Origin of the sequence: Saccharopolyspora sp. SCSIO 74807, from assembly GCF_037023755.1 — a bacterium.
GTDB lineage: Bacteria > Actinomycetota > Actinomycetes > Mycobacteriales > Pseudonocardiaceae > Saccharopolyspora_C > Saccharopolyspora_C galaxeae.
Genome location: NZ_CP146100.1, coordinates 680,172 through 736,567, shown reverse-complemented (window position 1 = coordinate 736,567; position 56,396 = coordinate 680,172). Strand labels below are relative to the sequence as shown.

Genomic DNA, 56,396 nt, shown 5'->3' with positions numbered 1-56,396 from the left:
TGTGCGGTGACCTGGCCTAATGCCCTTTTTGACGAGTGCGTGCGGGCAGTGCGCACCGCGGCCGGTCACACGCCGGATCGAAACCGCGGTGCGGTGGAGAGGGGCGCCCCGAACTCGGCACGACAGTTGAGGGAAGGCGGGCCTGCGCCCAGGGCGCCCCGGTCACCGTCCGGGTGCGCGCCCCGGCGGCGATGATCACCTTACCGGGTGATCTCGGACCAAGATCAACAGGGGCTGTTTCCGGAGAATCGCGGGAAAAACTCGTCCGCGGGACGGTTGCCGCAGCAAGATCGACAGCCGGGCGACAGGGCGGTCGCAAGATCGACTTCGCCGCCCTCGACGGACGTTCCAAGGCGCGAACTCCGGCCGCTACCGGGCTCGCACCGCCGCGGGCCGAAGGCGAGTGTGCCCCGTCCGGGCAGCCACCGGCGGCGCGTCATCCCATCAGGTTCGCGGCGACCGTGGCGCCAAGCTCCCAGCACGCCGACAACGAGTCCGAGTCGGGTTGACCGGAGACGGTGACCGGCTCGGCGACCTGTTTCCACGACAGCCCCGTGGTGATCGAACCGATCGCGCGCAGCGCTCCCTCGGTGCCCTCGTTGCCGTGCACGTAGCAGCTGAACGGCCGGCCCGTCGTGGAATCGAGGCAGGGGTAGTAAACGGTGTCGAAGAAGTGCTTCAACGCGCCGCTCATGTAACCCAGGTTCGCCGGAGTGCCCAGCAGGTAGCCGTCCGCCTCGAGCACGTCCGCGGCGGTGGCCGCCAGTGCAGCCTTGCGGATCACCTCCACACCTTCGATCTCGTCGGTCGTCGCACCGGCGACGACCTGCTCGAACATCGCCTGCATCCCGGGCGAGGGCGTGTGGTGCACGATCAGCAGTCTTGCCATGGCCCGGAGTCTAGGTAGTCGTTCAAGGTCGGTGTGCACAACGTGCTGAGCACCGGGACTTCCGCCGCACTGCAAGCCGCACTGCAAGCGGGTTCGGCGGGTCCGGATGCGTCCGCGAGTGCAGTGCTGCGCGCGCCGGGCTCAGCCCGGCTCGGGTGGTCGTACCAGGTCGGTAACCGCCTGCCGGAGTTCGGCGAGACGCTCGTCGGCGCGGCGCTTCGCCTCCACGAGTTCGGTTCCGGTCGCGGCCACCTGCTCGACCGCCTGGAAGTAGCACTTCAGCTTCGGCTCCGTCCCGGACGGCCGGATCACCAGCCGCAGCCCGCCGGATCCCGTGATCAGCAACGCATCGGTGTCCGGCAGCAGATCGCGGGTGGTGACTTCCGCGCCCAGCAAGGTCGTGGGCGGGTGCTCCCGCAACCGCCGCATGAGCTGCGAAATCACGTCCAGATCGGTGACCCGGACCGATACCTGGCCGGTGCGGTGCACGCCGTGCTCGGTGGAGAGCTCGTCGAGCAACGCGGGCAAGTCCCGGCCCGCCGCCTTCAAGGTCGCGGCCAGGTCGCAGCCCAGGACCGCCGCCGAGATGCCGTCCTTGTCCCGCACCCGATCCGGGTCGACGCAGTGCCCGAGCGCTTCCTCGTAGGCGTAGACCAGCCCGGTGCCGGATCCGTCGCCGGCGCGTACGAGCCACTTGAACCCGGTCAGCGTCTGGTCGAAGCGCACGCCGTGCCGGGCGGCGATCGAACGCAGCATGGTCGCCGAAACGATCGTTGTCGCCACCAGCGGATCCGGGTGCTCGGCGCGGTCGAGCGAGGACAGGACGTGCTCGCCGAGCAGCACTCCCGTCTCGTCGCCGCGCAGCATGCGCCACGAGCCGTCGGGGTCGCGCACGCCGAGCGCGCAACGGTCCGCGTCCGGATCGAGCGCTATGGCCAAGTCCGCGCCGCGCCGTCCGGCCAGCTCCAGCAACTCGTCCGTCGCCCCGGGTTCCTCCGGATTGGGAAAACCGACCGTGCGGAAATCCGGGTCCGGTTCCGCCTGCGAACCGACCCACTGCACATCGGTGAACCCGGCAGCGGTCAAAGCACGGTGCAGCGGCCGGGCACCGACGCCGTGCAACGCTGTCGCGACGATCCGCAGGTCCCGCGCGCCCCCGCGCGGCAGCGAAGCCAGCGTTGCCAGGTACTCCTCCGACGCGCGCGCGTGCACCGACCAATTCCGGCGCCGTGGCACCGAATTGGCCGCCGGGGAACGCTGGATGTGCTGCTCGATCTCGGTGTCGGCAGGGCCGATGAGTTGCGTGCCGCCGCGCAGGTACAGCTTGTACCCGTTGTCCTGCGGCGGGTTGTGCGAAGCGGTGATCTGCACTCCTGCCACCGCGTCGAGCGCGCGGCTCGCGTGCGCCAGCACCGGTGTCGGCAGCGGTTCCGGCAGCACCCGCACGTCGAACCCGGCCGCGGCGAACGCCGCCGCGGTGTCCTCGGCGAACTCCCGCGAGCCGTGCCGCGCGTCGCGGCCGACCACGACGATCCCGCCGCCCTGCCCGCGTTCGCGCAGCCAATCGGCGACTCCGGCCGTGGTGCGCAGCACGACCGCGCGGTTCATCCCGTTCGGGCCCGCGCGGACCTGGGCGCGCAGCCCGGCGGTGCCGAAGGCGGGCATCCCGGACATGCGCTCGGCCAGTTCCGCCGCGCGGTCCGGGTCGGCCGCCGCCGACTCCAGCAGCTCGGCCAGCTCGGACTGCGACACCGGATCGACGTCCCCGTCGATCCACTCCTGCGCGGCTGCGGTGAGCCGGGAGTCGAGGTTTGCGGTGACCACGTCGTCACTTCCTTCGGTAGCGGCCGTTGCGACGGACAAAGAATGCCCGACCGCCAGTTCGAACGAAGAGCCGACATTCCCCGGCGTGTCGGCCGGCCCGCATCACCAGCCCCGCCGAGGCAGGCGCCGGACGCAGGCCCGACCAGCGCTACTCACCCGATGAGATCCCGCAGCGAGACGGCGCCCGTGGTGCCATTGCCCGGCGCATAGCGATCACCGACGCAAAACGATCGAAGACGAACGATCAGATTCGCTCGACCAGCGAGTGCAGCAGCTTGCCCATCCGGCCTGCCGAGGCGTTGCCCGCGTCCAGCACTTCCTGGTGGTTCAGCGGTTGCCCGCTCAACCCCGCCGCCAGGTTCGTCACCAGCGACAACCCGAAAACCTCCGCACCGGCCGCGCGGGCGGCGATCGCCTCCATCACGGTGGACATCCCGACCAGGTCGACCCCGAGCCCGCGCAGCATCCGGATCTCGGCCGGTGTCTCGAAGTGCGGCCCGGGCAGCCCGGCGTACACGCCTTCCTCCAGCGAACCGTCGATCTCCCTGGCCAGCCCGCGCAACCGCGGCGAGTACAGCTCGGTGAGGTCCACGAAGTGCGGCCCGACCAGCGGCGACCGCGCCGTGAGGTTGACGTGGTCGCTGACCAGCACCGGCTGCCCGACCACCATGCCCTCGCGCAACCCGCCCGCGGCGTTGGTGAGCACCACGGTCCGGCAGCCCGCGGCCACCGCCGTGCGAACCCCGTGCACCACGGGATCCATGCCCTTGCCTTCGTACAGATGCGTGCGGCCCAGCAGCACCAGCACCTGCTTGCCCGCGATCGGCACGGACCTGATCCGGCCGCTGTGCCCGGTCGCGCTCGGCGGCGCGAAACCCGGCAGGTCGGACATGAGCACCTCGGCGGCAGGGCTGCCGATCTCGTCGGCGGCCGGGCGCCACCCGGACCCCAGCACGACGGCCAGGTCGTGGTGGGCGGCTCCGGTGCTCTCGGCGAGGGCGGCCGCGGCTGCGCTTGCGGTGGCGAACGGGTCGGAGGTCGCAGTAGAGGTCACGGTCGACCAGCCTAGCCACCCGCGCCCGCGCGGTCGGACCGCTCTCGCGAAGCGGACCGCCTCACGCGGGTGTGCGGAAGCTGTCCAGCGCCTCCTTGAACCGCTGATCACCCGCCTGCGCCTGATTCGAGTCGACCCGCACGACCCACAGATCTCCGTCCCGGGCCGTCAGGTAGGCGTAGGTGGTCCGCGGCGCCTGCGCAGCCGCTGCGCCGAGCAGGCTGGTCTGCTTGCTGACGTAGACCAACCGCCGATCCGGCTCACCGCCACCCGCGGACTCGCCCATGGCTTGGTTCAGCGAGATCTGCGGCGGCGACCCGGTCCGTTCCGGGAGCGTGTCGATGAATTCCTGCATGGTGTGGCCTTCGCGGTAGTAGCCGGGAAAGCGCTCCACGGCGACTTCGCTCGTGCCGTCCGGGGACACCAGGCGCACGGACCTGCTCTCGGCGGGCCGCTCCCGGCTGTCCCGGAACGTGTCCCACCCCGCGGGAGCGAGCACCGAGAACGAGCCACCGTCCGCGCCGTTGCCCCCGTTCGCGTCGTCGACGTAGCGCACGGTGCGCGGAGGCTGAACGGGCGAAGCGGCCCCTGGCAGTCCGGGCAGCGGCGGCTCGCCCGCGTAGATCCGCACGCCCGCGAACCCCGCAACGGTGGCGATCAGGAAAACCACCAGCGCCGTGCAGACCAGCACCAGCACGCCCCAGCGGAACCGGCGCCGCGCTGGTGCGGGTGCCGGGGCGTCCTCGCTGAGCATGAACGGCAGCGGCCCCGGATCGGACGCCAGCGCTGCGGGCTCCGGCTCCTGCGGGGTCCGCGTCGGCTGCCGCTGCTTCTGCTGCACCGGGACCCGCACCGTCGGGGCCTCCGGGTCGATCAACATGCCGAACGGCAGGGAACCGGCCACCGGCAGCAGGTGCTGCACCCGCTTGCGCACCTCGTGCGGGGGCATCCGCGCTGCCGGGTCCTTGACCATCAGACCGCTGATCACCTCGGCGAGCGGGCCGTGCCGCGGTGGTGCCGGGACCGGGCCGCTGACCACCGCGTTGATCGTGGCCACCGGATGGTCGCCCGCGTCGTAGGGCGGTTCGCCCGTGCTCGCCGCGAAGAGGGTGGCGCCGAGTCCCCACAGATCGGCGGCAGCGGTCACCGGATCGCCGGTGGCGATCTCCGGGGCGATGAACGCCGGGGTGCCGAGCATGATCCCGGTGGCGGTGATGGTGTGCTCTGCGACGTTGCGGGAGATGCCGAAGTCGCTGAGCTTGATCCGGCCGTCGTCGCCGATGAGCACGTTGCCCGGCTTCACGTCGCGGTGCACGATCCCCGACCGGTGCGCCGACTCCAGCGCGGCGGCCACGCCGTCGGCGATCACGGCGAGCTGCTGGTCGGACAGCGGGCCGTGCTCGGCCAGCACCGCGGACAGGCTCTGCGAGGGCACCAGTTCCATCACGACGAACGGCTCGCCGTCCTCGCGGGCCACGTCGTAGAGCGTCACGACGTTGGGATGGGTCAGCAGCGCGATCGCGCGAGCCTCCCGCAGCGCGCGCTCGCGCAGCTCGGCGGCCTCGGTCTCGGGCATCCCCGCGGGCAGCAGCACTTCCTTGACCGCCACCGGCCTGCGCAGGAGTTCGTCCGTGCCCGCCCAGACGATGCCCATGGCGCCGCCACCGATCCGTTGCTCCAGCCGGTAGCGCTCGGCGATCAGGCGGTTCCCGCCGGTGTCTGCTGTCTTCGGCACCCGCCCATTGTCCATTCGCGTGGCCCGGTTCACGGGCGGACCGGAAAAGTCCGGCGCCGAGTGTGGGGATCACCCTCGGCGAGCGCGTTACACCTAGTGAACTTCCCCACGCGGGCCGCGCGGTCCGTGCCCCCGCAATTCGCCCAAGGTCATTTCGTCGCAACGAAAAACGGCCGCGAACGGCGCCAACGCTGATCAGCGCGAATTATGACCACGGGGTCGGATTCGGATAAGTTGGGCGCGACCGGGACCACCGTCGGCGGGCGCGACCCGTCCGGCGACCCCGTCCCGCACGGCAGCCGCACCCGGTGGTGTGCCGCGCAGGGGTGCAGAACAATCCCGTGGGGTCGCCTGGTCCGAGGTCGACGATCACCGGCTTACCGGGAGGTGCCCTTGCTCGCGTTCGTCCTCGCGCATCTGCTGGTGGCCCTGGCTCTGCCGATGGTGGCCAGGCGCAGCACGCGAGCGGCGTTCGTGATCGCGGCGCTGCCGCCCGCCGGTGCGCTGATCTGGGTGCTGGCGCGGTCGCCGGAAGTGCTCGCAGGCAGCGCCGTCGTCGAGCAGGTGACCTGGGCGCCGCTGCTCGGGCTGGAGTTCACCTTCCGGCTCGATCCGCTCGCGCTGCTGATCACGCTGCTGGTGTCCGGCATCGGTGCCCTGGTGCTGGTGTATTCGATCGGCTACTTCCACTCCGGCAGCGGTGACGCGCGCCGATCTTCGCCGCTGTTGCTGGCCTTCGCCGGGGTGATGCTCGGGCTGGTGCTGGCCGACGACCTGCTCACCGTTTACGTGTTCTGGGAGCTGACCACGATCTGCTCGTTCCTGCTGGTCGGGCAGGCGGGCATCAGCCGGGAGTCGCGGCGCTCGGCGCTGCAGGCGCTGATGATCACCACGCTCGGCGGGCTGGTGATGCTGCTCGGGTTCGTGGTGCTCGGCGAGGCGGCGGGCAGCTACCGGATCTCCGAGATCGTCGCTCGGCCCCCGGAGGGGACACCGCTGGTGGTGGCCGCGGTGCTGATCCTGGCGGGCGCGTTCACCAAGTCCGCGCAGATGCCGTTCCACAACTGGCTGCCCGCCGCGATGGTCGCGCCCACGCCGATCAGCGCCTACCTGCACGCGGCGTCGATGGTCAAAGCCGGAGTGTTCCTGGTGGGCAGGCTCGGCCCGGTGTTCGCGGACGTGCCGTGGTGGACGGTGCCGACCGCGGTGCTCGGGCTGTTCACGATGGTGCTCGGCGGTTGGCGGGCGCTGCACGAGACGGATCTCAAGCGGCTGCTCGCCTACGGGACCGTCAGCCAGCTCGGCTTCCTGATGGTGCTGATGGGGCAGGGCACGTACGCGGCCGCGCTGGCGGGGGCGGCGATGCTGCTCGCGCACGGCATGTTCAAGGCCACGTTGTTCCTCGTGGTCGGCATCGTGGACCACGAGACGGGCACCCGGGACGTGCGCGAGCTGTCCGGGCTGGGCAGGCGGATGCCGGTGCTGGCGACCACTGCGGTGCTGGCCGCCGCCTCGATGGCGGGGCTGCCGCCGATGCTGGGCTTCCTGGGCAAGGAGGCCGCGTTCGGCGCATTCCTCGGCGAGGGACGTCCGGGTCTGTTCATCGACCTCGTGCTGGTGCTCGGCTCCGTGTTCACGGTGGCTTACAGCGCGCGAGTGCTGTGGGGCGCGTTCGCCACCAAGCCCGGAGTGGCCGCTACGAGCGCGAAACATCCCGCAGCGGTGCTGCAGGTTCCTGCGGCGATACCTGCCATCGCGGGAGTGGGGCTCGGGATCGGCTACCCGCTCACCGACGAGCTCGCGTCCTCTTACGCCGCGATTTTCGGGCCGGGACCGGATCCGCTGCACCTGGAACTGTGGCACGGCTTCGAACTGCCGCTGCTGTTCTCGGTCGTCGCGATCGCCGGCGGGCTGTGGCTGCACGCGATGCGCGTTCCGCTGACCGCGGTGCGCGGCAGGCTTCCGCGGCTCCTCGACGCGCAGCGCGGATACGAGCGGATCATGGCGCTGCTGGAGCGGATCGCGGTCGGCGTCACCGGTCGCCTGCAGGTCGGTTCGCTGCCGACCTACCTGGCGATCATCCTGCTCACGGTGCTGATCGTGCCGGGTTCGGTGCTGCTGCCGCAGCTGCGCCTCACCGAAGACATCCGGTTCTACGACAACCTGCTGCAGGTGCCGCTCGCGGTGCTGTTGCTCGTCGCGTCCGTCGCGGTGGTGCGTGCGAAGCGGCGGCTCACCGCTGTGCTGCTGGTCGGCGTGATCGGCTACGGCATCGGTGGGCTGTTCATCATCGACGGTGGACCTGACCTGGCGTTGGCCCAGTTCCTCGTCGAGACGCTGACGATGGTCGCGTTCGTGTTCGTGCTGCGGCGGTTGCCCGCGCGGTTCACCAAGGGCGACAGAGCCCGGCTGCTGCGCTGGCCGAAGCTGGCGCTGTCGGTCGCGGGCGGGGTGTTCATCGCGCTGGCCGCGGTCGTGTTCAGCGCCGCGCGCCAGTACCCCTCCGAAGTCAGCGCCTTCTACATGGACAACGCGGAGCAGGGCGCGGGTGCCACGAACGTGGTGAACGCGATCATCGTCGATTTCCGCGCGTTCGACACGGTCGGCGAGATCTCCGTGCTCGCCGTTGCCGCCACCGGCGTCGCCAGCCTCGTGCTGGCCTCCCGGCACGAGCGCAGGCGCCGCAGCACGCGCCGCACGACCGAGGTCGCCGAACCGGCCGCGCCGGGCGGGGACCGCAGCCGCCAGGAGGAGGTGCGCGAATGACCGACCCTCGCATCACCGCAGGCCGAGCAGGTAAGCCGTGGACGAACTGGGACGCACCCCGGGAACGCTGGCTGCTGACCGGCTTCCCGCGGGACGGGCGGGAACGCACCGTGCTGCTCGAGCTCACCGCACGCATCGTGTTCCCCACGGTGCTGGTACTGGGGGTTTACCTGCTGTTCGCCGGGCACGACCGGGCAGGCGGCGGGTTCAGCGGTGGCCTGGTGGCCGGGCAGGCGTTCGCGCTGCGCTACCTCGCGGGCGGCCGGATGGACGACAGCGCGATCATCTCGCTGCGCCCGCCGGTGCTGATCGGCGTCGGACTGACCATCGCCACCCTCACCGGTTTCCTGCCCACGTTGTTCGGCGGCCAGCTGCTGGCCAGCACCACCTTCAAAGCCGTCGTCCCGCTGCTGGGCGAGATCAAGTTCGTCACCAGCCTGGTGCTGGACATCGGGGTGTTCCTGCTGATCATCGGCGTGGTGCTGGACTTGCTGCGCACCCTCGGGTCCGGCGTGGAGGCCGACGCCGCCGCGGCCGCGAGGGGGCAATCATGAGCGGCTCCGTCAACATCGCGATGGCCCTGGTCGTCGCGGCGCTGTATTCGGCGGGCTTCTACCTGCTGATGCAGCGCTCGCTGATGCGCATCCTGATCGGCATCGTGATCATCGGACACGGCGGCAACCTGCTGCTGCAACTGGCAGGCGGACCGCCCGGGCGCGCCCCGATCCTCGGCGACGCCCCACCGGAGCAGATGACCGACCCGTTGCCGCAGGCGATGGCGCTGACCGCGATCGTGATCACGTTCGCGCTGACCACGTTCCTGCTGGCGCTGGCCTACCGCTCGTGGACCTTGCTGGGCCACGACGAAGTCCGCGACGACGTGGAGGACCGCCGGATCAGGCGGCTGGAACGCAGACTGGCCGAGTCCGAAGAGGACCAGGTGCAGGAAGAAGAACTCGAGCGGGAGGCCACTCAGTGACCGTCCTGGTGGCGCTGCCCGTACTGCTGCCGCTGGCCGCTGCGGGCCTGTCCCTGGCGTTGGGCCGGTTCGCCGACTTCCAGCGCATCATCGGCCTGGTCGTGCTGGCCGCGATCATCGTCGACGGCGCGTTCCTGCTCTACGTCACCGATACCTACGGGCCGCTGGTGCTGCAGATGGGTGCTTGGCCGGCGCCCGCGGGGATCACGCTGGTAGCCGATCGGCTCTCCGCGCTGCTGCTGATGGTCTCGGCGGTGGTGACGTTCGCCGTGCTGATCTACTCCATCGGCCAGCGGCTCACCGACTACGGCCGCGAACGGGCGAGCACCACGTTCCACCCGATGTACATGGTGCTGTGCGCGGGCGTTTCGCTGGCCTACCTCTCCGGGGACCTGTTCAACCTGTTCGTCGCCTTCGAGATCATGCTGTCCTCGTCGTACGTGTTGATCACGCGGCGCACCACGGCCAGCCGGGTGCGCGCGGGCATGACCTACGTGATCGTCAGCCTCACCTCGTCGCTGCTGTTCATTACGATGATCGCGTTGGTGTACGCGGCGACCGGCACGGTGAACATGGCCGACCTCGGCGGCAAGGTCGTGCTGCTGCCGGAGGGCCTGCAGATCGCGCTCGGGCTGCTCATGGTGATCGTGTTCGGGGTGAAGGCGGCGATGGTGCCGCTGCACTTCTGGTTGCCGGACAGCTATCCGACCGCGCCCGCGCCGGTCACCGCGGTCTTCGCCGGACTGCTCACGAAGGTCGGTGTCTACGCGCTGATCCGCACGCAGACGCTGGTGTTCAACCACCCCCGCGGTTGGGAGCTGATGCTGGCGATCGCGCTGATCACCATGCTGGTCGGCGCGCTCGGCGCGCTCGCGCAGAACGACCTGAACCGGATGCTGTCGTTCCTGCTGGTCAGTCACATCGGCTACATGCTGTTCGGACTCGGCGTCTACGACATCGTCGGGTTGACCGGCGTGATCCTCTACGTCGTGCACCACATCACCGTGCAGGCCACATTGTTCCTGGTCAGCGGTCTGATCACGCGGCACACCGGCACGGTCGCGCTGAGCCGGATGGGCGGGCTGGCCAGAGCGGCGCCGCCGATCGCGGTGCTGTTCGCGCTGCCCGCGCTGAGCCTGGCGGGCGTGCCGCCGTTCTCCGGTTTCGTCGCGAAGCTGGCGCTGCTACAAGCCGGCATCGGCGCGGGCACCTGGGCCGCCTACGTGGTCACCGGCGGCGCGGTGCTCACCAGCCTGCTGACGCTATACGCGGTGGCGCGGGTGTGGACCCGGGCGTTCTGGGGCCAGGTGCGCGCGCCGGAAGCCGACCCGGACCCGACTGACGAACTCGTCGTCGGCACTGGGAACTCCACCCGGCCGATGATCGCGGCCACCGGCGTGCTGGTCACCGCGAGCCTGGTGATCGCCATGGTCGCGGGGCCGCTGTCCGGGGTCAGCAATCGCGCCGCCGAGGACCTGATGGACGGCAGTACCTACCGCAGCGCGGTGCTGGGAGACGCTCATGACTGACCTGTCCCGCCTTGCGCGCAGGTTGCCGCTGGTGCTGTGGCTGACGGTGGTGTGGATCCTGCTGTGGGGCACGCTCGACCTGGGCACGCTGGTGTTCGGCGTGCTGGTCGCGGTGCTGATCACGGCGTTGTTCCCGCCGCCCCCGGTGTTCACGAACATCGTGGTCCGGCCGGTCCCGCTGGTGCAGCTGATCGGCTACCTCGCGTGGGACCTGGTGGTCTCGACGCTGCGGGTGTCCTGGCAGGCGTTGCGGCATCGCGGGGACACCAAAGCGGGCATCGTCGCGGTGACGCTGCTGACCGACTCCGACCACCTCACGGCGATGATCGCCAACGGGGTGTCGCTGGCACCCGGCAAGTTCGTGCTGCAGGTCGATCGCGAGCACGCCATCTGCTACGTCTACGTGCTCGGGATGCGGCCGGGTGAGGACGCCTCGGTGCGGCGCGAAGTGCTCGCGCTCGAGGCCCGGGTGGTGCGCGCGGTGGGATCTGCGCACGAGGTCGCGCTGGTCGACCGCGACAAGAAGCTCCGGAAGGCGGGTTCCTGATGCACGTGGTGTTCGTCGTGACCCTGGCGCTGCTGTGCGTGGCCGGTCTGCTGGTGCTGGTGCGGATGATCCGCGGCAAGACCACTCTGGACCGGATCGTGTCGCTGGACGTGCTGGTCACGCTGATCGTGGTCGGCACCTGCGTGGCGATGGGCAGGCAGCAGGACGGGTCGAACATCGCGCTGCTGGCGGCGTTCGCGCTGCTGGCGTTCATCGGCTCGGTGAGCGCTGCCCGGTTGGTCGAGAAGAAGGAGCCGTACCGGTGAGCTTGCTCGACGTGTTGTCCGCGGTGTGCCTGATCGGAGGCGCGCTGTCCTGCCTGCTCGGTGCGATCGGGCTGCTGACGTTCCCGGATGTGGTCGCGCGCCTGCAGGCGGCGACGAAGCCGCAGACGCTGGGGCTGATCCTGATCCTCATCGGAACCGCGGTGCAGCTTGAATTCCGCTACGCCACCGGTCTGATCCTGGTGGGCTTGTTCCAGATGCTGACCTCGCCGGTCCTCGCGCAGCTGGTCGGTCGGGCGGCCTATCGCGCGGACAGCATCCGCCGGGACACGCTGCTGGTGGACGAGCTGGGCGACCGGATCCACCGGGAACGCGAACACAGGTGATGTGTTCTAGGTCACCAGCGCCGAACCTCGGGGGTCGGTCCGCGTCTTCTGGTCGATAGCTCGGCTCAACGCCCGGAGGCTCCATGCGCCCGCTGCTGATCATCGGCTCGTTGCTCGGCGTGCTGGCCGTCGCCGGGTGCGGGCAGCCCGCGCCCGGCGGGGGTGAGCCGGCTTCGGTGACGGTGCCACCGCACGTCCCTGTCGCGACGACCCCGGCGACCAGCGCCGGGCAGCCCACGCCGAGCACTGCCGAGCAGCAGGAGAGCCCGGAGTCGTCCGCCGCGTCGAGTCCGGCGCCGACCGCGACCCCGGTTCCGGGCACGACGAGCGAAACGCCGGGTGATCCGGGCGGAGACGACCCGGGCGGCGACCTCGCCTGCGGCGACGTCACGAACAAGGCCGGTGCCAGCTACTCGTTGTTCTCCCGCCGGGGAGCCGACGGCTCCTACGCCGGGTGCACCGAGGCGATCAACGTGATGTCCGCGTACATGAACCTGCCCGCCGACGAGTACGACGGCTCCAGCAGGAGCGCCACCGTGCAGGGCTACCGGTGCCAGGTGCTGCCCTCCGGCGAACGCATGAAGACGGCCTGCGACAACCCGTCGAAGGGCATGTCGATCTACACCACGGGCTGAGCGCGGTCGAAGGCGTTGCGCCGATTCGGGCGACCTTGCTCTTACGGCGGCGGTGACGACGCCCGATGTGATCAAATGGCCTGGTGCGGTCCTCGGCCGCCGAAGGATCTTGCGTGGAAAGGTGTGGAGTGCGCATGGGACGCATCGGGCGACTGCTGGCGGTCCTGACGCTCGGAGGGCTTCTGCTGCTCGTCCCCGCCACGACCGGCCCCGCCGCCGACGCCGCCGGGCTCGTCCCCGCGCATGAGGTCGCGGCTGCCGCACCGCAACCGCTGGCGGCACTGCCCGCGCAGGCCCCTCCCGGGCCGGACCTCACCGGGGACAACCCGCAGCCGATGGACCAGCAGCAGCTGCTGAGCGGCATCGGCGGTGTCGTGCTGATCGCGCTCGTGCTGCTCTCGCGCAGGTGGCGCAAGAAGCCGATGTTCGGCTTCAAGTGGAAAAGCTAGCGCCGCGGGCGGTTCGCCGAAAACGGCAGCGTGGTCGGTTTTCGGCATTCTTTCCGAAGATTTCTCGCTATGGACTAGACCTGGCGGGCTAACCTGTGGGATTTTCACAACCGCGCGGGTAGTGCGCGGCGTGCTCGATGCGTCTCGTGCTCCCGGCAGGGACGGTTCGCGAACTGGGACGACGTCCCTCCGTTGCGTGGGCCGGCACCGGGAAGCCCCCCGACCGGTGCCGGCCCACACCCTCCTTTTCCGCGAGTTCGCTCCGCGCCCGATATCTTTCGCGGAAGTTGAAAGCTGAACTTCTACTCCGCGGCTGAACACCCGCTGCCGCCCGGCGCAATCCGCTGACCGGCCGACGTTTCCGGGCTCCCGCGCAGCGACCGGCATGCGCCGCTCGTGCAGGATGGGCGCAAATGAGCACCGCCCGCATTCCCAGCCGAACGGAGCCCGCGACGGGGCCGCGCGACCGCTGCCGCGAAGCCGTCCTGCGACATCGCACCGAGTTGATCGAGCTGGCCCGCGACCTGCACGCGCACCCGGAGCCGGCGTTCGCCGAACACCGCAGCGCGGCCGAACTCACCCTGCTGCTCAGCGAACACGACTTCACCGTGCGGGCGCCGGTCGCGGGGCTGGACACCGCGTTCACCGCCGAACGCGGCAGCGGCGAGTTCGTCGTCGGGATCTGCGCGGAGTACGACGCGCTTCCCGAGATCGGCCATGCCTGCGGCCACAACCTGATCGCCGCAGCGGCCGTCGGCGCGGCACTCGCGTTGGCCGAGGTCGCCGACGAACTCGGGATCACCGTGCGCGTCATCGGCACTCCGGCCGAAGAGACCGGCGGCGGCAAGGTCCTGATGCTCGAGCGCGGTGAATTCGACGGCCTGTGGATGGCGATGATGGTGCACCCGGGCCCTGACGACATCTGCGCACCGCGTTCGCTGGCCATCAACGACCTCGAAGTGCGCTACACCGGCCGGGAAGCGCACGCCGCCGCCGCGCCGGAACTCGGCGTCAACGCGGGCGACGCGCTGACCGTCGCGCAGGTGGCCATCGGACTGCTGCGGCAACACCTCGAACCCGCGCAGCAGGTGCACGGTATCGTTACCGCGGGCGGCGCCGCGCCGAACATCGTTCCCGCGCACACCGCGGCGACGTACAACCTGCGTGCCGCCGGTTCCGCCTCCTTGGAGCGCTTGGAGAACCGCATCCGGGCGTGTTTCGAGGCGGGCGCCACGGCGACCGGCTGCACCCACGAGGTCACGCAGGTCTCTCCGGTGTACGCCGAACTGGCCACCGACGAACGGCTGTCGGAGGCCTACCGCGCGGCCGTCACCGAACTCGGCCGTCGTCCCATCGGACGCGCCGAGGCGCAGCGCCGGATCATCGGCAGCACCGACATGGGCAACGTGACCCGGCGGCTGCCCGCGATCCATCCGATGATCGCGGTGGATTGCGGCGACGCGGTGAATCACCAGGCCGAGTTCGCCGCAGCGTGCGCCTCGGCATCGGGCGCCCGGGCGGTGCTCGACGGCGCGATCGCGATGGCCTGGACGGCGATCACCGCGGCGACCGAGCCGGATCACCGGTCGGCGCTGGCGGCGGCCCGGAATCGCCCAGCCGGGAAGCACAGCGAGGCAGGCGCGGAGCACGGTCTCCGCGCGGCCGCGGAGCAAAACACGTCGGGAGGCGTGCCGTGACGGTAGTGGATACGGGGCCGGACCCGCGCAATTCGTCGAGCGGTGCCGCGCAGGCACCCGAACGAGGCCGCGAGCCGCGAATGCCCGGCGCGGCGTTCGGCGACATGATGTCCGGCGTGGGGTCCGACGAGCAGTCCGGCCTGGAAGATCTCGGTGCCGGCCGCGGACCGGCCTGGCTGGACGCCTGGCTCGCGGCGAACGCCGACCGCGTGCTCGCCTGGCGCAGGCACGTCCACTCCCATCCGGAGCTCTCCCGCGCCGAGCACGACACGACCGCGTTCCTCTGCGAGCAGTTGACCGGGGCCGGGCTGAGCCCGCGGGTGCTGCCCGGCGGCACCGGCCTGCTCTGCGACCTCGGTCCGGAGGGGCAGCCGCGGCGCACCATCGCGTTGCGCGCGGACATCGACGCGCTGCCGTTGACCGAGGCGACGGGTCTGCCGTTCGCGTCCGGCAAGGACGGGGTCGCGCACGCGTGCGGGCACGACGCGCACACCACGATCCTGCTGGGCACGGCGTTGGCGCTGGCAACCGCGCCGGAGCTGCCCGGGCGCATCCGGTTGATCTTCCAGCACGCCGAGGAGGTCATGCCGGGTGGCGCGCTGGACGTGCTCTCGGCCGGTGGGCTCGACGGCGTGGAACGGATCTTCGGATTGCACTGCGACCCGCGACTGCCGGTCGGCCGGGTCGGGGTGAAGCCGGGCGCGATCACCTCGGCCAGCGATCTGCTGGAGATCCGGCTGAACTCGCCGGGCGGGCACACCTCGCGGCCGCACTTGACCGCGGACCTGGTGCACGCGCTGGGCACGCTGGTCACGGGACTGCCCGCGCTGCTGTCCCGCCGCGTCGATCCGCGCACCGGGACGGTGCTGGTGTGGGGTGCGGTGCACGCGGGGGAGGCGCCGAACGCGATCCCGCAGAGCGGTGTGCTCACCGGCACGCTGCGCACCGGGGACCGGGGGACGTGGGCGGAGCTGGAGCCGCTGGTGCGGGAGCTGGTCGGCGGTTTGCTGGCGCCGCTCGGCGTCGGTTTCGACCTGCACCACCGGCGTGGGGTTCCGCCGGTGGTCAACGAGGCCGACAGCACCGAGTTGATGTCCGCGGCGATCCAGCGGGCGCTGGGTGAGCACGCGGTGACGGGTACGCCGCAGTCTTCCGGCGGGGAGGACTTCGGCTGGTACTTGGAGCACGTGCCGGGGTCGTTCGTGCGGCTCGGAGTTCGTTCCGGGCAGGCGCGGGCGCGGGACCTGCACCAGCCGACGTTCGATCTCGACGAGCGTGCGCTGCTGGTGGGAATCCGCGTGATGGTGGGGACCGCGCTGGCGGCCTTGGCGGAGTGAGCCGGCCCGGCCGGATGGCACTCACCCGATCGGGATGTATCTGTGCGGAGGTTCGCGGCCTCTATCAAGTATGACCGCGAACCTGCTCGCACGAGCTTCCCTGAGCCATTCACCTTCCCGCCCGGACGCGGACGTGCCGCGGCCGGAACCCGGCGATGCCGAGCGCTCCGATCTCCGCGATCCGGGCGCCGAGGCCGTCCCCGCAGGATCCAGGCACGGTGCGTTGACCGTGCCCGCGGCTGAGCACGTATTAGGTGCGGAGGCACTGCGCGCGTTGCTCGGTGACGGAACCTGGGTCGAGATCGTTCCCGGCGTCGCCGCACCATCCGGGCTCGCCGGGAAACCAGCGGTACGGGCCGAGGCGGCGTTGCTGCGCGCGGGACCGCACGCGGTCCTGTCCGGGCCGACCGCTGTTGCCATGCACGGTTGCACCGAGGCCGATGGTGCTGACTCCTTGCACGTGACGGTGCCTTACGACCAGCAGCCACGGCCGTCGTCGGGACTGGTGGTACGCCAAGCGTGGATCCGCGAGTCCGATGTGCTCGAACTCGACGGACTGCGGGTGTACACATTGGACGCCGCGTTGGCCGAATTGCTGTGCACCGGACCGCCGCGCACTGCGCTGGCTTGCCTGGAGCAGGCCATGGCGGTGCTCGGCGGTGCCGCGCTGCGGTTCCGATCCGCGGTGACCGAACAGGTGGCCCGCAGGAACGATCGCCGCGGTACTCGTCGTGCCGCGGAGTTGCTGGACTTGGCGCGCACCAGCCCCTCGGGTGCGATGCCGGTGGTGGCCCGGATCCACGCCGCGTCGGCGGGAGTTCAGGGATGAGCGCCGCCGGGAACGTCACATGTCGCCTTGTGATGAATGCAGTCAGATGCGTTATGTTCGGCGATGGACCCGGCTCGCCGAACCGAGCCCGTGCCGCAGTGCGACGTTTCGCGCGTAGTCGGCCCGGGCGCGTCACCGGGACTAGGAGGTCGCGAAGTGTCGCGAGAAGCCCCGCGGTCGTCAGCCGGTTCCGGGCAGGTTCAGGTGGACCACGGCACGAGACGGGCTCCCTCCGCCACGGATGCGAATACCGGGCGGTGCGCGGCGGACACGGACTCGCACGCTCCGGATTCGACGCGCGGCGGGCGGATCGAGTTGGTGCTGCTCGACGTCGGCGGCCCGATCTACGACGACTCCTGGTATCGGGAGGCGCTGCTGCGCGCGACCTGCGAGCTGGTCGCGGAGAACGGCGGCGTGCTCGTGGAAGCCGAGTTCCAGCAGGTCTACGACGCCCGGCGGCAGTCGCAGAGCGGTTCGCTGCGAACCGCGATCGCCGAGCACTTCCTCGGACCCGGGCAGCGCGAGCGGTTGTCCGACCGGGCGGAGAGCTACTGGTTCTACCCGCCTGCGGCGCTGCACCCGGATGTGCTGCCCGCGCTGCGGGAACTGTCCGAGCGGTACCGGCTGGGGGTGGTCGCCAACCAGCGCGCGGTCGTCTTGGACGCGCTGCGGCGCGATGGAGTCGCCGGGTTCATCGACTTCTGGGCGATCTCCGAGCTGGTGGGAGCGGCCAAACCGGACCCGGCCATCTTCCGGCACGCGCTGCGGCAGGCCGGGGTGGCTCCGCAGCACGCGGTGCACGTCGGCAATCGCCTGGACTCCGACGTGCGCGGTGCACAGCAGCTCGGGATGCGCACGGTTTGGGTGGTGCGCGGCGAAGCTCCACCGGATCCGACGCAGCAGCAGCTGCGCGAGCCGGACATCGCCGTGTTCTCGCTGGCGGAAGCGCCCGGGGCGGTGGACCGGTTGCAGCAGCGAGTCCGGTAGCCGGCTGCCTGTTCCCGGGCGGCCCGGAGCCGCCCTGGCCCGTGCGGAGCCTGCGCTCGCGGTCGGCTGCCGGCGATCTCCGAGTGCACTCCGGACCCGCGCAGCTATTCGGCCAGCGGTTCCGGGACAACGAAATCGACCGCGTCGAAGTCGGTCAGCGGCACGGCGCGGATGGGCATGCCGCTGGCGCCGTACTGCTCGACGAGGCTTTCGATGCGCACGCGGCCGTGTGCGAGCACTTCCCGCCGGATCCGCTCGCGCCGCTGCTGCTGGGAGATCGTTCCGCCGTCCGCCTGGACCAGGTCGACCTCTCCACCGACGTGTGGCGATCGTGTGATCACCGCACGCGCGGTGTGCGGCGGCGGTTCTCGCCCAGCGGGGCGGGTGGAATCAGGGTCCGACGTTCCCGCAAGGACGGATGCGCAGCTTCTCCACGTAGTCCTCGGGAGCTCCCGCGGCCTCCGCCGCGTCGGCCATCACGCCGAGGTAGCGCGCGGACGGCAACCCGCCCTCGTAGGCGTCCAGCACGTAGAGCCAGGCCAGCACCGGACCGTCGAGTGTCTGCACGCGTAGCCGCAGCTTCTTGTGCATCTGCAGCTCGGAGCCTTCCCAGCGGTCGAGCTGTCGTTCGTCCTCGGGGCTGACGTCGTAAAGCACGGTGAACACTTGCTCGCCGGGGTGCTCGACGATCGTCGCCAGCGCGCCTTCCCAGCCGTAGTCCTCACCGCCGAAGGTCAGCCGCCAGTCCATCAGCCAGCCCGTTCCCGCCATCGGCGAATGCGGGGCTCGGTCCATCATCTGGGCCGGGTCCATGTTGGACCCGTACGCGGCGTACAGCGGCACGTCCCACAGGGTAGCGATCGTTGTGCCGGATGTCGGAGTGGACCACGTCACCGCTTGCGCGTCGGGGTTCCGGAAACCGGCGAATCGCCGGTACCACCCGGATCGGTGACGGTCCGCGCGGCGTACGGTGAGCCCGGCGCCCACAAGGCACGGAGCACGGGAGGAACGCAGAAGTGACCCGCATCGTGATCATGGGAGGCGGGCCTGCGGGCTACGAGGCGGCTCTGGTCGCAGCGCAGAACGGGGCCGACGTGACGCTGGTGGAGCCGGATGGCCTCGGCGGTGCGTGCGTGCTCTACGACTGCGTCCCCTCGAAGACCTTCATCGCTTCCGCGGGGGCCAGGTCGGCCGTGCGCGACGCCGGTGAGTTGGGCATCCGTGCGGTCGCGGACGGCATCGAGCCCGAGGTCGCCGTGGTGCACGGCCGGGTCAAGGGGCTCGCGCTGGCGCAGTCCGCGGACATCCGCTCGCGGGTGCGCCGGGAAGGTGTGCAGGTCATCGCCGGCCGGGCGCGATTCACCAACCCGGCAACCGGCTTGGCCCAGCACCACATCGGTGTCGAACGCCTCGACGGCGGAGTGGACGAGCTGGTCGCCGACGTGGTGCTGATCGCCACCGGTGCCACGCCGCGGGTGCTTCCCGGCGCGGTGCCGGACGGCGAACGCATCCTGGACTGGCGGCAGCTCTACGACCTGCCGGAACTGCCGGATCACCTGGCGGTCATCGGGTCCGGTGTCACCGGCGTCGAGTTCGCCTCCGCCTACACCGAGATGGGCGTGAAGGTCACCATGGTCTCCAGCCGGGACCGGGTGCTGCCGCACGAGGACGCCGACGCGGCAGGCGTGCTGGAAGAGGTCTTCGCCGAGCGCGGTACCGAGGTCGTCAAGCACGCCCGTGCGGAACGAGTGGAGCGCACCGACAAGGGCGTGCTGGTGCACCTCGCCGACGGCAGGCAGGTCGAGGCGAGCCACGCGTTGATGACCGTGGGTTCGGTGCCCAACACCGGTGACATCGGGCTGGACCGAATCGGCCTGGAGACCGACGGCGGCGGCTACGTACCGGTGGACCGGGTGTCCCGCACGAAGGTTCCCGGGGTGTACGCGGCGGGCGACTGCACCGGTCTGCTGCTGCTGGCGTCGGTGGCGGCGATGCAGGGACGCATCGCGATGTGGCACTCGCTGGGCGAGGGCGTCAGCCCGATCAAGCTGAAAACGGTCGCGGCCAACGTGTTCACCCATCCCGAGATCGCAACGGTCGGGATCAGCCAGCAGGCGATCGACTCCGGCGAAGTCCCCGCGCGGACGGTGAAACTGCCGTTGGCGACGAATCCGCGGGCCAAGATGGAAGGTCTGCGGCGGGGTTTCCTGAAGGTGTTCTGCCGCCCGCAGACCGGTGTCGTCGTCGGTGGCGTGGTCGTCGCGCCGAACGCCAGCGAACTCGTGCTGCCCATCGCGCTGGCGGTGCAGAACCAGATCACCGTGGACAACTTGGCGAACACGTTCTCGGTGTACCCGTCGCTGACGGGCTCGCTGACCGAGGCCGGGCGCCAGCTGATGCGCCACGACGACCTCGACTGACCGGGTACGCGCTCGTCCGGTTCGATCGTCCGGACCGCCTCCGCACCGAGCGGTCGTTTTCGCGGCCCGCGGTTCGGGAAGCCGGGCTCGGGAAGCACGGGAGGTTGCACGGTTATGTCCACACCGGTTCTGGTCTACGACGGTGACTGCGGTTTCTGCACGCGCAGCGTGCGGCTGGCCGAAAAGCTGCCGCTGCGCGCGGAGCTGACGCCCTGGCAGGAGGCCGACCTCGCCGCGTTGCGCACCACCGAGCAGCGGGCGCGGCACGAGGTGCTCTGGGTCAACGAGGAAGGTCGCGTGTTCGGTGGGGCGCGTGCGGTGGCCGAACTGCTCAAGCATTGCGGCGTGCCGTGGTCGGTGCTCGGCGTGCTGATCTCGGCTCCGGTGCTGCGGACCCTTGCTGACCTGGCGTATCGCTGGGTTTCAGCCAACCGCCACCGGCTGCCAGGTGCCACGCCGGCCTGTCAGCTGCCTGCCGAGCAGCGGCCCGGCGCCTGACCCTCCGGAACGAACGCCCTGCGCCTGATCGCTCGGCGGCTGACCGTCGTTCTGGGCGCATGGGAGACAGCGCGCGTCCTTGCTGCGCACCCGGCATGAGCGGTTCGGACCTCGCGTTGACTCGCTGCGCGTCCCGCTCGTTGCCCGACTCGCTGCCGGACGGTCCGGTGCTGCCCGTCCCGCCAGTCACTGGACGGGGTTCGCCTCGGGTGCACCCGCGGCGAATGTCGGCCGAAAGTATGAGAATCCCCGCCGGTCCGCTGGCCAGATGGCCGATCGATCGACTTTTCCGCGGCACTTCGGCCGATCCTGCGGCGCCCCGCACCCGCGTAACTTTGTGTCCGTCGGGGGAGAAACCGCAGGTGGTCACCGGTACAGGGGCATCCCGGTGATCACCTGCGGCGCGCGAGAACGGCGACTAGCCGGCGGGGTGAGCCCGGATAATCTGATGACAGGGTTTCGGCGGCGCGGTTACGGTCTCATTCATGCACCTGTTCTTTTTGTGACTGCACAGCGTCCGTGTTGACGCGCGCCGACTACGCGGTCGGCGCTTGCGTCCACGGCACGTCTCCACGTCCTCGGCCGCTCGATGCAGCGGCTCCCTTATCGGCTTGGAGTGAGTCAAGGTGCTGAATAACCGCCGCGCGCACATCGCGTTCATGGCCGTGCCCGCGCACGGCCACGTGAACCCGGGACTGGGGCTGGTGACCGAGCTGGTGGCCCGCGGCCACCGGGTCACATATGCCACGACCACCGATTTCGCCCCGCAGATCGCGGAAGCCGGGGCCGAGGTAGTGCTGTACGAGTCGACGCTGCCCGCCGCGTCGACCCAGCAGGAATGGCCGGATGACCAGGCAGCCGCGGTGCTGCTGTTCGTCGAAGAGATGATCTCGGTGCATCCGCAGCTCGCCGCGAGCTACGACGCGGACCGCCCGGACCTGGTCATCTACGACATCGGTGCGTTGCAAGCGCCGGTGCTGGCCGAGCAGTGGGGCGTTCCTGCGCTGTGCCTGTCGCCCACGCACGTCGCGTTCGAGGGCTTCGAGGAGCAGTTCGGCTGGGAGGAAACTCCCGCCATGCGAGCGGTCTGGGAACGAGCCGACACGTTCTTCGCGGACGAGGGCGTGGACATGAGGTTCCGGACGATGAGCCCGCAGCGCTGCATCGTGACGATTCCGCGCTCGTTCCAGTACTGCGGCGAATCGGTCGGCGACGAATACACCTTCGTCGGCCCGATGCTCACCGAGCGGGCGTTCCAGGGGCATTGGGAAGCACCGGACGACCGGCCGGTGCTGTTGATCTCGATGGGCTCCGCCTACACCGACCAACCCGAGTTCTACCGCAGCTGCCTGGCCGCGTTCGACGAGCTGGCTTGGCGGGTGGTGCTGACCATCGGCAAGGTCGTCGAACCGGCCGATCTCGGCCCGATCCCGCCGAACGTGGAAGTGCACCGGTGGGTGCCGCAGCTCAGCGTGCTGTCGCAAGCCGCGGCGTTCATCACGCACGCCGGGATGGGCGGCACGACGGAGGGGATGTACCACGGCGTCCCGATGATCGCGGTGCCGCAAGCCGCGGACCAGTTCGCCAACGCCGCACGGCTCGCCGAACTCGGGCTGGGCGCGCACCTGCCGAGCGCTGATGCCACGCCCGAAGCACTGCGCAAAGCGTTGGAGCAGGTGACCGGTGATCCGGCGATCGCTTCCCGGCTGCGCGCGGTGCGCGACGAGATCCGGGAAGCCGGCGGGGTGCGCCGGGCCGCCGATGTCGCCGAGCAGCAGCTGCGCTGACCACGCGGACGGCGGGATCACCGGAAAAACCGGTATCCCGCCGCCGCGTTTTGGTGAACACTCCGCCGACATGAAGAAGCCGAACGAGCAGTTGCACCACGACGGGGTGGACCTGCGCCGGTGGCGTCTGGAGGACGCCGCCGCTGCGTTTCGGGTGGTGACCGAGTCGCTGGAGCATTTGAGGCCGTGGATGCCGTGGGCGACCTCCGAGTACGACCTGAAGACGGCCACGGACTTCGTCAGCAACAGCCGCAGCGACTGGGAGCAGGGCAAGGCGTTCGACTACGCGGTGCTCGGGCCGGGCTCGGAAGTGATCGGTTCGGCCAGCCTGATGGCGCGGATCGGTCCCGGCGGACTGGAGATCGGCTACTGGCTGCACCGCGATCACGTGGGCCGCGGCATCGTGCGGCGGGCGGCGCGGGCGCTGGTGGACGAGGCCTTCCGGATCGGCGCCGACCACGTCGAGATCGTGCACGACGAGGCCAACCTGCGCAGTCGCGCCATCCCGGAAGCGCTCGGGTTCACCCAGGTCGACCGCCGCGACGCGACCGATCCGCCAGCGCCGGCCTGCACCGGTGTTCAGCTGGTGTGGCGCCTGGCGGCATCGGAGGCCGCGCAGCGCAGCTCGTGAGCCGGTCACCACCAACGCCGTGGCCTTGAGAATTCACAGGACAGCAGGTTTCCAGTGCGAAGCACGAGACCGGTGAGTCGACGGATCCGCTGCTTGCGCAGATCATTTCCGCAACGTCCGGAAGCCCTGTTTCCGGGATCGACGGAAGTGCCACAGCGCCAGGTGGTGAAGCTGCTGGCGGATCGCCGCGGTGCGAATGATACGGATGGCGGAGATCCCGGAATCCCGTGTAGGGGAGTCCGGGATCACTTGTCCTATTTCATCGCTGTGCGCTCAGAGTCAGTCCTGGTGATCCCACCACTCGGCCCACAGTACCCACGCATTGGGGTCGTCTCGTTGCTGCAGCTGAGGTCTTATTGCGTCGGAAACGCACTCCGGTGAACGCAAAAACGGCGGCGTGCTCGCGTCGCCGCCGGAAAGCAGCGGGGCGCGAGCACGCCGCCGGAATTCGCCGCGTCCGTCCGGGGCACTCGGCCGGGCGCGGCGAACGTTTTCAGTGGAACCGGATCATTCGACCCAGCCGAACGTCTTGGTGACGGCCTTCTGCCACTGGTGGTACTCGGCGGCGCGCCGGTCCTCGGCCATCAGCGGGTCCCACTGCCGGTCCTTGGCCCAGTTCGAGCGGATGTCCTCTTCGCCGCTCCAGAAGCCGACCGCGAGCCCGGCGGCGTAGGCCGCGCCGAGCGCGGTGGTCTCGCTGACCGTCGGCCGGATCACCGGGACCCCGAGGATGTCGGCCTGGAACTGCATGAGCAGCTCGTTGCCGACCATGCCGCCGTCCACCTTCAGCGACTTCAGCGGCACCCCGGAGTCGGCGTTCATCGCGTCGATGACCTCGCGGGTCTGGAACGCGGTCGCCTCCAGCACCGCCCGCGCCAGGTGCCCGCGGTTGACGAACCGGGTGAGCCCGACGATCGCGCCGCGCGCGTCGGAGCGCCAGTGCGGCGCGAACAGTCCCGAGAACGCGGGCACGAAGTACGCGCCGCCGTTGTCGTCCACGGTCCGCGCGATCTGCTCGATCTCCGGCGAGCTGCCGATCAGCCCGAGGTTGTCCCGCAGCCACTGCACCAGCGACCCGGTGACCGCGATGGAACCTTCCAGGCAGTACACCGTGTCCTTGGAGCCGATCTTGTAGCCGACCGTGGTGAGCAGCCCGTTCTCGCTGAGCACCCGCTCGGTCCCGGTGTTGAGCAGCAGGAAGTTGCCGGTGCCGTAGGTGTTCTTGGCCTCGCCGGGCGACAGGCACGCCTGGCCGAACGTGGCCGCCTGCTGGTCCCCGAGGATGCCGGCGATCGGCAGGCCGCCGAACACGCCGCGTTCCCGGAAGTGCCCGTAGACCTCGGAGGACGAGCGGATCTCCGGCAGCATCGACATCGGCACGCCGAGCTGGCGGCAGATCTCCGGATCCCACTCCAGCTTCTCCAGGTCCATCAGCAGGGTCCGGGAAGCGTTGGTCGGGTCGGTGACGTGCAGCCCGCCGTCCGGGCCGCCGGTGCTGTTCCACAGCACCCAGGTGTCCATGTTGCCGAACAGCAGCTCACCGTTCTCCGCGCGGGCGCGCACGCCGTCGACGTTGTCCAGGATCCAGCGGATCTTGGTGCCGGAGAAGTACGGCGACAGGGTCAGCCCGGTCTGCTGGTGGAACCGGTCCTGCCCGCCGTCGGCGGCGAGTTCGCTGACGATGGAGTCGGTGCGGGTGTCCTGCCAGACGATCGCGTTGTAGACGGGTTTGCCGGTGGCCTTGTCCCACACGACCGTCGTCTCGCGCTGGTTGGTGATGCCCACCGCGGCGATCTCGGAGTTGACCAGGTCGGCCTTGGCCAGCGCCCCCGCGCACACCTGCCGGGTGTTGCTCCAGATCTCCTCGGGATCGTGCTCGACCCAGCCCGCCTTCGGGAAGATCTGCCGGTGTTCGACCTGGTCGACGGCCACCGTCCGGCCGGAGTGGTCGAAGATCATGCAGCGGGTGGAGGTGGTGCCCTGGTCGATCGCGGCGACGTAGGAGGCCATGGTGTCGTCCTTTTCGGAGGTTTCCTGCGGGTTCGCGCGTGGCGGGGGTCAGTGTCACCCGGGGAACGTGCCGCGGGCATGGCAGCCCGGCGGGCCCGCGGTCGGCGGTACCGCCCGCCTACGGGCGTGGCGGTACCGCGCGCCCGCCGGCTCGCTCACGTGGCCGGCAGCACCGAGGCCAGCGCCCCGGCCAGCACGCCACCGATGATCGGCCCGGCGATCGGGATCCACGAGTAGCCCCAGTCCGCGGAGCCCTTCCCGCGGATCGGCAGCAGCGCGTAGGCGATCCGCGGGCCGAGGTCGCGGGCCGGGTTGATGGCGTACCCGGTGGGGCCGCCGAGCGACGCCCCGATGCTGATGACGATGAAGGCGACCGCCGCGTAACCCAGCGCGTCGTTGCCGAACTCCATCGATCCGTCCGGGCCGCGCTCCGAGCCGGGGGTCTGGATGATCCACAACACCAGCACGAAGGTGCCGATGATCTCGGTGACCAGGTTCCACGGCGCGTTGCGCACGGTCGGAGCGGTGTAGAAGATGCCGCCGGTCTGGGCAGGCTCGTCGTGGGTGTCGAACTGGAGCTTGTAGGCGGCCCAGCACAGCACGGCGCCGAGGACGCCGCCGGCGATCTGCGCGACGATGTAGGTGGGCACCTGTGACCAGGGCACTTGACCGTCCACCGCGAGCCCTAACGTCACCGCCGGGTTGATGTGCGCGTCGGTGGGCGCGGCGATGCTGGCGCCCGCGAAGACCGCGAAGCCCCAGCCGAAGTTCACCAGCAGCCATCCGCCGCTGTTCCCGAGCGTCCGGCGCAGCGTCACGTTCGCGACCACACCGCACCCGAGCAGGGTGAGCATGGCCGTGCCCAGCATCTCCCACAGGAAGATCTCGCCGAGGTTCATTCCGATCCCCTCAATCGCGGCGCCGTCGGCGCGGTCGAGTGCAGCTCATGTCCGAGGTGGGTACCGGGGAGGCCCCGGGTGATCGGCTCGAACGGCCCGCGCTTGCGAGCGGTCGACGGGTGCGCATCGGCGCGTCGGCCTCCTCCGTTGGAGCTGCTCCGGCGCTCGGACCGCGCCGGAGAACACGGTCACATTAGACTTGTGAAAACAAACATTGCAATAGGTTCAGGATGGTGTTTTTATCGAATAAGACGGTGTAGCTGCGGTCGGCTCCGTCCGTGCCGAGAGGCGCGGGGCCAGCCGACGGGCTCGGCAAGGAGGATGGGCACCCGATGCAGGAAGTCCCCGCTGGGGATACGGCGGTGAGGGGGACATCGATGTCCGCGACATCCGGCAGGCGCCCGTCCGGCAAGCAGCAGGACCGGCGGCGGCGCATCACCGAGCTGGTGATGGCCGAAGGGACGCTGCGCATCGACGACCTGGTGGCCACCGTGGGCGCCAGCGCGATGACCGTGTACCGCGACTTGGCGGACCTCGAATCCCAGGGACTGGTGCACCGCAACCGCGGCTACGTCTCCGCGGCCTCCTCGCTGCTGTACGAGGCGGCTTCGGAATACCGGATGCAGCAGAACGAGGCGGAGAAGCACGAGCTGGCCGGTGCCGCCGCGGAACTCGTCGAACCCGGGCAGGCCCTGGTGCTCGACGACTCCACCACCGGCGTCTACCTGGCGCGGAAGCTGCCGGAGCGGACTCCGCTGACCGTGGTGACCAACCACCGCGGCGTGTTCGGCGAACTGGCCGGGCAGCAGGGCGTGCACCTGATCTCGATCGGCGGCGACTACTTGCCGTGGGCGGACGCCTTCGTCGGCGGCATGGCGCTGGACGCGCTGCGCGGCCTGCGCGTCGACCAGGCGATCATGTCGGTCTCCGCGGTCACCGACGGCATCTGCTGCTACCCGCAGCAGGAGATGGTGCAGCTCAAGAAGGCCATGCTCGCCGCGGCCAGCCGGCGAGTGCTCTACGTCGACCACACCAAGTTCCGCAGGCGCGCGCTGCACGCGGTCGCGCCAGCGGAGGACTTCGACATCGTGATCGTCGACTCGCACACGCGCGAAGCGGACATCGAGGTGCTGCGCGAGCGCGGCGCCACCGTCCGGCGCACCGCGGAGATCGGCGCGAACACGGCGAAAGAGGACCCGCAACCGGGTCCGACCAGCAACGGCGCGGCAGGCGTGCAGGACGCAGGCCGGGCATGATGACCATCGCTGGACGTGCCGAGCGGGCGCGGGTCGGCGGTGATCGCGATTCGAGCGAGGAGGACGCCTGGTGTCCCACGACGACAAATCATCCGCGAACGCCGGCGCGAGCGAGGCGACGCGCGCGTCCGAGGCTGCCGGGGGCAGGCTCGGCCCGTCCGATCGGGAACGCAACTGGCAGCGGCTGAGCTCCGAGGACTTCGACGTCGTCGTGATCGGCGGCGGCGTCACCGGCGCGGGCACCGCGCTGGACGCGGCGACCCGCGGGCTGCGGGTCGCGCTGGTGGAGGCCCGCGATCTGGCCGCGGGCACCTCCAGCCGGTCCAGCAAGCTGTTCCACGGCGGGCTGCGCTACCTGGAGCAGCTGGAGTTCTCGCTGGTCCGGGAGGCGCTGCGGGAGCGCGAGCTGATGCTGACCAGGATCGCTCCGCACCTGGTCAAGCCGGTCCCGTTCCTGTACCCGCTGAGCCACCGCGTGTGGGAGCGCCCGTACACCGCGGCCGGTCTGCTGATGTACGACACGATGGGCGGCGCGCGTTCGGTGCCCGGGCAGAAGCACCTCAGCAGGGCCGGTGCGCTGCGGATGGTCCCGGCGCTGAAGCGCAACGCGCTGGTCGGTGGCATCCGCTACTACGACGCCCAGTCCGACGACGCGCGGCACACCATGACCGTCGCGCGCACCGCCGCCCGCTACGGCGCGGTCGTGTCCACTTCCACCCAGGTCAGCGGCTTCCTCCAGGAAGCCGACCGGGTCGCGGGGGTGCGCCTGACCGACACCGAGACCGGCGAGGAGACCGAGGTCCGCGCGCAGGCCGTGATCAACGCGACCGGGGTGTGGACCGACGAGCTGCAGCGGCTCTCCGGCAGCCGCGGCCGGTTCCGGGTCCGGGCCAGCAAGGGCGTGCACATCGTCGTCCCGCGGGACCGGATCGTCTCGGAGTCCGGGCTGATCCTGCGCACCGAGACTTCGGTGCTGTTCGTGGTGCCGTGGGGCAGCCACTGGATCGTCGGCACCACCGACACCGACTGGAACCTGGACCTGGCGCACCCGGCGGCGACCAAGAAGGACATCGACTACATCCTCGAACACGTCAACACCGTGCTGGCCACGCCGTTGAAGCACGAGGACATCGAGGGCGTGTACGCGGGCCTGCGGCCGCTGCTGGCGGGGGAGAGCGACGAGAGCTCGAAGCTCTCCCGCGAGCACGCCGTCGCCCGGGTCGCCCCGGGTCTGGTGGCGATCGCCGGCGGCAAGTACACGACCTACCGGGTCATGGCGGCTGACGCGGTCGACGCGATCGGGCCGGACCTGTCCGGGCGGATCGCGCCGTCGATCACCGACCGGGTGCCGCTGCTCGGCGCGGACGGCTACCACGCGCTGGTCAACCAGGCCGATCAGATCGCCGCGGCGCACGGGGTGCACCCGTACCGCATCCGGCACCTGCTGGACCGCTACGGCTCGCAGGTGCACGAGGTGCTGGCGCCGTCGATCGAGAACCCGGAGCTGCTCAAGCCGATCCCGGCCGCGCAGAACTACCTCAAGGCCGAGGTGGTCTACGCGTGCACGCACGAGGGCGCGCTGCACCTGGAGGACGTGCTGACCCGGCGCACGCGGATCAGCATCGAGACCCCGCACCGCGGCGTGGAGTCGGCCGAGCCGGTCGCCCGGTTGATGGCCGAGGTGCTCGGCTGGGACGAGCAGCGGATCGCGCGCGAGATCGAGGTGTACACGGCGCGGGTCGAGGCCGAGCGGGATTCGCAGACCCAGCCGGACGACCAGGCTGCGGACGCCAAGCGTTCGGCGGCGCCGGAAGCCCGGCCGGACCTCACCGAACCGATCGCCTGAGCCGCGACGTTCGGGAGCAGCTGCGCAGCGGTGCCGGTCGCGTACCCGGTCATCGCTGCGCGGTCGACCCGAAGGCGCGAGATCGAAGTGAGCGGACCGTTCGTCCCCAGCAGGGGCGAGCGGTCCCTTTCGCGTGCACGCCGGGTCACGCCGAAAGCGATGGGCATTTCGGCGCGGTCGAAGGCTTATGACCCGAAACCGTCCGCGTGGCCGGTGAGCTCGCCGCGCAGCTCTTCGACCAGCGCGATCATCCGCCGGTCGTCGGCGGGGGCGATGGTGCTCCACGGGTCGCCGGACGGGGAGTCCCGGCGCAGCTGCGCGTAGCGGCCGTGCGGGGTGTCGAAGAAGGCGACCACCCGCTCGGCCCGCACCCGCCTGCCGGTCCCGTCCCGCGCCGCGGCGCCGAACTGCCCGCGCGATCCGGCTCCGCGGACCATCGCGGTCAGGTCCTCCGCGTCGTCGGCGCGCACGCCCCTGCGGCGCAGCTCCTGCTCCAGCGCTTCGACGTCGCCGCCGGTCTCGGCCGCCGCCGCGTCGAGGTCGGCGCTGCGCACCGCGACGGAACGTCCCGGGCCGGCCTGCGCCGGGGGCAGCACCGAAACCGCCTCCCGCGCGACGGCGGTCGCCGCCGCGCGCCGCACGCGCAACGCATCGCCGTCCTTGGTGACCAGCACGCCGTCCTCGCCGCGGGCGCCGGCGAACACGCGCACGCTGCGGCCGCACCACAACCGTCCGTCCACTTCGGACGTCGGGTGGTCGAGCAGGCGCAGCAGCCGGGCGAGTCCCCGGTTCAGCTCGCCGCCGCCGGCCAGGTTCCGGTCGGCCAGTCCGCGCCACACCGAATCGACCAGCTCGGCCCGTTCGCGGTGGGTGCGGCCCGGCGAGTGCACCCGCAGCACCAGCGGAACCGCCGCCACGCCAAGGTGTTCGGTGAGCACGTCGAACTCCAGGGCCGACAGCTCGCGGCCCGGTGCTCCGGTCGTCAACCCGGATCCCCGCCGATCACGGGGCGGGACAAGGTCTGCTGCTCGTCGAAGAATCCGCCGGGGCTGCCGAACTGCTCGGTGACCTTCCGGTCGACTTGGTCGTCGTCGCGTCGTCGGGACCGGGAACTCCCGGTGTGCCCGCCGCCCTTGTGCTGATCGGTGCGCGATCCGCCGCGGCCCGATCCGCCGCGCCCGGACTGCCTGCCGCTCGGCGCCGACGCGGACCCCGGGACGCCGGGCGGCGCGATCGCGGCGTTGTGCCAGCTGATCGTGATGCCTTGCTGCCCCGGTCCCTTCGCCGCGCCCGGTGCCGCCGCCGGGCCGTCCACCACGACCTGCGGCGGCGGCGTGAACGAGGCCAGCGAGGTGGTGTTGGCCTGCGTGGCGCCCTCGTAGGTGCGCATCACCTCGAACGCGCGCTGCTCGGCCGCGTCGCGCCGGGCCTCCTGCACCTCGTAGTCGGTCTGCCCGCCGAACAGGTGCACCAGGCCGGTCACGGCCGAACCCGGGTCTTCCGAGGTCACCCGCGTCGGCTGCGGCATGTCCGCGCGCGCCTTGCCGACGAATGCGGCCTGCTGCTCGGCGCGGTCGCGCATCACCTCGGCGGCGGCCTGCGCCTCGGCGGCCCAGTCGCCGAGCGGGCGCAACCCGCCGCGGGCGCTGTCCGCCGCGTCGCCTTCCCAACCGGCCATAGCCGAGTTCAGCGCCGCGGCGATACCGCCGTCGATCTCGCCGAGAGCGCGGGTCAGCTCGCTCCAGCGCCGCACCGAGTCGGTCGAGCCGTCCGCACCCGGACCCTGGTTGATCTGCTCGTAGAGCTCCTCGTGGCGGTAGCCCTGCCAGCGGTGCTCGCTCATCTGCGGCCTCCCGTCCGAGGCGGCCTGCGGGCGGGGAGCATCTCAGCACCCACCGGTGAGCCGGGCCGCGTTGGTCTCGTCGATGTCCACGTAGTTCTGGTTCGCCAGCCGCAGCGACTCCGCGGCCGACTGCAGCTGGTCGCGGTAGCCGCACAGCGCGGTCAGCGCGTCCTGGTCACCGCCGACCGAGCGGAGGTTGAACTGCTCGGCCGCGGTGCTGCTGACCGGATCACCCGCCCACGGGCGGATGCGCAGTTCGGTGATGGCGTGCTCGATCTGCACGCCCACCGCGTCCAGCGAGGACTGCAAGGCACTCACGAGGTTCGGAATGGCGCTGGGCTCGACCCGCATGGAACCGCCGGCGCCTCCCGGCGCCGGAACATCCGGCGAGCCGTCCCCTGAATGCAGCGGCACGGGTTGTTCCCTCCCACGGGTAAAACGTCCGCGCTCACTCTAATCACCAACCATCACCGTGGGGAGTGCTCCAAACGCGGTGAGTATCAACACTGCGGATCTTCCGGAGCTGGTGCTGCGTCGGCCGGTGCCGGTTGTTCAGGCGGCTGCGCCGGAGCAGAAGGACTGCAGCGCACACCGAACAGAAGAGCCGCTGAGCGGCGGCGTGCGGCGTGGCTCAGTCCGTCGGCCGCGGCGTGGTCGGTGCTCGCGAAGTGGTCGCTTCCCCGGACGACGATTCCGAGGTGGAGGTCTCCTCGGAGGTCGGCGGTGCGGGATCGGCGAGCGAGGCCACCGCGTTCTCGGCGACCCGCTGCGCCCCCGCGCAAAGCGCGTCCAGCGGCGGCGCCGGCTGGCCGCCGTCGTCGCGGTAGAGCACGTCCAAGTGCTGCCCCGCGGCGACGTCGACCGCGACGTTGCAGGCCATGTCCAGGTCCGGGGTCTTGATGACCAGCGCCGGGAAGCCGCCCAGCACCACGGGAGTCGCCTGCACCTGCGCGGTGTCGTCGGTCCACACGTCCATGGACTCGGTGGTGATCAGCGACAGCCGCGCGCCGACCTTCGCCGTGGTGTTGCGGAAGCTGCAAGTGGGCGCATCGCCGAAACCGGCCTCGGCGTCGGCCAGCGGTTCGCGGTCGAAGCCCAGCTGCCCGCGCTGCTGTTCGGTGAGCAGGTCGCACGGGTCCACGCCGGCCATGTTCATCTCGAACGGCCGCGGCGGCAGCGGGGCCGGGGCGCTGGTGGTCGGCGGTGCGGGCGGCGGCGGTGGGGGAGCTGTCGTTTCCGCGGTGTTCTCCGAGCGCAGCAGGCCACAACCGGAAACGGTGAGCATTCCCGCGGCGACCACACCGCCCCACTGCGCGGCCGTGCGCGCCCGTCGAGTCGGGGTCCGCGAGCTGTGCATGGCACTCACCGTAACCAACGCGCCGTCGGCTCCGGGTGAACTTGCGCCACGCGCGAGTCGTCAGCGGCGCATCAGCAGGACGAGCGCGGCGGCCGCGGCCGCCAGCGGCAGCAGCAGGATCGGCTTGAGCACCCCCACGACGCAGACCAGCAGCAGCACGATGCCCAGCGGGATGCGGCCGACCGGACGGCGGCGACGCGGCTCGGGTGCCTGCGCGTGCGGCGGCGAAACCATGTTCGGCAGGTCGGCGAACAGGGCCCGCAGGTCGGACTGGAAGCGGGCCGCGGCGGCGTCGGCGCAGCGCTGGTCGTACTCGCCGACGTCCAGCCGCCCCGCGGTCAGGTGCTCGCCCAGCGCCTTGATCGCGGTTTCCCGTTCGGCATCGCCCACCCGAAGGTTCCGTCCGCTGCCCACACCGCCATCGTAGGCGGCGTCGCGCGCAGCCGGAGAACTCCGCGACACCGATTTTTCCCGCTGTTCGCCAGGCCCTAGGCCTCGGCGCCCGAAGGGCTGCGGGACAGCAGCGGCGGCTCGCTCGGGGAGTTCAGCACCTCGTCGTCGATCAGTCCTTCGCCGCGTGCCACGACCGCGGGCACCACGATCTGCCCGGCCACGTTGGTCATCGTGCGCATCATGTCCATGATCGGGTCCACGGCGTAGGCGATGGCGATGCCGGTGGCCACCACCTCGGGCGGGAAGCCGAGCGCGCTCAGGGTCAGCGTCAGCATGGTGAACCAGCCGGTGACCCCGGCCGTGGCGATGGCGCCGAACACCGCGACCAGCACGATCGTCAGGTACTGCACCGGGCCGAGGTGGATGTTGAACAGGTTCGCGATGAAGATCGACCCGACCGCCGGGTAGACGGCTGCGCAGCCGTCCATCTTGGTGGTCGTGGCCAGCGGAACCGCGAAGTTCGCGTAGGAACCGCGCACGCCCAGGTTCTCCGCGGTCTGCCTGCTCAGCGGCAGGGTGGCGCTGGACGAGCGGGACACGAAGGCGAACTGCAGCACCGTCCACGCCTTCGCGAAGAAGGTCCGGGGACTGATGTGCGCGACGAACCGCAGCAGCACCGGGTAGACCACGAACAGCACGAGCGCGCAGCCCAGGTACGTCGCCCCGATCAGCTTCAGCAGCGGGGCGAAGAACTCGTTGCCGTAGGTGGCCACCGCGTTGCCGATCAACCCGAGCGTGCCCAGCGGCGCGAGCAGGATGATCCAGCCCAGCACCCGCTGGATCACCTCGAACAGCGAGCGGTTGAACTCGACGAACGGCTTCGCGCGGTCGCCGAGGCTGTAGGCGGCCGCACCGATGATCAGCGCGACGAACACCACCTGCAGCGTCTGCCCGTCGGCGAACGCGCTGACCAGGTTCTCCGGCACCAGCCCGGTGAGCAGGTCCAGCCAGGACCCCTGGGTCTTCTGCCCGATGGCGGAGAGCCGCTCCGGGTCGGGTTCCAGCACCAGGCCCTGGCCCGGCTGCACGAACCTGCCCACGGCCAGCCCGATGACCACCGCGATCAGCGAGGTGATCGCGAACCACATCGCGGTCTTGCCGCCGAGCCGGGCGGCGAGCTTGCCGCCGCCGACGCTGCGGAGGCTGTCGATGCCCACCACGATCGCCGTGAAGATCAACGGCAGCACGGTGAACGTGAGCAGCTTGGTGAACGTGGACCCGACGGTGTCCATCGCGGTGATCAGCCATTGCGCGCCGGTGCTCTTCGCGATCCAGCCGAGCACGGCGCCGAGCACGAGTGATGCGACGACCGCGACGGCGAACGCTCGCGGGTTGAAGCGCGGTCGCCTCTTCGGCGCGGGAGTGGTGGACACAGGGGTCTCCTGAGCGGACGTGCGGCGGAGATCGCCGCGGGGGATTCCGGGAGGGCGGCTGATCGGCGGGTCGCGCGGATCAGGCCGGGACCGCTCGCGAGGGGAACGGCCGGGCGCGGACGGTCAGCGACAGACGCTGCTGGCCTGCCGTCGCAGATCGACGTGCAGCCGAGAGGTCAGATGCCGGTGATTTCCCATCGCGGACAGTTGTAACCCGGTCGAGCGCCCACGCCATCCCGCGGTAACCGAATTGTGCTCACGTTCACCCGTGCGCACACCGGTGGTCACGCCGTCCCGGACGTCCAGAGGTCGGTCACGCGGACGCCGACCTCGGCGAGCAGCCCGCGAGTCAGCGGCAGGCTGATGCCGATCACGCTGGACGGATCGCCGTCGACCCCTTCGACGAACCAGCCGCCCAGGCCGTCGAGGGTGAACCCGCCCGCGACCCGCAGCGGCTCACCGCTGGCGAGGTAGGCGTCCAGCTCCGCCTCGGTGGGTTCGGCGAAGCGCACCGCGGTCGTGCGGTGCGCCTGGGCGCGGGCGACGACTTCGCCGCCGCGCAGCTTGAGCACGGCGTGACCGGTGAGCAGCTCGCCGGTGCCGCCGGCCATCTGCCGCCAGCGCTTGGCCGCGACCTCCGGATCGTGCGGTTTGCCGACGACCTCGCCGTGCATCGACAGCATCGAATCGCAGCCGACGACCACCGCGTCCTGCTCGCCTGCGCGGACCGCTTCGGCCTTGGCCGCTGCCAGCGCGGTGACCAGCTCGGCGGGTTCCGGATCGACCAGCGCGGCTGCGACGGCGTCCTCGTCCACCCCGGAGACCCGCACGACCGGTTCGATCCCGGCGGCGCGCAGCACGGACAGGCGGGCGGGGGAGGCGGAGGCCAGCACGAAACGCACGGCCCGACTCTAGAGGGTGGTTCGGGTGCGGTTCGCGCAGCTCCCGGACCGGAGCCATCGAGTGGTGACGGGGACCGTAGCCCGGCCCATTGGGGCCGAGGAGTCCATCGGCACCGGTCGGGTGGTGCGCGTGCGTGTCGGTTTCGGTGTGGATGGGAGGTGAGCGATGGGGGCCGTCGCTCGGCCTATCGCGGCGACGGAGTCCTTCACTCCGGGATGTCGCCGTTGATGCGGGGTGTCGGGCGGGATGGGGTGCGGTCCGGCCGCACGGTCGGGGCGCTGCTGGGCTGCTCCGCCAGGCCGGCCGCGGTCGCGGCCGCGGGGCCGCCGACGACCGGCACCGACACCGAGGTGCCCGCCAGCCCGAGATCGACCCGTCCGGGCTGCTCGGGAGGCTGGATCGTGGATCCGTCGGTGCCCGCGACGATCAACCCGAGCCGGTGCCCCGCAGGCACGACGTGATCGGTGGTGCCCAGCCGGAACGTCATCTCGTACGGATTCCCCGGCTGCAACGGGGTCTCCTGCGACAGCGACTCGTGGTTGGCCAGGTCGGCCCAGCCGCGCGCCACGATCTGGTAGTCCACATCGGACTTCGTGGCTTCGGTGTCCCGGTAGCAGGCGTCGTCACCGGGGCGGTTCGCGCCCCAGCAGGACTCGGTGTCCAGGGTGCGGATGCCCTCACCCGGTCCCAGCGCGTCGCGGGTGGTCGCCGGGCCGTAGTCGACCAGCATCGCCGACAGGTGCGCGCTGGAGGTGCCCGGCGTCGCGCGCACCGACACCGATCCGGTGCCCGCGACCCGCATGTCCTGCTGCAACGGCGCTGAGGTGAACAGCGTCCGGTTCGCCGCGGGCTGATCCGGATGCTCGGCCCAGTCGTACTCGGTGCTGTGTCCGTCGTCGGTGAACGACTCCTGGCCGTCCGCGGGCGCGACGCCGAGCCCGCCCAGTCCCGGGGACTCGCCGGGAGCCGGGTGCAGCGTGGTCGGCGCGGCGGTCTCGCCGGACCAGCCGGGTTCGTCGGACCACTCGTCCGGGGCGCGTTCGATGCTCGCGGCCGGTTCGTGCTCGACGCCGTTGTCCGCGCCCTTGAGGTAGTGGTCGAACCAGCGGTGCAGCGTGTCGACCCACTCCGCGCGGCGGAAGTCGAACGGGTCGACGTGGCCGGTCTGGCTCAGCCACACCTTCCGCTGCACGTCGTGGGAGGCCAGCGCGTCCCACCACTGCCCGAACTGGATCGTCTTGACGTTGAGGTCGCCCAGCCCGTGCACGGCGAACACGCTGGCCCGGACTTCGCCCGCGTCCGGTGCGTAGTCGCGCTGCCGCCACATCGGCGTCGTGTCGCCGTTGGCCGGTGCGCCTTCGTCGAGCCGCTGCTTGACCGGGCCGCAGTCCGGTCGGCCACCGCCCTCCTCGACGCTCTCGGCGAGCCCTCGCGGGTCGGTTCCGAAGCTGACGCCGTCCGAGCGGTAGTAGTCGTACCAGGAGCTGATCGCCCCGATCGGCACGATCGTGCGCAGGCCCTCCACACCGGTCGCGGCGACGCCGTTGGCGATCGTGCCGTCGTAGGACTTGCCGATCATGCCGGTGTCGCCGGTGGACCAGCCGGCGTCCGCCTCGGCGCCGCCGGTGGGGCGCTGGTAAGCCTTCGCGCGCCCGTTGAGCCAGTCGATGACGGCTTTCGCCGAGGTCACGTCGGACTCGCCGCCGACGTCCACGCAGCCTTCGGAGCGGTTCGTGCCCGCCAGGTCCACCAGCACCGTCGCGTAGCCGCGCGGCACGAAGTAGTTGTCGTAGAACAGCGGGAAACCCTGCGGGCGGCCCTGCTCGTCGTAGGTCTTGCGCTCGTCCTCGTTGCCGCGGCCGCAGCAGGAGTAGTAGGGGCTCGCGTCCATGATCACCGGGACCGGCCGGTCCGTCGGCGGGCGGACGATGTCGGCGGCGACCCGGTCGGTCGCGCCGTCGCCGTCGTTGTCGAGGCCGGTGTCCACCCACACCGTTTCGCGCACCGGCTCCGGTTGGGCCGGGGCGGCCGGTGCTGCGACCGCGGGTGTCGCGGTGAGCAGCAGCAGGGCTGGGCACAGCAGCGCGCGCAGCACGCCCCGCCGTTTCGACTTTTCCGGCACGGCCACCTCCGATGATCTTCCGGCAGGTTAAGCGCCGCGCGCGCACCCCGGCCACGGCCGAAAGTGTGGCTGCCGATGATCCGCCATTCCTCCAGAAGGACCGTTCGCCGTCCTCGCAGGTGCAGCGGTCGATCCTCGCGGATCGTCCGCGGAAATGCGGTTGGGAAATTCCCGGAGTCCGGTGCGGCCGTTCGGCGGAAGAAACGCGGGGAACCGTTCCTTAACGTTCGGAATGGCGGAATCGCCCGGAACATGCGTTCTCGATGAGGAGGATCGATGCGGGGCCGACGTTTGCGGACATCGCTGACCGTGACCGGCCTCGCTGCGGCCGCGCTGCTCACCGCCGGTTTCACGCCCGCGGTCACCGAGCAGCCCGGCTACCGCGACCCGGCCGCACCCGTGCCGGAACGCGTGCAGGACCTGATGTCGCGGATGTCGCTGGACGACAAGCTCGGGCAGATGGTGCAGTCCGAGCGGGTCGCCGCCGGGCCGCAGGAAGCGGCGCAGTACCGCCTCGGCTCGGTGCTCAGCGGCGGCGGTTCCGCGCCCGAGCCGAACACCGCCGAAGCCTGGGCGGACATGTACGACGAGTACCAGCGCGCGGCGCTGGCCACGCCGCTGGGAATTCCGCTGCTCTACGGCGTGGACGCGGTGCACGGCCACAACAACGTGCACGGCGCGACGATCTACCCGCACAACATCGGGCTCGGCGCGACCGCGGACCCGGACTTGGTGCGGCGCATCGGCGCGGCGACGGCTGAAGAGGTCGCCGCCACCGGCATCGACTGGGACTTCGCACCTTGCCTGTGCGTGGCGCGCGACGACCGCTGGGGCCGCACCTACGAATCCTTCGGCGAGACGCCGCAGCAGGCATCGGCGATGAGCAGCGCGGTCACCGGGCTGCAAGGCGAGCGCCTGGGCGGTTCGCCGTCCTCGGTGCTGGCGACCGCGAAGCACTACGTCGGCGACGGCGGCACCACCGGCGGCGACGACCAGGGCAACGCCGAGATCAGCGAGCAGGAGCTGCGCGAGATCCACCTGCCGCCGTTCCGCGAGGCGATCGAGCGCGGCGCCGGTTCGGTGATGATCTCCTACAGCAGCTGGAACGACGTGAAGCTGCACGCGAACCGCTACCTCGTCACCGACGTGCTCAAGGACGAGCTCGGCTTCGGCGGCATCGTGGTCTCCGACTACGACGCCATCGACAAGATCGACGGGCGGGAGGACTTCACGCCGGAGGAGGTGCGCGCCTCGGTCAACGCAGGGCTGGACATGATCATGATGTCCGATCGGCACGAGAAGTTCCTGGACTACCTGCGCGCCGAGGTGGAATCCGGCCGGGTGCCGATGACGCGCATCGACGACGCGAACCGGCGCATCCTCACTAAGAAGTTCGAGCTCGGCCTGTTCGAGCGCCCGTTCGCCCAGCGCGACCTCCTTCCCGAGGTCGGCGGCGAGCAGCACCGGGCGCTGGCGCGCGAAGCGGTCCGCGAGTCGCAGGTGCTGCTCAAGAACGACGGGGTGCTCCCGCTGGCCAAGGACGGCAAGATCTTCGTGGCGGGCAAGAACGCCGACGACATCGGCAACCAGAGCGGCGGCTGGACGATCTCCTGGCAGGGCGGGAGCGGGGACGTCACCGAGGGCACCACGATCCTCGAGGGCATCCGGCGGTCCGCGCCCGGTGCGCAGGTCGACTACTCCCGCAACGGAGAAGGCGTCGACGACAGCTACCAGGCGGCCGTGGCGGTGGTCGGTGAGACCCCTTACGCGGAGTACGAGGGCGACCGGCCGGACGGGCTCGGTCTCGACGACGAAGACCTCGCCACCATCGCGAAGCTGCGCGAGTCCGGCGTCCCGGTGGTCGTGCTGACCGTCTCCGGGCGGCCGCTGGACGTCGCCGGTGAACTGGACGGCTGGAACGCGCTGCTGGCGTCCTGGCTGCCGGGGTCCGAAGGGCAGGGGGTGGCCGACGTGCTGTTCGGCGACCACAACCCGACCGGGAAGCTGCCGATGAGCTGGATGCGCTCGTTCGACCAGCAGCCGATCAACGAAGGCGACGGCCAGGACGCCCTGTTCCCGCTGGGATTCGGGCTCCGATACCCGAGCTGACCTCGCACCGGCACTGCTGCGGCGACGAGCGCGCAACCGGCCGATGCCCAGGTCGCGCACGACCCGGTCGAGCGTGCTCGTAATCTGGGCGCATGGAGCCCGTGCTGCTCGATGCCGACAACCTCCGCAAGCGACTCGTGGAAGACGGCCCGTACTCGGCGCTGGACGTGGTCACCGTGACCGGGTCGACGAACACCGACCTGGTGCAGGCCGCCGGGCGCGGGGCGGCGGACCGGACGGTGCTGTTCGCCGAGGAGCAGCAGGCCGGGCGCGGCCGGTTGAGCCGCGGCTGGGTTTCCCCGCGCGGTCAGGGATTGCACGTCAGCGTGCTGCTGCGGCCGTCCACCGTGCCGCGCGAGGCCATCGCGTGGCTGCCGCTGATCGGCGGAGTCGCGCTCGCCGAGACGGTGCAGGCGATGTTCGGGCTCACCGCCAAGCTGAAGTGGCCGAACGACCTGCTGCTCGGCGACGCCGACCGCTGGCAGAAGGCCGCGGGCATCCTCGCCGAAGGGGTCGCCGCGCCGGACGGGATGGCGATCGTGCTCGGCATGGGCATCAACGTGCACCAGCAGGCCGCAGATCTGCCGCACGGCGCGGGCGGGCTGCCCGCGACCTCGCTGGCAGCGCAGGGCGCCGAGGTGGACCGCGAGGAGTTCGCCGTCGCCCTGCTCCGCGCGTTCGCCGATGCCGACCGGCAGTGGCGGGAACGGGACGGGGACGTGCTGGCCAGTGGCCTGCTGGACCGCTACCAGCGACTTTGCGGCACGCTCGGCCAGCGGATCCGGGTCGAGCTGGGCAACGAGGACCTGCGCGGCGTTGCCACCGACGTGGACCCGTCGGGACGGTTGGTGGTGCGCGGCGTGGACGGTGCCAGCACACCGGTCTCCGCGGGCGACGTGGTGCACCTTCGCCCCAACTGATCACGTGCGGAGGGCGCGCGGGAAGGTAGCGTGATCGGCGGCGGTGATTGAGGGAGGGATCTCCGGTGGCCTATCCGGACAGCCTGCTCGGTGAGGACGAGTACGTGGTGGTGCACACCCACCCGCACTGGAAGATGCTGTTCTTCCCGGTGCTGCTGTTCTTGGTGGTCGTCGGGGCCGGTTCGTACGGCGCCGCGATGGCCGGGCAGTACAGCTGGCACCTGCCCGCGTGGATCGCGATCGCCGTGGTCGGCGTGATCCTGGTGGTCTGGTGGACGCTCGCGCCGCTGCTGCGTTGGCGCACCACGCACTTCGTGGTCACCTCGCGGCGGCTGATGGTCCGCGAGGGCGTGTTCACCCGCACCGGCGTGGACATCCCGATGTGGCGGATCAACAGCGTGCGGTTCACCCAGGGCCTGGCCGACCGGATGCTCGGCTGCGGCACGCTGATCGTCGAGTCCGCCTCCGACGAGCCGCTGGAGTTCGACGACATCCCCGGTGTGCAGCGGGTGCACACCCTGCTCTACCACGAGGTCAACGACGACGTGGACGAGCACCACGGCGAGCAGCAGCGATGAGCGCGCCCGAGCTCGGCCTTCCGATGCGGGTGCCCTCGCCGGAGCCGGCCGGGCTGCCCGCCGAGGTCACGATCTGGGAGGTCGGCCCGCGGGACGGCCTGCAGAACGAGCAGGGCGTGCTGCCAGCCGAGGTGAAGCTCGAGTTCCTGCACCGGCTCGCCGCGGCCGGGCTGCCCGTCGTGGAGACGACCAGCTTCGTGCGCCCGGAGTGGGTGCCGCAGCTGGCCGACGCGGCCGACGTGCTGGCCGGCCTGCGACCCCGTTCCGGAGTGCGCTATCCGGTGCTGGTGCCGAACGCGCGCGGGCTGGACCGGGCGCTGGAGTCCGGGGTCACCGACATCGCGATCTTCGCATCGGCGACCGAGGCCTTCAGCCGCCGCAACCTCAACCGCGGCCTGGACGAGCAGTTCGCGATGTTCGAGCCGGTGGTGACTCGCGCGGTCGAAGCGGGCATGACCGTGCGGGGCTACCTGTCGATGGTGTTCGGCGACCCCTGGGAGGGGCCGGTGCCGGTCGAGCAGGCCGTGCGGGCGGGCCGCAGGCTGCTGGACATGGGCTGCGACCAGCTCTCGCTCGGCGACACGATCGGCGTGGCCACGCCCGGGCACGTCGAGGCGGTGCTGCGGGCGTGCACCGCGGCGGACGTGCCGGTTTCGCGGCTGGCGGTGCACTTCCACGACACCTACGGACAGGCGTTGTCCAACACCTGCGCGGCGTTGCGGCTCGGAGTGTCCACTGTGGATGCTTCGGCGGGCGGGCTGGGCGGTTGCCCGTACGCGAAGTCGGCGACCGGGAACCTCGCCACCGAGGACCTGGTGTGGATGCTCGACGGGCTCGGCATCGGGCACGGCGTGGATCTCGCCGCGCTGGCCGCGACCAGCGCCTGGATGGCCGAGCAGCTGGGCCGCCCGAGCCCGTCCGGCGTGGTCCGAGCGCTCACCGGCTGACTCAGCCGTCCTGGCCGGGCGCGTCGCGGGTGCCGAACAGGGCGACGAAGGTGAACCGCAGAACCCGCTGGTCGTCGCGATCGGCGGTGCCGGTGACCTCCACCAGCCCCAGCCCGGGTTTGCTGTGCGAGCGCCTGCTGCTGTTGACGACCATGCCGAAGCGCAGCTCGTCGTCCGGGAACACCGGTGCGCTCCAGGTGAGCTCGTTGCCACCGGGCGAGCCCTGCGAGGTCGAATCGCCCACGACGTGATCTACGTAGGCCCGCATCCACAGCGAAGCCGTGTACCAGCCGCTCGCGCACAACCCGCCGAGCACGGAGCGCTTGCCCGCTTCTTCGTCGACGTGGAACGGCTGCGGGTCGAACCGCCGGGCGAACTCCACCATCTCCGTCCGGTCGATCCGCACCGAGCCCAGGTCGAAGACCCGGCCGGGCGTGAGGTCCTCGTACGCGATCGCCACCATGACCGCATCATCGCAGCCGACCAAGGCCCTGCGGCGGTGCTCCCCGGCTGCCTCGGGCCGGCGTCCTCGGGCGGACGATCCGGCTCGGATCATGCCCGCGCGGCATGGAACCATTCGGTGGACGGTGCGCGTCGTTGACGGTGATCGCCTCCGGCACGGTGCCACCGACACCACCGGCGTGAGCGGAAAGGGCAGGGGTGAGCACCGATGGGCGTCGAACCTCCCGCGCCGGATGGGAAGGGCTCGGCTTGGCAGGCGGAGGGCGAGCACACCGGCCCCGTGTCGATCGGCTCGTCGTCCGCCGGATCCGCGGCAGGTGGCTGGAGCGTCGGAGGCGTGGACCCGGCTTCGGTGACCGCTCCGCATTCGCTGCATCAAGCGTGGTCGGCCATGTCGTCTTCCGGGGTGGCAGGGTCGTCTTCCGCGCCGGCAGGGCAGGGCGGGCCCGGCAGCGGTGGGCAGCGCGGTTCCGCGCAACAGCCCGCATTTCCGCAAGGCCGGGCGCCGGGCCCACCGGTCCGGCCGGCTCGGCCCGCGCAACCGCCGGTGCGTCCGGGACAGCCCGGCGGGCAACCGAATCAGGCCGGTCAGCAGGCACCTGGCGCACCGGCTCCGCACCCCGGACAACCGGCGGTCGGGCAGCGTTCCCCGTACCGGGCCCGGCAGGCCGGGTACCCGAGCGCGCCGTACCCGCCGAACCGGCGGCCATACCCGCAGCCGCCGCGCGCCGAGCAAGCCGCCGCTCCTGGGCATCGCCAAGGCGAGCACAAGGAGACGGTGGCGTTCATGCTGCACCAGTTCCCGATCGGCCATCTGCCGGTCGCCCAGACCAACGCCAGCAGGCAGTTGCCCGATCCGGGCGCCGCGCGCCGCTTCGGGCCGCTGGATCACCCGCGCTCGGATCTCGTAGGTGACCGGGACGCGTTGGCCCGGGTGCGCTCCGGGAAACTGCCCCCGCCGGATGCCCGCGGAGCTGCGTCGCGCCCCGAAGACTTCACCGCCGATCACGAGCCGCTGGCCGAACTGTCCGAGCACGCGTGGGACCGCGAATACCGCAGCACCGGATCCGATTACCGGTGGCCGCCCGACGAGTTCCCGGAGGGCTGCACCGAGGCCGGTGAGCCGATCGTGCTCGACCCGGACACGGTCCTCGACGAGCTCGGCGACGGCGAAGGCCGCGTCGCTGCGCCGGAGGGGACGGCGTTCACCGAGCGCAGCTTGCCGCCCGAGTACCTGGAGCTGCCGTACCACCGGTACCGCGTGCTGCACCCGTTGCCGGTGTGGCGAGCCGTGACCGCGCCGTGGTTCGGCGCGCGCGGCGGCGGCGTCCGCTACCGGACCACGCACCCGTTGGCGGAGCTGGTGGCGTTGGGCCTGCTCGCGGAGCTCGCCCCGGCGTTGGAGGAAACCGGCACCATCCGGCTGGAACGTTCGACCGTGCAGCGGGCTGAGACGGAGGCGGGCACGGCTCGGATGCGCGCCGAGCCGGCCGCCGCGCGGGAGGAAGCGACTGAGGGGAGCGCGGAGTGAACACCGAATCGGTGCTCGGCTGGCTCACGGCGATGGGCGTGCCCGCGGAACTGGTCTCGCTCGGTGCCGAAGCGGACAACGCCTGGTGCCTGCTGCGCACCGAGATCGACGGCGTGCCCGGCTGGGAGGTGTTCTGGCGCGAGCAGGGCAACCGCTACGACTGGGCGCGGTTCAGCAGCGAGCAGGTCGCCTGCTTCTACCTGTTCGGCAGGCTCACCTGGACGCAGGCGCTGCGCGGCGTGATCGGCCCGGTCGACCGGACCTCGAAGCCCACCGGCACGACCGTGCAGGAGCCCGCCACGCCGCCGAGCGGTACGCCCGCCCAGTCCTGAAGCGCCAGTCCTGAAGCGATCAGCGCCGCAGGAGGGCCAGCGCGTCCGCGTGCAGGTGGCCGTTCGAGGTGAGCACCGTGCCGCCGCGGTGATCCGCGGTCCCGTCCAGGTCGGTGAAGGTGCCGCCGGCCTCTTGCACGAGCACCTGCGCGGCGGCCACGTCCCACGGGTTCACGATCGGTTCCGCGGCCAGGTCGATGGCGCCTTCGGCGACCAGGCAGTGCTGCCAGAAGTCGCCGAACGCCCGGTTCTCCCAGCAGGCGTCCACCAGCCGCAGGTAGGACTCCCGCGAGTGGTGCTCGACCCAGGTGCCCAGGTGCGTGGTGGACACGTAGGCGTCGGCGAGTTCCCGCACGCCCGACACCGCGATCCGCTCGGGGCCCGCGCCGCCGGAAGCCCACGCGCCCTGCCCGACCGCGGCCCACCAGCGCCTGCCCAGCGCCGGCGCGCTGATCACGCCCACCACCGGCGTGCCGTGCTCGACCAGTGCGATCAGCGTCGCCCAGGCGGGCACGCCGCGCAGGAAGTTCTTCGTGCCGTCGATCGGGTCCAGCACCCAGGCGCGCGGCCCCGAGGCGTCCCCGCCGCGCTCCTCGCCCGCGACCTCGTCACCGGGCCGCCGCTCGGCCAGCACCGCGCGCACCGCGTCCTCCACCGCGAGGTCCGCGTCGGTGACCGGGGTGCGGTCGGGTTTGCTGGTCACGTCCAGGTCCTGGGCGCGGAACCGGGCGGTGGTGCGCGCGTCCGCGGTGTCGGCCAGGTGCAGCGCGAGTTCCAGGTCAGCGGCGATCGTCACGCCCGGAACCTTAATCGTGCCCGCCGATGGCGCAGCGGCCCCGCCCCCCGGCGAACGCTCCCTAGAGACGAGTCTGATCTTGGCGGACATCTAGGGTGGGGAGCGTGAGCGTAGTGCTGCTGGCCGAGGACGACCCAGCCATTGCTGTGCCGTTGTCGAGGGCGCTGCAGCGGGAGGGCTACTCGGTGCGTGTGATCGAGGACGGCCCTGCCGCGTTGCGGGAGGCGTCGTCCGGCGTGATCGACCTGATGGTGCTGGACCTCGGGCTGCCGGAAATGGACGGCCTGGAGGTGTGCCGCAGGCTGCGCGCGCAGGGCCGCGGCATCCCGGTGCTGATGCTCACCGCCCGCACCGACGAGGTCGACTTCGTGGTCGGCCTGGACGCGGGCGCGGACGACTACGTGGCCAAACCGTTCCGGCTGGCCGAGCTGATGGCCCGCATCCGGGCGCTGCTGCGCCGCGGCTCGCCGGAAACGCTGGAGGCGTCCGGGGTCCGCCTGGAGCTCACCGCGCGGCGGGTGCTGGTCGACGAGCAGGAGGTCGGCCTGGCCAACAAGGAGTTCGAGCTGCTGCGGGTGCTGATGCAGCACGCGGGCCAGGTCGTCACCCGCGAGGAGATCCTGCACGAGGTGTGGCCGGAAGCCAGCCGCAAGGGCAGCAAAACCCTGGACATGCACATCTCGTGGCTGCGCCGGAAGCTCGGCGACGGCAACGGCCGCGCCGATGAGCAGCGGATCGCGACCGTGCGCGGCGTCGGGTTCCGGTTCAACGCGGACTGACCATGCGCAGGCGGATCCTGGCGGCGACGTTGCTGGCGGTGGCGGTCACGGCCGTGGTGCTCGGGCTGCCGCTGGGCGTGACCGCGCTGAAGCTGGTCGAGGACTTCACCCGGGCCGATCTGTCCACCCGCTCGCAGCAGATCGCGACCTCGCTGGACGAGCAGGTCGCTTCGCACCGGCCGATCGACGTCGAGTCGGTGCTGCTGGCGGTGCCGCGCGGGGCGCAGCTGGTGGTGCGCACCAAGCAGCAGGACTACGTGTACGGCTCCGACCCGGGGCCCTCGCCGCTGACCGAGAGGGTGCCGATGGTGCAGAGCGGCACCGTCACGCTGTCGGCTCCGAGCGCGCCGGTGCGCACGCAGCAGTTCCAGGTCGCAGGGCTGGTGCTGCTGCTGGTGGTGATCTCGGCGGGTACCGGGATGGTGGTCGCCGGGCTGACCGCGCGGCGGCTCGCCGACCCGCTGCGGCACGTCGCGGCGCGGGCCGCGCGGCTCGGCGCGGGCGACTTCCGGGCCGACCCGAAGCGGCACGAGGTGCCCGAGCTGGATCGGGTGGCCGACGCGCTGGACGCTTCCGGCGCGGCGTTGTCGCACCTGGTGCAGCGGGAGCGGGAACTCGTCGGCGACGTGTCGCACCAGTTGCGCAGCAGGCTCACCGCCTTGCAGCTGCGGCTGGAAGCGCTGGCCGAAGTGCCGGACCAGGAGGTCTCGGAGGAGGCCACCGCCGCGCTGGAGCAGGCCGAGCGGCTCTCCAGCGTGCTCGACGACCTGCTCGCCGCCGCCACCGCGGCCAGGGCGCGGGACGCGGAGCCGCTGGACGTCTCGGCGTTGCTGGCGGAGGCGGCGACGGAGTGGCGGGACCTGCTGCGCGCGCAGAGCCGGACGCTGCGGCAACGGGTGCCGGAGGGGCTGCTGGCCAGGGCGACGCCCGCCCGGTTGCGCGAAGCCATCGGGGTGCTGCTGGACAACGCCCTGCGGCACGGCAAGGGCGCGGTGACGCTGGCTGCCCGCGAGGGCGGCGGGACGGTCGTCGTGGAGGTCGGCGACGCCGGGCCGGGCGTTCCGGACCAGCTGGTGCCGTACGTGTTCGATCGCGGGTTCTCCGCGGGCGGCTCGACCGGTGTCGGGCTGGCGCTGGCGCGGGCGTTGATCGAGGCGGACGGCGGGCGGCTCGAACTCAGCAAGGCCCGGCCCGCGCTGTTCGAGATCTACCTGCCGGTGGCACGTGCCGATGACGTGCTCGGCGTTCCCTGGAAGATCGAGTCGACGCCGCGCTGAGGCCACCCGGTTTCGTGCGGCCGAGACGAATCGCGGCGAGCTATTCGTCTTGTTCGGAATCGCCGGAAGGGAACACCCAGCGCCGGAACGCCCACCACCGGAATGCCATGCCCAGCAGCAATCCGACGATCTGCGCGGCGGTGAAATCCGCGATCTCTTCGACGAACCTGCTGGTGTAGGGCTCCTGCAGGTGCAGCGCGTACCGCGAGAACCACAGCGGCGCGGCGTACAGCGCGACCCCGATACCGCTGAACAGGAAGTACAGCGCCGCCTCGTGGTGGCGTTCGCGCCCGCCCCTGGTGCGGAACGACCATTCCCGGTTGAGCACGTAGGAGGCGATCGTGGCCACCAGTACGGCGATCACTTTCGCGGTGACCGGTTTCGGCACCAGGATCGTCAGCTTCAGCCCGTAGAAGATCGCGGTGTCGACGAAGAACGTGATCGCACCGACGACCGCGAACTTGAGCAGTTCGCGGTGCCGGATCGCCACGTTTCGGTACGGCTGCGGGATGCGGGTGAGCACCGAATCGACGACGGACACGGCGGCAATTTTACGTGGCGGTCGGCGCGCTTCCGGTGGCCGGTCGTCGGCGCGGACCGCCGCGTGCGCGGCAGTGAGTCACCGCCGCGCGCGGCAGCGAGTCACCGCCCGGACAGGTCCCGCAGCGGCCAGGGCCACGGCCGGGTTCCGGACGGCGCGTCCGGCTCGTCGTGTTCCGGCCGCGAGGTTTCCTGCTGCGGCGGGTCGTCCGGCGGTTGCAGCAGGTCCGGCAGTTCCGGTGGTTCGGGCGGTTCCGGGTGCTGCGGTGATTCCGGCGGCCGGGGCGGTTCCGGAGGCTGTGGCGGCTCCGGTGGCTCGGGCGGTTCCGGAGGCTCGGGCGGTTCCGGAGGTTCTGGGGACTCGGGCGGCTCGGGCCACCAGCAGTGCCACCAGCCCTGTCCGGGGAACTCCGGAATGCCCGGGCACGGCTTCGGTGGCACTCCCGGATACCGCAACCGCAAGGTCAGCGAGTCGCTGTCGCTCGCCTGCCCGAGCGTGGCCTGAGCGGGAATGGTGACCTGCCGCTCGGCGTCCGCCACCGGCGCGTCCTGGAACGTCAGCAGCCACAGGTCGCCCTCGAAGGACTCGCCGGGCCGCAAGTCCTTGGCGCACCGCAGCTGCCGCTCGGACGGGTGCACCTCGCACTCCGGCGGAATCCCGATCGCGCGGGTGCCTTCCGGCAGCCGAGCCGTCGCTTCGGCACGACCGGCCGTGCGGCCGGTGTTGCGCACGTCCAGTTCGAGGTGCACCGGCGGGTGATCGTCGACCTGCTCGGACAGGCCCTCGTCGAACGCCGCGCGGGAGACCCGCACGTCCACGCCGTCGGCGGGGGCCAGCCGGACCCGGATCGCGGAGAGCTGCAGGTCGATCGTGGCGCCGGAGGTGATCTGCGCGCGGATCTCGCCTTCCGAAGCGTTCGGCGCCGCCTGCACGCGCAGGCGGAAGGTGAGGTGGCCACCCGGCGGCACACCGCGATCGGAAGTGCACCGCACGCCGCCCTCGTACGCCTGGCAACGAACCTGCGGCTCGCCGGCCGGTGCGGCGGAGCGGAAGCTCGCCGGAGTGGTGCTCGCGGGTCCGGTGCTTGCTGGAGCGGCGCGTGCGGTGGCAATGCCTGCCGAGCCGGAGCCGACTGGAGCAGTGCTTCGCGGACCCGCGCTGGACGCAGCGGTGCCGGCCGGCGCAGCGCTCGCAGGCGCAGCGCTCGCAGGCGTAGTGCTGGCGGGCGTAGTGCTGGCGGGGGCGGTGCTGCTCGCCGGAGCGGTGCCTGCCGGGCCGCTGGCCTGCGTGGTCGCCCCCGGAACCTCGGCGCTCACTCCGGGCGGCAACGAGAGCGTCGCGGTGACCGGCTCGGAAGTCATCTGACCGCGGTTGGTCACGGTGATCGGCAACTCGACCGCGGGCCCGCCGGGCACCAGCTCCAACGGCTGCGCGGGCCCCGTCGCGTGCAGATCCGGGATCGCCGGGGGCGGCGCCGGTGCCTCCGGCTGTGGCTGCGGAGCTCGTTGCGGCTGCGGTGGCGCGGGTTTCGGCGCCGGTGGCTGCGGCAGCACCGCCTGCGGAGCGGGCGGGTCGGAAGCGACCGGCCCCAGCGAGGCAGTCCCGGAGGTCAGCGCCAGCAGCACGGTCAGCACCAGCGCGGTCGCGGCGGCCCCGCTGGAGATCGCCTGCCGGGGCACCGAACTCGCCGCGTTAGCCGCACCCGCCGCACCGGCCCCGGCAGCCGAGACCGATCCCGCGGCCGGTGCCGCCGCCAGGTAGGCGGCCGCACCGGCGCCCAGCACCAGCGGCGCCACCACGGCGCGCAGCCCGCCGTTGACCTCGGCCAGCTCGGCCGCGAGCGCGCGGCAGCGGTCGCAGTCGTCCAAGTGGTGATCGACCTGCGCGGTTTCCCGCCGGGACAGCCCGCCCCTGGTCCACGCGCCGAGCCTGCCGACCGCCGCGCGGCAGGCTTGCAGGCCCGGCTGCTCGGGATCCAGCGAACTCAGGTGCACCTGCAGGTACGCCTGCCGCAGCCCTTCCCGGGCGCGGTAGGCCAGCGCCGAGACCCCGTTCGGCGTGAGTCCCAGGATCGGCCCGACCTGCGCGGGGGTCTGCCCTTCGATCTCGATGTGCCAGAGCACGGTCTGCCACCGCTCCGGCAGCTGCGTGAACGCCCGCGCGGCCAGCGAACGCTCCAGCCCGGCCACGGCGGTGTCGTTGAACGGCACGCTCAGATCCGCCCCGGAGACCTCGGCGACGTCGTCGGCCAGCTGCAGCTTGCGTTCCCGGCGGGTGCGGTCGTAGGCCACGTGCCGCAGCGAAGTCAGCAGGTAGGCGCGGAACGCGGTGCTCGGGCCGTGCCCGCCGCGCAGCGCGTCGAGCACCTTCGCGAACGCCTCCGAGACCAGGTCGTCGGCCTCCGATCCGGAGCGGGCGACCTGCCGGGCCATGTTGTGCGCGGCGGCCACGTGCCGTTCGTACAGCGTTCCGTACGCCTCGGTGGAACCGTGCCGGACGGCTTCGATCAGTTCCCCGTCGCTGGGGTCCTGCGCTTCTGCCGGGGCTGTGGCCACGCCGCACCTTCCTTCGTGGTCCGCTGTCTCCATCCGCCGCGGCGCCCCTTCGGCGAGACGCCGGTCGGCGCTGCGGCGAACGGCCGCGCACCGGCACCGCCGATCAGCGCAAGAACCGCCCAATCGAACCATTCGCGGTGCCGGAGGTCGATCCGCCAACGCGGTGCGAACCGACCGCCCACCATTGTGATCGACTCCTCCGCAGGCGCCGCAGGCAGTCTTGCGTCATACCGGAACCCGCAGGTCGTCCCAGTTGCCGAAGGGGGTCGGAGATGACTGAACGGATCCGGAGCGCTGCAGGCGGCGAGCGGGCGCTGCGGGCGCGCTGGCGCACCGCGAGCCTCGCCGCGGGATGGCCCTTCCCGAGCGACTGGGGCATCCGGGCGGTGCGCGAGGTGTGCCGCGCGGTGGCGACCGGCGCGGAGCTGGCGGAGCCGCTGGGCGAACTCGGCGTGGGCCGCGCGGAATCCGGTGTCGGGCTCGCCGAGGCGCTGCAGGACGTCGCCGCGCTGCACGCGGTGAGCACGGGCTCGCACCAGGACGGGCTGGTCTCGGCCGATCCGGACGCGGTGCCCGCAGCGATGCTGCGGCCGGTCGCGCTGGGCTGGGCCGACGTGCAGGCCGAGCACACCGTGGACCGCGAGGTGCAGGACCCGCTGACCGGCCTGACCACCGCGTCCTACCTGCGGACCCGGCTGCACGAGGTGTACCGGGGAGCGCGCGCCGCCGGGCGGTCCCCGGACGCCGACCACGTGCTGATCAGCGTGTCCGTGCAGATGCCGCGGGCTTCGGGCCGCTATCCGCTGATGATGGCCATGGTGCTCGCCGCCGACGTGCTGCGGGAGGTGTTCGACTCCGGTGAGACGGTGTCGTTGCTGCGCACGAGCACGGCTGCGGTGCTGGCGCCGCGGGACGAGCGGTTCTCCGAGCGCTGCGAGCAGGTTCGGCTGCAGGCGGCGCAGCGGATCGCGGCCGATCCGGCGCTGCGGCCGGTCGGGCCGGTGCGGGTGCAGGAGGAGCCGCTGCCGGAGGACCACGCCACGGCCTGCGCGATGCTCGGCACGCTGGACTGAGTTCGAGCAAGCCGCTCGGCCGCTGCGAAAGTGCCGCACGTCGCCATTCGGCGGTCCCCATCGAGGTGATCAGTGCGGGCGTCTTTAAGCTGCGTAGCCGTGGACCACCGCACTCGTACTCCCGTCGTCGGCATGGTCGGTGGCGGACAGCTCGCGCGGATGACGCACCAGGCCGCGATCGCCCTGGGGCAGTCGTTGAAGGTGCTGGCCGCCGCCCCGGACGACCCGGCGGCGCTGGTCGCGCCGGACGTCCAGATCGGTCCCCACACCGACCTGGCCGCGCTGCGCGCGTTCGCGCAAGGCTGCGACGCCGTCACGTTCGACCACGAGCACGTGCCCGGTGAGCACCTGCGGGAGCTGGTCGCCGCGGGTGCCGCCGTGCACCCCGGCCCGGACGCGCTGCTGCACGCGCAGGACAAGCTGGTGATGCGCCGCAAGCTCGCGGAGATGGGCCTGCCGGTGCCGCCGTTCGCGGAGATCCGCTCGGTCTCCGACGCGCTGGAGTTCGGCGCCGAGCACGGCTGGCCCTGCGTGCTCAAGACCGCTCGCGGCGGCTACGACGGCCGCGGCGTGTGGACGCTGAACACGCCGGAGAGCGCGCAGCGCACCGTCACCGAGCTGCTCGAAGCCGGCGCCGTGCTGCTGGCCGAGCAGCGGGTTCCGCTGCGCCGCGAGCTCGCCGCGCTGGTCGCGCGTTCCCCGTTCGGACAGGGCGCCGCGTGGCCGCTGGTCGAGACGGTGCAGTCGGAGGGGATCTGCGTGCAGGTCCTCGCGCCCGCCCCGGACGCCTCGGAGCAGCTGCGCGAGCAGGCGCAGAACATGGCGCTGCGGATCGCCGAAGAGCTCGGCGTGGTCGGCGTGCTGGCGGTGGAGCTGTTCGAGACCGCCGACGGCCTGGTGATCAACGAGCTGGCGATGCGGCCGCACAACTCGGGCCACTGGAGCATGGAGGGCGCGCTCACTTCGCAGTTCGAGCAGCACGTGCGGGCGGTGCTGGACTACCCGCTGGGCAGCACGGGCCTGACCGCGCCCGCCGTGGTCATGGCGAACGTGCTGGGCGCACCCACCGAACCGAAGATGGGCGTCGACGAGCGGATGCACCACCTGTTCGCGCGATTCCCGCACGCGAAGGTGCACCTCTACGGCAAGGCCGAGCGCCCAGGGCGCAAGATCGGGCACGTGAACGTGCTCGGCGAGGACATGAGCGCGGTGCGCCGCGAGGCCGACCTGGCCGCGCACTTCCTGTCGCACGGGGAATGGGCCGACGGCCACCTCGTGCACTGAGCGGCCCTGCCCGGCCGAAGGTTTTGAGTGAACGGACCGTTCGACCAATCTATTGGGGCGAACAGTCCGTTCACTCGGCGTCGTTGGTGTGCGTGTGGAAGGGATCGGGATGGTGCAGCCGCTGGTCGGCGTGATCATGGGCAGCGACTCGGACTGGCCGGTGCTGCAGGCCGCCGGGGAAGCGCTCAGCGAGTTCGACGTGCCCTACGAGGTCGGCGTGTACTCCGCGCACCGCACCCCGCAGCGGATGCTGGACTACGCCCGCGAAGCGGCCGACCGCGGCCTGCGGGCGATCATCGCCGGGGCCGGGGGAGCGGCGCACCTGCCGGGCATGGTGGCCGCGGCGACGGTGCTGCCGGTGATCGGCGTGCCGGTGCCGTTGAAGCACCTGGACGGGATGGACTCGCTGCTGTCGATCGTGCAGATGCCCGCAGGCGTGCCGGTCGCGACGGTCTCGGTCGGCGGTGCGCGCAATGCGGGGCTGCTCGCGGTTCGCACGCTCGCCGCGGATTCCGGGGAGCTCGGCACGCGCTTGCGGACCGCGATGGCCCGGTTCCAGTCCGACTTGGAATCGATGGTCCACGACAAGCACGCCGCCCTGCAGAGCCGCGCCACCGAGCAGTGAACCGCGCCGCGCTGAGCGCTCAGCGCGGCGGGATGCTTTGCAGGCGGCGGTAATGCGCCGACGCGTGCGGTTCGCCGACGGGGTGGCCGTCGACCTCGATCCAGGCGTGCGCCGCGAACGGCGCGGTGCGCACGCCCGTGCACCAGGTGGGCCACACTCCGCGCGCGCGGCACAGCAGCGCCGTGGCGATGGACCGCCGCAGCGGGCAGTCGGCGCTGCGCGGACTCACCGCGAGGACATCGCGCCTGGCCGCCAGCGCCTGCGTGGCACTTGCGGGCACGGCCCGGCGGCGGGCGAAGCGCAGCAGCTTGAGCTGTCGCGCGGGGCGCAGCAGCACGAGTAACCGCGCCAGCCCGACGGCCAGCAAGGCCGAAGCGCGTTGGCGCAGCGGCAGGTTCTCCCGGACGGGCAGGGTGACGGGCAGGCTCATGCCGACTCCAGCAGGGTGACGCTGCGCAGGCGTTCCACGATGGTGGCCACGTCTCGTTTCGCGCGGTGCGGCGGGATCCGGTGCCGCTCGGCGAGTTCCTGGGCGATGTGTTCGGTGTCCTGCCCCAGCAGCAGACCCCGCAGCACGTGCGTGCCGGTTCGGTTGAGCTGGAAGGACCGGCCGGTGCGCTCGTCGAGCAGCACGGTTCCCTCGGCGGTGTCGGTGGTGGCCACGTCAGGACGCAGTCGCAGGGACATCCGTTCTCCCGGTGCTTTCTCGGGTGGCGCTGCGCAGCCAGTTCTCGCAGCCCAGCAGGTGGTCGAGCTGGAACAGCGTGTGCTCGCCGACGTGCGGGGCCAGCAGGTGCCTGCGCAGCACGCCGGTGTCGATCAGATCGTGCTGGGCGAGTTCGGAGTCGGCGAACAACGCCAGGATCGCGGCCCGGTTGCGCCGGAAACCGATGCGGATCGCCTCGCCGTCGCCGGTGTTCGCCCTGCGCGGCAGGGCACCGGGCAGCACCTCGCGCATCGCCTCGGCCAGCAGCGGCTTGTCCTCCCACGGGGAGCAGCGTTCGTGCGGGCGCACCGCCAGCACCGCTTCAACCACCCGGTCGTCGTGGAACGGCAGCTCCAGCCGCACGCCCGCCGCCGCGTAGCTGCGGGCGAGCCTGCGGTGCGCGGGCGCGCCGGTGCGCAGCGCGGACAGCAGCTGATGCGTCGCCCGGTCCGGTGCCAGCCGCTCGGTCTTGCGCGCGGTCCGGTGCAGCAGCGCACGCGTGGTGCTCACCGCTTCCGCGCTCGCCCACGGCGCCACGCGTACCGGGGCGGCTCCCCAGTCCAGTCGCGGGGCGTTCGAGTCGGGATAGGGCTCGGTGAGCCGATCCGCCTGTTCGTGCCACCAGCGTCCGACGTCGTGCGCGCTCAGCAGCGCGGAAATCGTCGGTGGCAGCGCCCAATTCCGCGCCGCGCGGTAGCCGCGCAGCCGCCGCAGCGCGGTGACCGGCCGGTGCCGCAGCAGTGCGTGCAGATGTGCGGGGCCGTCGTGGAACAGTTCTTCCCCGCCGTGCGCGGCGAAATGCCTGCGCACTCCGCGTTCGCCGAGAATTCGTGCGGAATACCGGATGCGGGCGGCGGTGCGCCAGCCCGGATAAGGATGTTCGGGATCGGCCGCTGCGTCCGGTTCGGCGAACATATCCGGGAGTTCCGCGTCGTCCAGCACGAGCGGTTCGGCCGATCGCCATTCCGGCGCCGCGGATTCGCGTCCGCCGTTTCCTATCCGCAGCGCGAGCAGATCCGAATTCCGCGCGGCCGCGAGCGAGCACAACGCGGCCGACTCCATTCCGCCGGACAGCTCCGATCCGGCGCGCCCGGCCTCGCCCGCGCCGGTTTCCATCGCGGATTCGAGTCGTTCCAGCAGGAACCGCGCGCCCCGGCGCAGCGGCACCTCCGGCTCCGGCGGGTGCCACCAGCGCACCTCGGTGGCCCGGTGCCCGAGCAGCCGCAGGTAGCTGTCCGCGGGAACCGCGCGGATGCCGGACCAGATGCTCTGCCCGGCCAGCGGCGGGGGCAGTTGCGCGCAGCTCACCTGCGCCGCGAGCGCCCGGTCGTCGATGCCCGCGCCGAGCAGCCCGGCGAGCAGGTCGGCCCGGTCGCCTGCGATCGGGAAGCCCTCGCGCACGCCGTGGAAAACCTGGCGCAGCCCGGAAATCCCGCCCTGCACCCGGACGTCGCCGCCCACCGAGACCACCACGTGCACCCCGCCGGGCAGCGCCCGGACGATGCCGTCCACATCGGACACCGAGTGCACCGCGCGGGCCAGCTCGGCCAGCCGGGCCGCGTCGATCGGGCAGCGTCCGACCAGCGCCACCCGCACCGGCCCCAGCGCCACCGGAACGAGTTCGTCCGGGGCGAAGTGGCCGACCAGCCACGGGTTCCCGGAGGCGTGCGGCAGCACGATCCGGCCGTGCGGATCGAACCGGTCGGCCACCGCCCGCATCTCCGGTGCATCGGGCAGGGCCACCCACCCGGAATCTCGGCGCTGCGTGTTCATCGCATTTTCCGCCGATCAGCGAACGGAGGCATCGAATTGCCCGGAACCGTCCGCGGCGGCGTCCGCGCCGAATTCTCCGACTTCCACCAGTACCGGCGGTTCGTAGGGTTCCGGTGCGGCTTGCTCCTCCACGACGGCCTCCTCTTCACGACGTTCTCGGCGACTACCCGGCAGCGGATCAGCCGGCGATCGCCGGTGGTCCGCAAGACCGCCGGGATCCCGGTGCCTGCGAACGCCGCCCCGCGCGCCGGATACGCGCCCGGGGGCCTGCAAGGTGCGCCGAGAGTCGGGTCTCGCGGGCGCTATCGAAGGGCGTTCGGCTGATCTCTGCCGACGATCACAGTGCGCGTCGCCGTGCGGCGGGCACAATCTTTTTTCCGCAGGATGACCCGAATCGGTGAAGGTGGTACTAGGCGTGTAACGAGCGTTCCGGAAATCGTGCACGCGAAATGCGCGAGAGTGTGCGAATCGCGCATCAACCCAGCTGGTGCTCCAGCACCGCCTCGTGCGCCGTGCCGATCGGCCCGTGCTCGTCGAACAGCCGCGCACGGGCCACGCCGATGCCGGTCGGCTCGACGTCGCGCTCGATCTCCATGCCGATCCATTCGCCGCGCGGCTCGCGGTGCAGGTACAGCGTGATGTCGCTGTTGATCCACGGCCCGAACAGGGCGCCGACCGGGCTGGCCGCGCTGATGCAGTCCACCAGCACCGCGAGCTGGGTGAGCGGGCTCGTCGGCTCGTCCGGCAGCAGCGGCAGCGGAAGGCGCATCCACGCCCTGCTCGGGCTGCCGGAGATCTGGTCGGACAGCCAGCGCACCTGGATCACGTCGTGCACGCCCCAGC

At 71.5% G+C, this 56,396-nt stretch carries 56 protein-coding genes (1 of these 56 only partly in view); 30 read left to right on the top strand and 26 right to left on the bottom strand.

Translation table 11 applies throughout. From position 1 onward, the window contains the following. Window positions 1-436: 436 nt before the first annotated feature. The 4 genes from V1457_RS03295 to V1457_RS03280 form a co-directional block, all read right to left on the bottom strand. Window positions 437-889: a flavodoxin family protein gene (locus V1457_RS03295; protein ID WP_295141956.1), complete on the bottom strand. Its 453-nt coding sequence runs from the start codon at window positions 887-889 to the stop codon at window positions 437-439. A gap of 141 nt (window positions 890-1,030) precedes the next feature. Continuing rightward, window positions 1,031-2,713: a phospho-sugar mutase gene (locus tag V1457_RS03290; RefSeq protein WP_338600047.1), complete on the bottom strand. Its 1,683-nt coding sequence runs from the start codon at window positions 2,711-2,713 to the stop codon at window positions 1,031-1,033. A 244-nt stretch (window positions 2,714-2,957) separates the two neighbouring features. After that, window positions 2,958-3,767, bottom strand: coding sequence for a purine-nucleoside phosphorylase (locus V1457_RS03285; RefSeq protein WP_200068607.1), 810 nt, complete (start codon window positions 3,765-3,767; stop codon window positions 2,958-2,960). 61 nt (window positions 3,768-3,828) lie between these two features. Continuing rightward, complete coding sequence (locus V1457_RS03280) at window positions 3,829-5,502, bottom strand: protein kinase domain-containing protein (protein ID WP_338600042.1); 1,674 nt, start codon at window positions 5,500-5,502, stop codon at window positions 3,829-3,831. Between the two features lie 393 nt (window positions 5,503-5,895). Between V1457_RS03280 and mbhE the strand changes: the two genes are divergently transcribed. The 13 genes from mbhE to V1457_RS03215 all read left to right on the top strand — a co-directional run bounded on the left by mbhE (window position 5,896) and on the right by V1457_RS03215 (window position 17,867). Next, window positions 5,896-8,268, top strand: coding sequence for a hydrogen gas-evolving membrane-bound hydrogenase subunit E (gene mbhE / locus V1457_RS03275; RefSeq protein ID WP_338600039.1), 2,373 nt, complete (start codon window positions 5,896-5,898; stop codon window positions 8,266-8,268). Beyond that, window positions 8,265-8,822, top strand: a complete 558-nt coding sequence (locus tag V1457_RS03270) for an MnhB domain-containing protein (protein ID WP_338600035.1) — start codon at window positions 8,265-8,267, stop codon at window positions 8,820-8,822. The genes mbhE and V1457_RS03270 overlap by 4 nt, the downstream gene beginning before the upstream one ends. Then, a complete protein-coding gene (locus tag V1457_RS03265) occupies window positions 8,819-9,247 on the top strand; it encodes a Na(+)/H(+) antiporter subunit C (protein ID WP_338600032.1) in 429 nt (142 codons plus the stop codon). Before V1457_RS03270 ends, V1457_RS03265 begins: the two co-directional genes overlap by 4 nt. Then, complete coding sequence (locus tag V1457_RS03260; protein WP_338600029.1) at window positions 9,244-10,776, top strand: Na+/H+ antiporter subunit D; 1,533 nt, start codon at window positions 9,244-9,246, stop codon at window positions 10,774-10,776. The genes V1457_RS03265 and V1457_RS03260 overlap by 4 nt, the downstream gene beginning before the upstream one ends. Beyond that, window positions 10,769-11,323, top strand: a complete 555-nt coding sequence (locus V1457_RS03255) for a Na+/H+ antiporter subunit E (RefSeq protein WP_338600026.1) — start codon at window positions 10,769-10,771, stop codon at window positions 11,321-11,323. The genes V1457_RS03260 and V1457_RS03255 overlap by 8 nt, the downstream gene beginning before the upstream one ends. Then, complete coding sequence (locus V1457_RS03250) at window positions 11,323-11,589, top strand: monovalent cation/H+ antiporter complex subunit F (RefSeq protein WP_338600023.1); 267 nt, start codon at window positions 11,323-11,325, stop codon at window positions 11,587-11,589. The genes V1457_RS03255 and V1457_RS03250 overlap by 1 nt, the downstream gene beginning before the upstream one ends. Then, on the top strand, window positions 11,586-11,933 hold the full coding sequence (gene mnhG, locus V1457_RS03245; RefSeq protein WP_338600020.1) for a monovalent cation/H(+) antiporter subunit G: 348 nt from the start codon (window positions 11,586-11,588) through the stop codon (window positions 11,931-11,933). Before V1457_RS03250 ends, mnhG begins: the two co-directional genes overlap by 4 nt. An 83-nt stretch (window positions 11,934-12,016) precedes the next feature. Continuing rightward, window positions 12,017-12,568: a hypothetical protein gene (locus tag V1457_RS03240; RefSeq protein ID WP_338600017.1), complete on the top strand. Its 552-nt coding sequence runs from the start codon at window positions 12,017-12,019 to the stop codon at window positions 12,566-12,568. A 134-nt stretch (window positions 12,569-12,702) separates the two neighbouring features. Beyond that, window positions 12,703-13,017, top strand: a complete 315-nt coding sequence (locus tag V1457_RS03235) for a hypothetical protein (RefSeq protein WP_338600014.1) — start codon at window positions 12,703-12,705, stop codon at window positions 13,015-13,017. 413 nt (window positions 13,018-13,430) lie between these two features. Beyond that, window positions 13,431-14,714, top strand: coding sequence for an amidohydrolase (locus tag V1457_RS03230; protein WP_338600011.1), 1,284 nt, complete (start codon window positions 13,431-13,433; stop codon window positions 14,712-14,714). A gap of 104 nt (window positions 14,715-14,818) precedes the next feature. Continuing rightward, window positions 14,819-16,051 (top strand): M20 family metallopeptidase, encoded by a 1,233-nt coding sequence (locus V1457_RS03225; protein ID WP_233626901.1) that lies wholly within the window; start codon window positions 14,819-14,821, stop codon window positions 16,049-16,051. 70 nt (window positions 16,052-16,121) lie between these two features. Continuing rightward, on the top strand, window positions 16,122-16,880 hold the full coding sequence (locus V1457_RS03220; protein WP_338600008.1) for a hypothetical protein: 759 nt from the start codon (window positions 16,122-16,124) through the stop codon (window positions 16,878-16,880). A gap of 318 nt (window positions 16,881-17,198) precedes the next feature. Beyond that, complete coding sequence (locus V1457_RS03215; RefSeq protein WP_295149535.1) at window positions 17,199-17,867, top strand: HAD family hydrolase; 669 nt, start codon at window positions 17,199-17,201, stop codon at window positions 17,865-17,867. 104 nt (window positions 17,868-17,971) lie between these two features. Here V1457_RS03215 and V1457_RS03210 read toward each other — a convergent pair whose 3' ends face one another. Both V1457_RS03210 and V1457_RS03205 read right to left on the bottom strand, forming a co-directional pair. Further along, window positions 17,972-18,208, bottom strand: coding sequence for a hypothetical protein (locus V1457_RS03210; RefSeq protein WP_338600004.1), 237 nt, complete (start codon window positions 18,206-18,208; stop codon window positions 17,972-17,974). Window positions 18,209-18,257: 49 nt separating this feature from the next. Next, on the bottom strand, window positions 18,258-18,710 hold the full coding sequence (locus V1457_RS03205; protein WP_200068619.1) for a gamma-glutamylcyclotransferase: 453 nt from the start codon (window positions 18,708-18,710) through the stop codon (window positions 18,258-18,260). A 173-nt stretch (window positions 18,711-18,883) separates the two neighbouring features. Here V1457_RS03205 and V1457_RS03200 point away from each other — a divergent pair, with 173 nt between their 5' ends. The 4 genes from V1457_RS03200 to V1457_RS03185 all read left to right on the top strand — a co-directional run bounded on the left by V1457_RS03200 (window position 18,884) and on the right by V1457_RS03185 (window position 23,203). Then, window positions 18,884-20,287 (top strand): NAD(P)H-quinone dehydrogenase, encoded by a 1,404-nt coding sequence (locus tag V1457_RS03200; protein ID WP_200068620.1) that lies wholly within the window; start codon window positions 18,884-18,886, stop codon window positions 20,285-20,287. A gap of 114 nt (window positions 20,288-20,401) precedes the next feature. Further along, a complete protein-coding gene (locus V1457_RS03195) occupies window positions 20,402-20,785 on the top strand; it encodes a thiol-disulfide oxidoreductase DCC family protein (RefSeq protein ID WP_200068621.1) in 384 nt (127 codons plus the stop codon). Window positions 20,786-21,444: 659 nt separating this feature from the next. Continuing rightward, a complete protein-coding gene (locus V1457_RS03190) occupies window positions 21,445-22,572 on the top strand; it encodes a macrolide family glycosyltransferase (RefSeq protein ID WP_407074773.1) in 1,128 nt (375 codons plus the stop codon). Between the two features lie 70 nt (window positions 22,573-22,642). After that, window positions 22,643-23,203: a GNAT family N-acetyltransferase gene (locus V1457_RS03185; protein WP_338599991.1), complete on the top strand. Its 561-nt coding sequence runs from the start codon at window positions 22,643-22,645 to the stop codon at window positions 23,201-23,203. Between the two features lie 507 nt (window positions 23,204-23,710). Here the strand turns inward: V1457_RS03185 and glpK are convergent. Together glpK and V1457_RS03175 are read right to left on the bottom strand one after the other, a co-directional pair. Next, window positions 23,711-25,213 (bottom strand): glycerol kinase GlpK, encoded by a 1,503-nt coding sequence (gene glpK / locus V1457_RS03180; RefSeq protein ID WP_200073429.1) that lies wholly within the window; start codon window positions 25,211-25,213, stop codon window positions 23,711-23,713. A gap of 155 nt (window positions 25,214-25,368) precedes the next feature. Further along, complete coding sequence (locus V1457_RS03175; protein ID WP_295149548.1) at window positions 25,369-26,112, bottom strand: MIP/aquaporin family protein; 744 nt, start codon at window positions 26,110-26,112, stop codon at window positions 25,369-25,371. A 377-nt stretch (window positions 26,113-26,489) separates the two neighbouring features. On the opposite strand from V1457_RS03175, the gene V1457_RS03170 reads away from it, so the two are divergent. Further along, window positions 26,490-27,368 carry a DeoR/GlpR family DNA-binding transcription regulator gene (locus tag V1457_RS03170; RefSeq protein ID WP_233628530.1) on the top strand — a complete coding sequence of 293 codons (879 nt, stop codon included), beginning with the start codon at window positions 26,490-26,492 and terminating at the stop codon, window positions 27,366-27,368. Window positions 27,369-27,552: 184 nt separating this feature from the next. Continuing rightward, a complete protein-coding gene (locus V1457_RS03165; protein ID WP_233628574.1) occupies window positions 27,553-29,214 on the top strand; it encodes a glycerol-3-phosphate dehydrogenase/oxidase in 1,662 nt (553 codons plus the stop codon). Window positions 29,215-29,399: 185 nt separating this feature from the next. On the opposite strand, the gene V1457_RS03160 is transcribed toward V1457_RS03165, so the two are convergent. From V1457_RS03160 to V1457_RS03125, 9 genes are all read right to left on the bottom strand, one after another. After that, the gene (locus tag V1457_RS03160) at window positions 29,400-30,200 is read right to left on the bottom strand and encodes an ESX secretion-associated protein EspG (RefSeq protein WP_338599983.1); all 801 of its coding nucleotides are present in this window, start codon (window positions 30,198-30,200) and stop codon (window positions 29,400-29,402) included. After that, window positions 30,197-31,057: a PPE domain-containing protein gene (locus V1457_RS03155; RefSeq protein ID WP_338599980.1), complete on the bottom strand. Its 861-nt coding sequence runs from the start codon at window positions 31,055-31,057 to the stop codon at window positions 30,197-30,199. Before V1457_RS03155 ends, V1457_RS03160 begins: the two co-directional genes overlap by 4 nt. 42 nt (window positions 31,058-31,099) lie before the next feature. Then, a complete protein-coding gene (locus V1457_RS03150; protein WP_233628529.1) occupies window positions 31,100-31,375 on the bottom strand; it encodes a hypothetical protein in 276 nt (91 codons plus the stop codon). 313 nt (window positions 31,376-31,688) lie between these two features. After that, a complete protein-coding gene (locus V1457_RS03145; protein WP_338599976.1) occupies window positions 31,689-32,414 on the bottom strand; it encodes a DUF3558 domain-containing protein in 726 nt (241 codons plus the stop codon). Between the two features lie 60 nt (window positions 32,415-32,474). Then, window positions 32,475-32,828, bottom strand: coding sequence for a DUF1707 domain-containing protein (locus tag V1457_RS03140; RefSeq protein ID WP_200073422.1), 354 nt, complete (start codon window positions 32,826-32,828; stop codon window positions 32,475-32,477). Window positions 32,829-32,902: 74 nt separating this feature from the next. Further along, window positions 32,903-34,240, bottom strand: a complete 1,338-nt coding sequence (locus V1457_RS03135) for a dicarboxylate/amino acid:cation symporter (RefSeq protein ID WP_338599971.1) — start codon at window positions 34,238-34,240, stop codon at window positions 32,903-32,905. A gap of 123 nt (window positions 34,241-34,363) precedes the next feature. Beyond that, entirely contained in the window at window positions 34,364-34,438 is a 75-nt protein-coding gene (locus V1457_RS30545) for a putative leader peptide (protein ID WP_367268954.1), read from the bottom strand. Window positions 34,439-34,524: 86 nt separating this feature from the next. Then, window positions 34,525-35,142 carry a Maf family protein gene (locus tag V1457_RS03130; protein WP_338599968.1) on the bottom strand — a complete coding sequence of 206 codons (618 nt, stop codon included), beginning with the start codon at window positions 35,140-35,142 and terminating at the stop codon, window positions 34,525-34,527. A 206-nt stretch (window positions 35,143-35,348) separates the two neighbouring features. Further along, complete coding sequence (locus tag V1457_RS03125; RefSeq protein ID WP_407074772.1) at window positions 35,349-37,265, bottom strand: Xaa-Pro dipeptidyl-peptidase; 1,917 nt, start codon at window positions 37,263-37,265, stop codon at window positions 35,349-35,351. A 276-nt stretch (window positions 37,266-37,541) separates the two neighbouring features. Between V1457_RS03125 and V1457_RS03120 the strand changes: the two genes are divergently transcribed. The 4 genes from V1457_RS03120 to V1457_RS03105 all read left to right on the top strand — a co-directional run bounded on the left by V1457_RS03120 (window position 37,542) and on the right by V1457_RS03105 (window position 41,819). After that, window positions 37,542-39,374 carry a glycoside hydrolase family 3 protein gene (locus V1457_RS03120; RefSeq protein WP_200073419.1) on the top strand — a complete coding sequence of 611 codons (1,833 nt, stop codon included), beginning with the start codon at window positions 37,542-37,544 and terminating at the stop codon, window positions 39,372-39,374. 92 nt (window positions 39,375-39,466) lie between these two features. Further along, window positions 39,467-40,294 (top strand): biotin--[acetyl-CoA-carboxylase] ligase, encoded by an 828-nt coding sequence (locus V1457_RS03115; protein ID WP_338599965.1) that lies wholly within the window; start codon window positions 39,467-39,469, stop codon window positions 40,292-40,294. Between the two features lie 65 nt (window positions 40,295-40,359). Further along, window positions 40,360-40,872: a PH domain-containing protein gene (locus V1457_RS03110; protein WP_200073417.1), complete on the top strand. Its 513-nt coding sequence runs from the start codon at window positions 40,360-40,362 to the stop codon at window positions 40,870-40,872. Continuing rightward, a complete protein-coding gene (locus V1457_RS03105) occupies window positions 40,869-41,819 on the top strand; it encodes a hydroxymethylglutaryl-CoA lyase (protein WP_200073416.1) in 951 nt (316 codons plus the stop codon). The genes V1457_RS03110 and V1457_RS03105 overlap by 4 nt, the downstream gene beginning before the upstream one ends. Before the next feature lies 1 nt (window position 41,820). Here V1457_RS03105 and V1457_RS03100 read toward each other — a convergent pair whose 3' ends face one another. Next, the gene (locus V1457_RS03100) at window positions 41,821-42,282 is read right to left on the bottom strand and encodes a MaoC family dehydratase (protein WP_200073415.1); all 462 of its coding nucleotides are present in this window, start codon (window positions 42,280-42,282) and stop codon (window positions 41,821-41,823) included. 207 nt (window positions 42,283-42,489) lie between these two features. Between V1457_RS03100 and V1457_RS03095 the strand changes: the two genes are divergently transcribed. After that, window positions 42,490-43,812, top strand: a complete 1,323-nt coding sequence (locus V1457_RS03095) for a glycohydrolase toxin TNT-related protein (RefSeq protein WP_338599958.1) — start codon at window positions 42,490-42,492, stop codon at window positions 43,810-43,812. Then, complete coding sequence (locus V1457_RS03090) at window positions 43,809-44,144, top strand: hypothetical protein (protein WP_295141430.1); 336 nt, start codon at window positions 43,809-43,811, stop codon at window positions 44,142-44,144. The genes V1457_RS03095 and V1457_RS03090 overlap by 4 nt, the downstream gene beginning before the upstream one ends. A gap of 19 nt (window positions 44,145-44,163) precedes the next feature. Here the strand turns inward: V1457_RS03090 and hisN are convergent, their stop codons facing one another. Continuing rightward, on the bottom strand, window positions 44,164-44,955 hold the full coding sequence (gene hisN / locus V1457_RS03085; protein ID WP_407074771.1) for a histidinol-phosphatase: 792 nt from the start codon (window positions 44,953-44,955) through the stop codon (window positions 44,164-44,166). Between the two features lie 89 nt (window positions 44,956-45,044). On the opposite strand from hisN, the gene V1457_RS03080 reads away from it, so the two are divergent. Together V1457_RS03080 and V1457_RS03075 are read left to right on the top strand one after the other, a co-directional pair. Further along, the gene (locus tag V1457_RS03080) at window positions 45,045-45,719 is read left to right on the top strand and encodes a response regulator transcription factor (RefSeq protein WP_200073412.1); all 675 of its coding nucleotides are present in this window, start codon (window positions 45,045-45,047) and stop codon (window positions 45,717-45,719) included. A 2-nt stretch (window positions 45,720-45,721) separates the two neighbouring features. Continuing rightward, window positions 45,722-46,996, top strand: coding sequence for an ATP-binding protein (locus V1457_RS03075; protein WP_200073411.1), 1,275 nt, complete (start codon window positions 45,722-45,724; stop codon window positions 46,994-46,996). 40 nt (window positions 46,997-47,036) lie between these two features. Here the strand turns inward: V1457_RS03075 and V1457_RS03070 are convergent, their stop codons facing one another. Beyond that, complete coding sequence (locus V1457_RS03070; protein ID WP_200073410.1) at window positions 47,037-47,537, bottom strand: GtrA family protein; 501 nt, start codon at window positions 47,535-47,537, stop codon at window positions 47,037-47,039. Between the two features lie 101 nt (window positions 47,538-47,638). Beyond that, a complete protein-coding gene (locus tag V1457_RS03065) occupies window positions 47,639-50,092 on the bottom strand; it encodes a sigma-70 family RNA polymerase sigma factor (protein WP_338599950.1) in 2,454 nt (817 codons plus the stop codon). Window positions 50,093-50,364: 272 nt separating this feature from the next. On the opposite strand from V1457_RS03065, the gene V1457_RS03060 reads away from it, so the two are divergent. From V1457_RS03060 to purE, 3 genes are all read left to right on the top strand, one after another. Beyond that, entirely contained in the window at window positions 50,365-51,165 is an 801-nt protein-coding gene (locus V1457_RS03060) for a hypothetical protein (protein ID WP_338599947.1), read from the top strand. Between the two features lie 99 nt (window positions 51,166-51,264). Then, window positions 51,265-52,449 carry a 5-(carboxyamino)imidazole ribonucleotide synthase gene (locus V1457_RS03055; RefSeq protein ID WP_338599945.1) on the top strand — a complete coding sequence of 395 codons (1,185 nt, stop codon included), beginning with the start codon at window positions 51,265-51,267 and terminating at the stop codon, window positions 52,447-52,449. 109 nt (window positions 52,450-52,558) lie between these two features. Continuing rightward, window positions 52,559-53,074, top strand: coding sequence for a 5-(carboxyamino)imidazole ribonucleotide mutase (purE, locus tag V1457_RS03050; RefSeq protein ID WP_200073407.1), 516 nt, complete (start codon window positions 52,559-52,561; stop codon window positions 53,072-53,074). 19 nt (window positions 53,075-53,093) lie between these two features. Here the strand turns inward: purE and V1457_RS03045 are convergent, their stop codons facing one another. The 5 genes from V1457_RS03045 to V1457_RS03025 form a co-directional block, all read right to left on the bottom strand. Continuing rightward, window positions 53,094-53,504: a lasso peptide biosynthesis B2 protein gene (locus V1457_RS03045; protein WP_200073406.1), complete on the bottom strand. Its 411-nt coding sequence runs from the start codon at window positions 53,502-53,504 to the stop codon at window positions 53,094-53,096. Next, complete coding sequence (locus V1457_RS03040) at window positions 53,501-53,761, bottom strand: lasso peptide biosynthesis PqqD family chaperone (RefSeq protein WP_200073405.1); 261 nt, start codon at window positions 53,759-53,761, stop codon at window positions 53,501-53,503. Before V1457_RS03040 ends, V1457_RS03045 begins: the two co-directional genes overlap by 4 nt. Beyond that, window positions 53,739-55,553 (bottom strand): asparagine synthase-related protein, encoded by a 1,815-nt coding sequence (locus V1457_RS03035; RefSeq protein ID WP_338599936.1) that lies wholly within the window; start codon window positions 55,551-55,553, stop codon window positions 53,739-53,741. The genes V1457_RS03040 and V1457_RS03035 overlap by 23 nt, the downstream gene beginning before the upstream one ends. Before the next feature lie 15 nt (window positions 55,554-55,568). Further along, window positions 55,569-55,685, bottom strand: a complete 117-nt coding sequence (locus V1457_RS03030; protein ID WP_200073403.1) for a lasso RiPP family leader peptide-containing protein — start codon at window positions 55,683-55,685, stop codon at window positions 55,569-55,571. Window positions 55,686-56,028: 343 nt separating this feature from the next. Continuing rightward, window positions 56,029-56,396, bottom strand: partial view of a thioesterase family protein gene (locus V1457_RS03025; RefSeq protein ID WP_200073402.1) — the 3' portion only. Its footprint extends 415 nt past the window's final position; 368 of the gene's 783 nt are visible here — the last part of the coding sequence; its start codon lies beyond the right edge, outside the window — the gene reads right to left on this strand; it ends in the stop codon at window positions 56,029-56,031.

What these genes read in the sequence shown, in the direction of transcription:
- V1457_RS03295 (WP_295141956.1), bottom strand. Translation starts at nt 889, where the DNA reads ATGGCAAGACTGCTGATCGTGCACCACACGCCCTCGCCCGGGATGCAG.
- V1457_RS03270 (WP_338600035.1), top strand. Translation starts at nt 8,265, where the DNA reads ATGACCGACCCTCGCATCACCGCAGGCCGAGCAGGTAAGCCGTGGACG.
- V1457_RS03265 (WP_338600032.1), top strand. Translation starts at nt 8,819, where the DNA reads ATGAGCGGCTCCGTCAACATCGCGATGGCCCTGGTCGTCGCGGCGCTG.
- V1457_RS03255 (WP_338600026.1), top strand. Translation starts at nt 10,769, where the DNA reads ATGACTGACCTGTCCCGCCTTGCGCGCAGGTTGCCGCTGGTGCTGTGG.
- V1457_RS03250 (WP_338600023.1), top strand. Translation starts at nt 11,323, where the DNA reads ATGCACGTGGTGTTCGTCGTGACCCTGGCGCTGCTGTGCGTGGCCGGT.
- V1457_RS03240 (WP_338600017.1), top strand. Translation starts at nt 12,017, where the DNA reads ATGCGCCCGCTGCTGATCATCGGCTCGTTGCTCGGCGTGCTGGCCGTC.
- V1457_RS03235 (WP_338600014.1), top strand. Translation starts at nt 12,703, where the DNA reads ATGGGACGCATCGGGCGACTGCTGGCGGTCCTGACGCTCGGAGGGCTT.
- V1457_RS03230 (WP_338600011.1), top strand. Translation starts at nt 13,431, where the DNA reads ATGAGCACCGCCCGCATTCCCAGCCGAACGGAGCCCGCGACGGGGCCG.
- V1457_RS03225 (WP_233626901.1), top strand. Translation starts at nt 14,819, where the DNA reads ATGATGTCCGGCGTGGGGTCCGACGAGCAGTCCGGCCTGGAAGATCTC.
- V1457_RS03220 (WP_338600008.1), top strand. Translation starts at nt 16,122, where the DNA reads ATGACCGCGAACCTGCTCGCACGAGCTTCCCTGAGCCATTCACCTTCC.
- V1457_RS03195 (WP_200068621.1), top strand. Translation starts at nt 20,402, where the DNA reads ATGTCCACACCGGTTCTGGTCTACGACGGTGACTGCGGTTTCTGCACG.
- V1457_RS03190 (WP_407074773.1), top strand. Translation starts at nt 21,445, where the DNA reads ATGGCCGTGCCCGCGCACGGCCACGTGAACCCGGGACTGGGGCTGGTG.
- V1457_RS03185 (WP_338599991.1), top strand. Translation starts at nt 22,643, where the DNA reads ATGAAGAAGCCGAACGAGCAGTTGCACCACGACGGGGTGGACCTGCGC.
- glpK (WP_200073429.1), bottom strand. Translation starts at nt 25,213, where the DNA reads ATGGCCTCCTACGTCGCCGCGATCGACCAGGGCACCACCTCCACCCGC.
- V1457_RS03175 (WP_295149548.1), bottom strand. Translation starts at nt 26,112, where the DNA reads ATGAACCTCGGCGAGATCTTCCTGTGGGAGATGCTGGGCACGGCCATG.
- V1457_RS03170 (WP_233628530.1), top strand. Translation starts at nt 26,490, where the DNA reads ATGTCCGCGACATCCGGCAGGCGCCCGTCCGGCAAGCAGCAGGACCGG.
- V1457_RS03155 (WP_338599980.1), bottom strand. Translation starts at nt 31,057, where the DNA reads ATGAGCGAGCACCGCTGGCAGGGCTACCGCCACGAGGAGCTCTACGAG.
- V1457_RS03145 (WP_338599976.1), bottom strand. Translation starts at nt 32,414, where the DNA reads ATGCACAGCTCGCGGACCCCGACTCGACGGGCGCGCACGGCCGCGCAG.
- V1457_RS03120 (WP_200073419.1), top strand. Translation starts at nt 37,542, where the DNA reads ATGCGGGGCCGACGTTTGCGGACATCGCTGACCGTGACCGGCCTCGCT.
- V1457_RS03115 (WP_338599965.1), top strand. Translation starts at nt 39,467, where the DNA reads ATGGAGCCCGTGCTGCTCGATGCCGACAACCTCCGCAAGCGACTCGTG.
- V1457_RS03105 (WP_200073416.1), top strand. Translation starts at nt 40,869, where the DNA reads ATGAGCGCGCCCGAGCTCGGCCTTCCGATGCGGGTGCCCTCGCCGGAG.
- V1457_RS03100 (WP_200073415.1), bottom strand. Translation starts at nt 42,282, where the DNA reads ATGGTGGCGATCGCGTACGAGGACCTCACGCCCGGCCGGGTCTTCGAC.
- V1457_RS03095 (WP_338599958.1), top strand. Translation starts at nt 42,490, where the DNA reads ATGGGCGTCGAACCTCCCGCGCCGGATGGGAAGGGCTCGGCTTGGCAG.
- V1457_RS03075 (WP_200073411.1), top strand. Translation starts at nt 45,722, where the DNA reads ATGCGCAGGCGGATCCTGGCGGCGACGTTGCTGGCGGTGGCGGTCACG.
- V1457_RS03060 (WP_338599947.1), top strand. Translation starts at nt 50,365, where the DNA reads ATGACTGAACGGATCCGGAGCGCTGCAGGCGGCGAGCGGGCGCTGCGG.
- purE (WP_200073407.1), top strand. Translation starts at nt 52,559, where the DNA reads ATGGTGCAGCCGCTGGTCGGCGTGATCATGGGCAGCGACTCGGACTGG.
- V1457_RS03045 (WP_200073406.1), bottom strand. Translation starts at nt 53,504, where the DNA reads ATGAGCCTGCCCGTCACCCTGCCCGTCCGGGAGAACCTGCCGCTGCGC.
- V1457_RS03040 (WP_200073405.1), bottom strand. Translation starts at nt 53,761, where the DNA reads ATGTCCCTGCGACTGCGTCCTGACGTGGCCACCACCGACACCGCCGAG.
- V1457_RS03035 (WP_338599936.1), bottom strand. Translation starts at nt 55,553, where the DNA reads ATGAACACGCAGCGCCGAGATTCCGGGTGGGTGGCCCTGCCCGATGCA.